Source organism: Citrobacter sp. L55, assembly GCF_002850715.1.
Taxonomy (GTDB): domain Bacteria; phylum Pseudomonadota; class Gammaproteobacteria; order Enterobacterales; family Enterobacteriaceae; genus Citrobacter; species Citrobacter braakii.
On record NZ_KZ559402.1, the window covers coordinates 55,926 to 113,596 of the forward strand.

The 57,671-nt window shown below is 53.4% G+C and carries 51 protein-coding genes and 2 pseudogenes (2 of these 53 cut by a window edge); 34 read left to right on the forward strand and 19 right to left on the reverse strand.

The features are described 5' to 3' along the window. The 4 genes from priB to B9P82_RS10380 all read left to right on the forward strand — a co-directional run. Window positions 1–182: the 3' portion of a primosomal replication protein N gene (gene priB / locus B9P82_RS10365; protein WP_003025674.1), read on the forward strand. The gene continues 133 nt to the left of window position 1, outside the view; only the last 182 of its 315 coding nucleotides appear in the window; its start codon lies off the left edge, out of view; the stop codon is at window positions 180–182. 4 nt (window positions 183–186) lie between these two features. After that, window positions 187–414, forward strand: a complete 228-nt coding sequence (gene rpsR / locus B9P82_RS10370) for a 30S ribosomal protein S18 (RefSeq protein ID WP_000135199.1) — start codon at window positions 187–189, stop codon at window positions 412–414. Between the two features lie 41 nt (window positions 415–455). Further along, window positions 456–905, forward strand: a complete 450-nt coding sequence (rplI, locus tag B9P82_RS10375; RefSeq protein ID WP_003025676.1) for a 50S ribosomal protein L9 — start codon at window positions 456–458, stop codon at window positions 903–905. A gap of 143 nt (window positions 906–1,048) precedes the next feature. Continuing rightward, window positions 1,049–1,972 carry a DMT family transporter gene (locus B9P82_RS10380; RefSeq protein ID WP_016151434.1) on the forward strand — a complete coding sequence of 308 codons (924 nt, stop codon included), beginning with the start codon at window positions 1,049–1,051 and terminating at the stop codon, window positions 1,970–1,972. 54 nt (window positions 1,973–2,026) lie between these two features. Here the strand turns inward: B9P82_RS10380 and B9P82_RS10385 are convergent, their stop codons facing one another. After that, complete coding sequence (locus B9P82_RS10385) at window positions 2,027–2,677, reverse strand: LysM-like peptidoglycan-binding domain-containing protein (RefSeq protein WP_016151435.1); 651 nt, start codon at window positions 2,675–2,677, stop codon at window positions 2,027–2,029. 219 nt (window positions 2,678–2,896) lie between these two features. On the opposite strand from B9P82_RS10385, the gene fklB reads away from it, so the two are divergent. Both fklB and cycA read left to right on the forward strand, forming a co-directional pair. Beyond that, on the forward strand, window positions 2,897–3,517 hold the full coding sequence (fklB, locus tag B9P82_RS10390; protein WP_003025685.1) for an FKBP-type peptidyl-prolyl cis-trans isomerase: 621 nt from the start codon (window positions 2,897–2,899) through the stop codon (window positions 3,515–3,517). A 309-nt stretch (window positions 3,518–3,826) separates the two neighbouring features. After that, entirely contained in the window at window positions 3,827–5,236 is a 1,410-nt protein-coding gene (gene cycA, locus B9P82_RS10395; RefSeq protein ID WP_016151437.1) for a D-serine/D-alanine/glycine transporter, read from the forward strand. An 80-nt stretch (window positions 5,237–5,316) separates the two neighbouring features. Here cycA and ytfE read toward each other — a convergent pair whose 3' ends face one another. Then, entirely contained in the window at window positions 5,317–5,979 is a 663-nt protein-coding gene (ytfE, locus tag B9P82_RS10400) for an iron-sulfur cluster repair protein YtfE (RefSeq protein WP_003025690.1), read from the reverse strand. Between the two features lie 244 nt (window positions 5,980–6,223). On the opposite strand from ytfE, the gene B9P82_RS10405 reads away from it, so the two are divergent. After that, window positions 6,224–7,777 carry a methyl-accepting chemotaxis protein gene (locus B9P82_RS10405; protein WP_046275835.1) on the forward strand — a complete coding sequence of 518 codons (1,554 nt, stop codon included), beginning with the start codon at window positions 6,224–6,226 and terminating at the stop codon, window positions 7,775–7,777. A gap of 63 nt (window positions 7,778–7,840) precedes the next feature. Here B9P82_RS10405 and B9P82_RS10410 read toward each other — a convergent pair whose 3' ends face one another. The 3 genes and pseudogenes from B9P82_RS10410 to B9P82_RS10420 all read right to left on the reverse strand — a co-directional run bounded on the left by B9P82_RS10410 (window position 7,841) and on the right by B9P82_RS10420 (window position 10,636). Further along, complete coding sequence (locus tag B9P82_RS10410) at window positions 7,841–8,806, reverse strand: DMT family transporter (RefSeq protein WP_101700309.1); 966 nt, start codon at window positions 8,804–8,806, stop codon at window positions 7,841–7,843. Window positions 8,807–8,882: 76 nt separating this feature from the next. Further along, a pseudogene (locus B9P82_RS10415) lies at window positions 8,883–9,706 on the reverse strand (AraC family ligand binding domain-containing protein). 81 nt (window positions 9,707–9,787) lie between these two features. Continuing rightward, complete coding sequence (locus B9P82_RS10420) at window positions 9,788–10,636, reverse strand: SDR family oxidoreductase (protein WP_046275833.1); 849 nt, start codon at window positions 10,634–10,636, stop codon at window positions 9,788–9,790. Between the two features lie 85 nt (window positions 10,637–10,721). Between B9P82_RS10420 and B9P82_RS10425 the strand changes: the two genes are divergently transcribed. Then, on the forward strand, window positions 10,722–11,126 hold the full coding sequence (locus B9P82_RS10425) for a winged helix-turn-helix transcriptional regulator (protein ID WP_168188439.1): 405 nt from the start codon (window positions 10,722–10,724) through the stop codon (window positions 11,124–11,126). Between the two features lie 48 nt (window positions 11,127–11,174). Here B9P82_RS10425 and cpdB read toward each other — a convergent pair whose 3' ends face one another. Further along, window positions 11,175–13,118: a 2',3'-cyclic-nucleotide 2'-phosphodiesterase gene (gene cpdB / locus B9P82_RS10430; protein ID WP_016155525.1), complete on the reverse strand. Its 1,944-nt coding sequence runs from the start codon at window positions 13,116–13,118 to the stop codon at window positions 11,175–11,177. 187 nt (window positions 13,119–13,305) lie between these two features. On the opposite strand from cpdB, the gene cysQ reads away from it, so the two are divergent. Then, window positions 13,306–14,046 (forward strand): 3'(2'),5'-bisphosphate nucleotidase CysQ, encoded by a 741-nt coding sequence (cysQ, locus tag B9P82_RS10435; RefSeq protein ID WP_016151445.1) that lies wholly within the window; start codon window positions 13,306–13,308, stop codon window positions 14,044–14,046. Here the strand turns inward: cysQ and B9P82_RS10440 are convergent. After that, window positions 14,036–14,593 carry a YtfJ family protein gene (locus B9P82_RS10440; RefSeq protein WP_047358569.1) on the reverse strand — a complete coding sequence of 186 codons (558 nt, stop codon included), beginning with the start codon at window positions 14,591–14,593 and terminating at the stop codon, window positions 14,036–14,038. The genes cysQ and B9P82_RS10440 overlap by 11 nt on opposite strands. A gap of 327 nt (window positions 14,594–14,920) precedes the next feature. Between B9P82_RS10440 and B9P82_RS10450 the strand changes: the two genes are divergently transcribed. Beyond that, window positions 14,921–15,127 carry a DUF1107 domain-containing protein gene (locus B9P82_RS10450; RefSeq protein WP_003025710.1) on the forward strand — a complete coding sequence of 69 codons (207 nt, stop codon included), beginning with the start codon at window positions 14,921–14,923 and terminating at the stop codon, window positions 15,125–15,127. Between the two features lie 67 nt (window positions 15,128–15,194). Here B9P82_RS10450 and B9P82_RS10455 read toward each other — a convergent pair whose 3' ends face one another. Next, a complete protein-coding gene (locus B9P82_RS10455; protein WP_003830418.1) occupies window positions 15,195–16,535 on the reverse strand; it encodes a polyamine export protein PaeA in 1,341 nt (446 codons plus the stop codon). 152 nt (window positions 16,536–16,687) lie between these two features. Further along, a complete protein-coding gene (msrA, locus tag B9P82_RS10460; protein WP_101700310.1) occupies window positions 16,688–17,326 on the reverse strand; it encodes a peptide-methionine (S)-S-oxide reductase MsrA in 639 nt (212 codons plus the stop codon). Between the two features lie 212 nt (window positions 17,327–17,538). Between msrA and tamA the strand changes: the two genes are divergently transcribed. Genes tamA through B9P82_RS10475 form a run of 3 tightly spaced genes read left to right on the forward strand, consistent with a single transcriptional unit; the run spans window position 17,539 to window position 23,392 of the window. After that, window positions 17,539–19,272, forward strand: a complete 1,734-nt coding sequence (gene tamA / locus B9P82_RS10465; RefSeq protein WP_016155528.1) for an autotransporter assembly complex protein TamA — start codon at window positions 17,539–17,541, stop codon at window positions 19,270–19,272. Further along, entirely contained in the window at window positions 19,269–23,045 is a 3,777-nt protein-coding gene (tamB, locus tag B9P82_RS10470; protein ID WP_094761015.1) for an autotransporter assembly complex protein TamB, read from the forward strand. Before tamA ends, tamB begins: the two co-directional genes overlap by 4 nt. Window positions 23,046–23,047: 2 nt before the next feature. Then, complete coding sequence (locus B9P82_RS10475; protein ID WP_016151451.1) at window positions 23,048–23,392, forward strand: gamma-glutamylcyclotransferase family protein; 345 nt, start codon at window positions 23,048–23,050, stop codon at window positions 23,390–23,392. 42 nt (window positions 23,393–23,434) lie between these two features. Here B9P82_RS10475 and B9P82_RS10480 read toward each other — a convergent pair whose 3' ends face one another. The 3 genes from B9P82_RS10480 to ppa form a co-directional block, all read right to left on the reverse strand. Continuing rightward, on the reverse strand, window positions 23,435–25,444 hold the full coding sequence (locus B9P82_RS10480; RefSeq protein ID WP_101700311.1) for a TonB-dependent receptor domain-containing protein: 2,010 nt from the start codon (window positions 25,442–25,444) through the stop codon (window positions 23,435–23,437). An 83-nt stretch (window positions 25,445–25,527) separates the two neighbouring features. Then, the gene (locus B9P82_RS10485) at window positions 25,528–26,598 is read right to left on the reverse strand and encodes a 7-bladed beta-propeller protein YncE (protein ID WP_016155531.1); all 1,071 of its coding nucleotides are present in this window, start codon (window positions 26,596–26,598) and stop codon (window positions 25,528–25,530) included. A 198-nt stretch (window positions 26,599–26,796) separates the two neighbouring features. After that, window positions 26,797–27,324: an inorganic diphosphatase gene (gene ppa / locus B9P82_RS10490; protein WP_003025726.1), complete on the reverse strand. Its 528-nt coding sequence runs from the start codon at window positions 27,322–27,324 to the stop codon at window positions 26,797–26,799. Between the two features lie 309 nt (window positions 27,325–27,633). On the opposite strand from ppa, the gene ytfQ reads away from it, so the two are divergent. The 5 genes from ytfQ to B9P82_RS10515 all read left to right on the forward strand — a co-directional run bounded on the left by ytfQ (window position 27,634) and on the right by B9P82_RS10515 (window position 33,418). Continuing rightward, a complete protein-coding gene (gene ytfQ / locus B9P82_RS10495; protein ID WP_016151454.1) occupies window positions 27,634–28,590 on the forward strand; it encodes a galactofuranose ABC transporter substrate-binding protein YtfQ in 957 nt (318 codons plus the stop codon). 85 nt (window positions 28,591–28,675) lie between these two features. Next, window positions 28,676–30,178, forward strand: a complete 1,503-nt coding sequence (ytfR, locus tag B9P82_RS10500; protein ID WP_046275826.1) for a galactofuranose ABC transporter, ATP-binding protein YtfR — start codon at window positions 28,676–28,678, stop codon at window positions 30,176–30,178. Window positions 30,179–30,191: 13 nt separating this feature from the next. Beyond that, the gene (gene ytfT / locus B9P82_RS10505) at window positions 30,192–31,214 is read left to right on the forward strand and encodes a galactofuranose ABC transporter, ATP-binding protein YtfT (protein WP_049041877.1); all 1,023 of its coding nucleotides are present in this window, start codon (window positions 30,192–30,194) and stop codon (window positions 31,212–31,214) included. Further along, a complete protein-coding gene (gene yjfF / locus B9P82_RS10510) occupies window positions 31,201–32,202 on the forward strand; it encodes a galactofuranose ABC transporter, permease protein YjfF (protein WP_016151457.1) in 1,002 nt (333 codons plus the stop codon). The genes ytfT and yjfF overlap by 14 nt, the downstream gene beginning before the upstream one ends. Before the next feature lie 103 nt (window positions 32,203–32,305). Next, on the forward strand, window positions 32,306–33,418 hold the full coding sequence (locus B9P82_RS10515) for a methyl-accepting chemotaxis protein (RefSeq protein ID WP_016155535.1): 1,113 nt from the start codon (window positions 32,306–32,308) through the stop codon (window positions 33,416–33,418). Window positions 33,419–33,470: 52 nt separating this feature from the next. Here the strand turns inward: B9P82_RS10515 and fbp are convergent, their stop codons facing one another. After that, complete coding sequence (gene fbp / locus B9P82_RS10520; protein WP_016151459.1) at window positions 33,471–34,469, reverse strand: class 1 fructose-bisphosphatase; 999 nt, start codon at window positions 34,467–34,469, stop codon at window positions 33,471–33,473. A gap of 175 nt (window positions 34,470–34,644) precedes the next feature. On the opposite strand from fbp, the gene mpl reads away from it, so the two are divergent. The 5 genes from mpl to B9P82_RS10545 all read left to right on the forward strand — a co-directional run bounded on the left by mpl (window position 34,645) and on the right by B9P82_RS10545 (window position 40,412). Next, on the forward strand, window positions 34,645–36,021 hold the full coding sequence (gene mpl / locus B9P82_RS10525) for a UDP-N-acetylmuramate:L-alanyl-gamma-D-glutamyl-meso-diaminopimelate ligase (protein WP_016151460.1): 1,377 nt from the start codon (window positions 34,645–34,647) through the stop codon (window positions 36,019–36,021). 287 nt (window positions 36,022–36,308) lie between these two features. Then, window positions 36,309–37,061 (forward strand): MurR/RpiR family transcriptional regulator, encoded by a 753-nt coding sequence (locus B9P82_RS10530; RefSeq protein WP_101700312.1) that lies wholly within the window; start codon window positions 36,309–36,311, stop codon window positions 37,059–37,061. Then, window positions 37,061–38,383, forward strand: coding sequence for a 6-phospho-beta-glucosidase (locus B9P82_RS10535; RefSeq protein ID WP_080859623.1), 1,323 nt, complete (start codon window positions 37,061–37,063; stop codon window positions 38,381–38,383). The genes B9P82_RS10530 and B9P82_RS10535 overlap by 1 nt, the downstream gene beginning before the upstream one ends. A 16-nt stretch (window positions 38,384–38,399) precedes the next feature. Then, a complete protein-coding gene (locus B9P82_RS10540) occupies window positions 38,400–39,089 on the forward strand; it encodes a 6-phosphogluconolactonase (RefSeq protein WP_016151463.1) in 690 nt (229 codons plus the stop codon). 6 nt (window positions 39,090–39,095) lie between these two features. After that, window positions 39,096–40,412, forward strand: coding sequence for a PTS sugar transporter subunit IIC (locus B9P82_RS10545; RefSeq protein ID WP_101700313.1), 1,317 nt, complete (start codon window positions 39,096–39,098; stop codon window positions 40,410–40,412). 63 nt (window positions 40,413–40,475) lie between these two features. Here the strand turns inward: B9P82_RS10545 and yjgA are convergent, their stop codons facing one another. Then, window positions 40,476–41,027 (reverse strand): ribosome biogenesis factor YjgA, encoded by a 552-nt coding sequence (gene yjgA, locus B9P82_RS10550; RefSeq protein WP_016151465.1) that lies wholly within the window; start codon window positions 41,025–41,027, stop codon window positions 40,476–40,478. Between the two features lie 95 nt (window positions 41,028–41,122). Between yjgA and pmbA the strand changes: the two are divergent. From pmbA to B9P82_RS10605, 11 genes and pseudogenes are all read left to right on the forward strand, one after another. Further along, a pseudogene (pmbA, locus tag B9P82_RS10555) lies at window positions 41,123–42,474 on the forward strand (metalloprotease PmbA). Window positions 42,475–42,521: 47 nt separating this feature from the next. Next, window positions 42,522–42,908: a cytochrome b562 gene (gene cybC, locus B9P82_RS10560; protein ID WP_016155540.1), complete on the forward strand. Its 387-nt coding sequence runs from the start codon at window positions 42,522–42,524 to the stop codon at window positions 42,906–42,908. Window positions 42,909–43,238: 330 nt separating this feature from the next. Next, complete coding sequence (locus B9P82_RS10565; RefSeq protein WP_016151467.1) at window positions 43,239–43,547, forward strand: PRD domain-containing protein; 309 nt, start codon at window positions 43,239–43,241, stop codon at window positions 43,545–43,547. A gap of 10 nt (window positions 43,548–43,557) precedes the next feature. Then, window positions 43,558–43,920, forward strand: a complete 363-nt coding sequence (locus tag B9P82_RS10570) for an SFCGS family glycine-rich protein (RefSeq protein ID WP_003830384.1) — start codon at window positions 43,558–43,560, stop codon at window positions 43,918–43,920. A 2-nt stretch (window positions 43,921–43,922) separates the two neighbouring features. Continuing rightward, window positions 43,923–44,222 (forward strand): DUF4312 family protein, encoded by a 300-nt coding sequence (locus tag B9P82_RS10575; RefSeq protein ID WP_016151468.1) that lies wholly within the window; start codon window positions 43,923–43,925, stop codon window positions 44,220–44,222. A 22-nt stretch (window positions 44,223–44,244) separates the two neighbouring features. Continuing rightward, a complete protein-coding gene (locus B9P82_RS10580) occupies window positions 44,245–45,021 on the forward strand; it encodes a DUF4311 domain-containing protein (RefSeq protein ID WP_005134210.1) in 777 nt (258 codons plus the stop codon). Window positions 45,022–45,032: 11 nt separating this feature from the next. Next, window positions 45,033–45,677, forward strand: coding sequence for a DUF4310 family protein (locus B9P82_RS10585; protein WP_003830379.1), 645 nt, complete (start codon window positions 45,033–45,035; stop codon window positions 45,675–45,677). A gap of 58 nt (window positions 45,678–45,735) precedes the next feature. Continuing rightward, a complete protein-coding gene (locus tag B9P82_RS10590; protein WP_047358560.1) occupies window positions 45,736–46,869 on the forward strand; it encodes an amidohydrolase/deacetylase family metallohydrolase in 1,134 nt (377 codons plus the stop codon). Beyond that, on the forward strand, window positions 46,853–47,971 hold the full coding sequence (locus tag B9P82_RS10595; protein ID WP_047358559.1) for a DgaE family pyridoxal phosphate-dependent ammonia lyase: 1,119 nt from the start codon (window positions 46,853–46,855) through the stop codon (window positions 47,969–47,971). The genes B9P82_RS10590 and B9P82_RS10595 overlap by 17 nt, the downstream gene beginning before the upstream one ends. Beyond that, window positions 47,968–48,708, forward strand: a complete 741-nt coding sequence (locus B9P82_RS10600) for a 2-dehydro-3-deoxy-phosphogluconate aldolase (protein ID WP_016151471.1) — start codon at window positions 47,968–47,970, stop codon at window positions 48,706–48,708. The genes B9P82_RS10595 and B9P82_RS10600 overlap by 4 nt, the downstream gene beginning before the upstream one ends. Before the next feature lie 21 nt (window positions 48,709–48,729). Then, window positions 48,730–50,643, forward strand: a complete 1,914-nt coding sequence (locus tag B9P82_RS10605; protein WP_094761005.1) for a BglG family transcription antiterminator — start codon at window positions 48,730–48,732, stop codon at window positions 50,641–50,643. Window positions 50,644–50,675: 32 nt separating this feature from the next. Here the strand turns inward: B9P82_RS10605 and nrdG are convergent, their stop codons facing one another. The 5 genes from nrdG to treR all read right to left on the reverse strand — a co-directional run. Next, window positions 50,676–51,140: an anaerobic ribonucleoside-triphosphate reductase-activating protein gene (gene nrdG / locus B9P82_RS10610; protein ID WP_065554560.1), complete on the reverse strand. Its 465-nt coding sequence runs from the start codon at window positions 51,138–51,140 to the stop codon at window positions 50,676–50,678. 175 nt (window positions 51,141–51,315) lie between these two features. Further along, window positions 51,316–53,454 carry an anaerobic ribonucleoside-triphosphate reductase gene (gene nrdD, locus B9P82_RS10615; RefSeq protein ID WP_016151477.1) on the reverse strand — a complete coding sequence of 713 codons (2,139 nt, stop codon included), beginning with the start codon at window positions 53,452–53,454 and terminating at the stop codon, window positions 51,316–51,318. A 409-nt stretch (window positions 53,455–53,863) separates the two neighbouring features. Beyond that, entirely contained in the window at window positions 53,864–55,516 is a 1,653-nt protein-coding gene (treC, locus tag B9P82_RS10620) for an alpha,alpha-phosphotrehalase (RefSeq protein WP_101700314.1), read from the reverse strand. A gap of 49 nt (window positions 55,517–55,565) precedes the next feature. After that, on the reverse strand, window positions 55,566–56,984 hold the full coding sequence (gene treB, locus B9P82_RS10625) for a PTS trehalose transporter subunit IIBC (RefSeq protein ID WP_101700315.1): 1,419 nt from the start codon (window positions 56,982–56,984) through the stop codon (window positions 55,566–55,568). Between the two features lie 157 nt (window positions 56,985–57,141). After that, window positions 57,142–57,671, reverse strand: partial view of a trehalose operon repressor TreR gene (gene treR, locus B9P82_RS10630; RefSeq protein ID WP_016155565.1) — the 3' portion only. Its footprint extends 418 nt past the window's final position; 530 of the gene's 948 nt are visible here — the last part of the coding sequence; its start codon lies beyond the right edge, outside the window; the stop codon is at window positions 57,142–57,144.

A 57,671-nucleotide genomic window follows, 5' to 3' on the forward strand; every position in this document is an offset into this window, starting at 1 on the left:
AGGCGTGGTGCCAAATGCCCGTTATTATTAGCGGACACGAAAACCAGGCCATTACTCACAGTATAACGGTCGGTAGCGCAGTGACCGTTCAGGGGTTCATCTCTTGCCACAAGGCAAAGAACGGCCTGAGCAAAATGGTTCTGCATGCCGAGCAGATTGAATTGATAGATTCTGGAGACTAGCCATATGGCACGTTATTTCCGTCGTCGCAAGTTCTGCCGTTTCACCGCGGAAGGCGTTCAAGAGATCGACTATAAAGATATCGCTACGCTGAAAAACTACATCACCGAAAGCGGTAAGATTGTCCCAAGCCGTATCACCGGTACCCGTGCAAAATACCAGCGTCAGCTGGCTCGCGCTATCAAACGCGCTCGCTACCTGTCCCTGCTGCCGTACACTGATCGTCATCAGTAATCGGTCACGGTCCATTAATACGACTTTGAGAGGATAAGGTAATGCAAGTTATTCTGCTTGATAAAGTAGCAAACCTGGGTAGCCTGGGTGATCAGGTTAACGTTAAAGCGGGCTATGCTCGTAACTTCCTGGTACCACAGGGTAAAGCTGTTCCTGCTACCAAGAAAAACGTTGAATTTTTCGAAGCGCGTCGCGCTGAGCTGGAAGCTAAACTGGCTGACGTTCTGTCTGCTGCTGAAGCTCGTGCTGAGAAAATCAACGCACTGGAAACCGTAACCATCGCGTCTAAAGCTGGCGACGAAGGTAAACTGTTCGGTTCCATCGGTACTCGCGACATCGCTGACGCTGTAACTGCAGCTGGCGTTGAAGTAGCTAAGAGCGAAGTTCGTCTGCCGAACGGCGTTCTGCGTACCACTGGTGAGCACGAAGTGAGCTTCCAGGTTCACAGCGAAGTGTTTGCTAAGCTGACTGTAAACGTAGTTGCAGAATAAGTTTTTATTCTGATTACCGCGTAAAAGCGCCGGCCTCGTGTCGGCGTTTTGCTTTTCTGTTCCCTCCGCTTTTCGCTCTGGCTATTCTTTATCCTTTTCGGGATAATCATAAAAATAAAACATTATTTCAAAGTGGTGATGGAATGGAACCAACGCACCAACCTCTGTTTGCGCGTAAAAATGTTGTCTACCTGAGCGCAGCGTTCTGCTGTCTGCTGTGGGGGAGCGCCTATCCGGCGATCAAAAGCGGATATGAGATCTTCCAGATTGCCACGGATGACATTCCTTCAAAAATTGTCTTTGCCGGCTATCGCTTCCTGTTTGCTGGATTATTGCTGCTATTGCTGGCGGTGGCGCAGCGTAAACCGATTGGCCGGTTAAGCCCGCGTCAGTACGGTCAGCTCACGCTATTGGGACTGACGCAAACCTCGCTGCAATACATCTTCTTCTATATTGGCCTGGCGTTCACGACGGGGGTCAAAGGGTCGATCATGAACGCGACCGGCACCTTCTTCAGCGTGCTTCTGGCCCATTTTATCTATCAGAACGACAAGCTGAGCTACAACAAAGTGCTGGGCTGTATCCTGGGTTTTACCGGCGTAATGGTGGTGAACTTTAGCAGCGGACTGGATTTTAACTTCAGCCTGTTAGGGGACGGTTCAGTGGTGATGGCGGCCTTTATTCTTTCTGCCGCCACGTTATACGGTAAACGCATTTCTCAGACGGTAGACCCGACGGTAATGACAGGATATCAGTTGGGTGTCGGCGGTCTGGCGCTGGTTATCGGCGGCTACGCTTTTGGTGGCACGCTGACCGTACACGGCGCGTCTTCAGTGGCGATTCTGGGCTACCTGACGTTACTCTCTTCGGTCGCTTTTGCGTTGTGGAGTATTCTGCTCAAGCATAACCGCGTGGGGATGATTGCGCCGTTTAACTTCCTGATCCCGGTTTCGGGGGCGGTACTGTCGGCGATATTCCTCGGCGAAAACATTCTCGAATGGAAATATGCGCTGGCGCTGGTGCTGGTCTGTTCCGGGATCTGGTGGGTGAACAAGGTGAAGCGCTGACGCTTCACCTTGATGTCTGATGCGCTGTGTTTATCAGGTCTACAGGTGTGCCGGTTAACGGGCGCGAATAAAACTGCCGTTAGGTTGTCGAGTAAACAGTACCTGCTGACCATTACCGGTATCAATGGTTAATCCCGTTACCACGCCGTTGGCATTCTGCCTGATTTGTACCATCTGGCCGTCTTTCAGGTTGCTCAGCGGTTTTCCGGCACCTTCAACCTGCGCCATTGCGTATACATCGGTTGGCGGGAGGTTATGGTCACGGAATACCTGCGCCAGCGTTTTGCCCGAGTCTACGCGATAGGAGCGCCACTGCTGCTCAATTCCACTATCCTGTTGGAAAGGTTGCGTCTGCGGCTGAGATTGCTGAGCCTGCGGCTGCGCGTCTGGTTCTCCTTCCTGGATTGGCTCTGGGGCAAGCGGAGCGACCTGGCCCGGATCGTTTTGCGGGGCGACCAACTGTGCCTGCAGTTGAGCTTCGGTCGGTGGCTGCGACTGTGACTGTAAATCCAGCTGGGCAGTACGCGTAACCACAGGGGCATCGCTGGTGTCACTGGAGGGCAGCAGGAAGCCTATCACCAGCACGATAGCAGCAATTATAATGCCGCGTCGGTGCATAGGCGGTAGCGGATCCATAATGCGAAAATTGTCCGGTGCATGCCAGATTTTCGCCAGGGTTGGTTTTAATTCAAAGCGCCCGGGCATGGCTTTCCTCCTGCTCCGCGTCTCGTTCCTCGATCATAGAGTATAGATGGCTAATGCTATGATGTTCGTCATATTACCCGCTTTCGTGACGTCAACGCGGGGTATTCCTATTGTTTATGTTTCCTCGCGATTTGTCATCTGTTCCCGAGACAAAGTTTTACCGGATGCGGCATGGCTGATATGCTGCCCGCTACTTTACATCCGATGAAAGGAAATATGATGGCTAACCCGACTTTTGACACTATCGAAGCGCAAGCAAGCTACGGCATTGGTTTGCAGGTAGGACAACAGCTGAGTGAATCCGGACTGGAAGGACTGTTGCCTGAAGCGCTGGTAGCGGGTATCGCTGACGCGCTGGAAGGTAAGCACCCGGCAGTGCCGGTTGATGTTGTGCATCGCGCACTGCGTGAAATCCACGAACGCGCTGATGCAGTTCGTCGCGAGCGTTTCCAGGCTATGGCGGCTGATGGCGTCAAATATCTGGAAGAAAACCGTGAGAAAGAGGGTGTGAACAGCACTGAATCCGGTTTGCAGTTCCGTGTTCTGACTCAGGGCGAAGGTGCTATTCCAGCGCGTACTGACCGCGTTCGCGTGCACTACACCGGTAAACTGATCGACGGTACCGTGTTTGACAGCTCTGTCGCACGCGGCGAACCGGCTGAATTCCCGGTTAACGGCGTGATCCCTGGCTGGATTGAAGCGCTGACCCTGATGCCGGTAGGTTCCAAATGGGAACTGACTATTCCTCAGGAACTGGCTTACGGCGAGCGTGGCGCTGGCGCGTCCATTCCTCCGTTCAGCACGCTGGTGTTCGACGTTGAGCTGCTTGAGATCCTGTAAGCAGTGACTTCTGTTCCCTCCGAGGCCGGGGGGAACAAAAAAATAGCGTGAAAAGCTATAGTTACGTGGTTGTCGATATTTTATTTTGCAAATGCCTCGTTAGCGTGTATTTTTGTGAGCTGATTCGCGCTATCAGAGTGATATGACACTCACTTTAAACATTAAATTAACATTATATCTAAATCTTAGTATTCATCCCGCCAATTCTTACCTAATATCGATGAGTCCTGATAATCAGGAACGTCGTATCATAGACACACTAAAGGCCGTAGAGCCTGAACAACACAGACAGGTACAGGAAGAAAAAACATGGTAGATCAGGTAAAAGTCGACGCCGCTGAAGAGGCTTCGTCTGAACAGTCGCTACGGCGCAATCTCACAAACCGTCATATTCAACTTATTGCTATTGGTGGTGCTATTGGTACCGGCCTGTTTATGGGCTCTGGTAAAACCATCAGCCTCGCCGGACCGTCGATCATCTTTGTGTATATGATTATCGGTTTTATGCTGTTTTTCGTGATGCGTGCAATGGGTGAATTGCTGCTCTCGAATCTGGAGTACAAATCTTTTAGTGATTTCGCCTCTGACCTGCTCGGGCCATGGGCCGGGTATTTTACCGGCTGGACTTACTGGTTCTGCTGGGTTGTTACCGGGATGGCAGACGTTGTCGCCATTACGGCGTATGCGCAATTCTGGTTCCCCGAACTTTCAGACTGGGTCGCCTCGCTGGCGGTGATCGTGCTGCTGCTGAGCCTCAACCTTGCCACTGTAAAAATGTTCGGTGAGATGGAGTTCTGGTTTGCGATGATCAAAATCGTCGCCATCATCGGCCTGATTGTCGTTGGTCTGGTGATGGTGTTGACGCACTTCCAGTCGCCAACCGGCGTTCAGGCATCGTTCACGCATCTGTGGAATGACGGTGGCTGGTTCCCGAAAGGTCTGAGCGGCTTCTTTGCTGGCTTCCAGATAGCCGTGTTCGCGTTTGTGGGTATTGAGCTGGTGGGAACGACCGCAGCGGAAACCAAGGACCCGGAGAAATCTCTGCCGCGCGCCATTAACTCGATTCCGATCCGTATCATCATGTTCTACGTTTTTGCGCTGATCGTGATTATGTCTGTAACACCGTGGAGCTCGGTAGTGCCAACCAAGAGCCCATTCGTTGAACTGTTTGTGCTGGTCGGGCTGCCTGCCGCGGCGAGCCTGATCAACTTTGTGGTGCTGACTTCAGCTGCCTCTTCCGCAAACAGTGGCGTGTTCTCTACCAGCCGTATGCTGTTCGGCCTGGCACAGGAAGGCGTAGCGCCTAAAGCATTTGCCAAACTGTCTAAACGCGCAGTTCCGGCGAAAGGTTTAACCTTCTCCTGTATCTGTCTGCTGGGCGGCGTGGTGATGCTTTACGTGAACCCGAGCGTGATTGGCGCGTTCACCATGATCACCACCGTGTCGGCGATTCTGTTCATGTTCGTCTGGACCATCATTCTTTGCTCGTACCTGGTGTACCGCAAGCAGCGTCCGCACCTGCATGAAAAATCAATCTACAAGATGCCGCTAGGCAAGCTGATGTGCTGGGTATGTATGGCGTTCTTCGTCTTCGTACTGGTACTGCTGACGCTGGAAGATGATACCCGCCAGGCGCTGATCGTGACGCCGCTGTGGTTCATCGCGCTGGGTCTGGGATGGTTGTTTATCGGTAAGAAACGTATGGCAGGTATGCGTTAATTTTAGTGCCCGGTAGCGCGATGCTTACCGGGCCTGAATTCCGTAGGCCGGATTCGCGTTAGCGCTATCCGGCGATATCTTTACTCCCCGGCGAGAGCTCGCGGGAACAACACATTATTTTCCAGACTGATGTGTTCCATCAAGTCGTCGATCATCTCGTTAATGCCGTTATACATGGCTTTCCAGGTGGTGCAGGCTTCTGGCGGCGGCGTCACGTTATGGGTGATGTGTTTGATCACTTCGACCAGTTCACCGGCATCGTCATGTTCGCTTTCCATCACGCTGATTGGTCCCATCGCCTGGCTACCCATGCCCTGTTTGATCATCGGGAACAGGATCTGCTCTTCTTTCATCATGTGGCTGGACAGCTCTTCATGCAGCATGGTCAGGTTTTTCGCCAGACCGCGTGGTACGTTCGGTTTATCTGCGTGAACGCGTTCAACTTTCGTGGCCTGCAGAATCAGTTCCGGCAGCTGTTCGCGGTGTCTGTCGTGATAACGCACGATGATATGATCGATGATTTCAGCCAGTGCCACGGTACGCCAGTCTTTCTCCAGCGGCTGTTCAGCCAACTGCGCGAGCTGTGCCTCAATAACGTCTAAATCCAGCTCTTTACGCGCAGCAGCGCGTGCCAGCGTTTGCTTACCGCCGCAGCAGTAATCCATATCGTATTTACGAAACAGGGCCGAAGCGCGAGGAATAGAGAGCGCCAGTTCACCTAAAGGTTGATCGCGATAAGACATTGCCGTTACCTCATTCTCAATAATATAAGATGTATATTAAATGCAACTTATAGCGAAGGATATAACCCTTTCGGGGTGGGGTGTTTTGTAAGGAATGTCACGAAAATTTCTTGTTTCGTTAAGGTGCTGAATCTTATTAGAAAGGAGAGGGGCGGCGAAAAAAGCCGCGCGACAGGATTAAATAAGCGCACGCCGCTGCCGATAGTTAGACCTCAGACAATACCTGCATAATAAAAGGCTACAGATGTTTAAACGAATCAAAGTGATAACCTTACTTATCACCGTGTTACTCGCCCTGGGCGCGATGCAGCTCATCTCCGCGGGCGTCTTTATTGGCGCGCTCAATAACGATAAGCAAAACTTTAACGTCTCTCAGCTTTCCAGCCAGAACGTGGCCGAGTTTACCGATGCGTGGATTAGCCTGAACCAGGCTCGCGTCACGCTCAACCGGGGCATGTTGCGTTTACAGGGAACGATGGCTAGCGAGATTAACGGCGGTCAGTTGAAGGAACTGGTGAACACGGCAAATCGCCTGTTGGCCGAATCGAAAGAGCATTACGATAAATACTACGCCCTGCCGGAAACGCCGGGGCTTGATGAACATCTGGCCGATCGACTGGAAGAGCAGTACGGCATCTATTCTGCGACGCTGGCTAAAATGAACGCGCTGCTGGCTGAAGGTAAGCTGGAAGAGATGTTCAAGCAGAATGCCGAGCAAAAGCAAACGGCCATGCAGGAAGTCTATCGGGAATGGCGTAGCGCGCAAACGGCGCTGGCCACTGCCGGAGTGCAGGACAATGAGAGTGATTACCAGAAGATAATCTGGCTGTTATCCGCCGTGATGCTGATTGTCGTCACCGTGATTATCGCCAGCTGGCTGGCAATGCAGCGAGTGCTGCTCAAGCCTCTCCACGAAGTGATGGGGCATATTCGCCACATTGCTGCGGGTGATTTGACGCACAGCATCAACGCCGATGGCAGCAATGAGATGGCGCTGCTGGCAGTCAACGTTCGCGACATGCAGCAGGCGCTGGCGAACACAGTCAGCGTGGTGCGTGACGGGGCTGACACCATCTATACCGGCGCAGGTGAAATTGCCGCCGGCAGTAACGATCTCTCTTCACGTACCGAGCAGCAGGCCGCCTCTCTGGAAGAGACTGCTGCCAGCATGGAACAACTCACCGCTACCGTGAAGCAGAACGCGGATAACGCGCGTCAGGCGACCAGTCTGGCAAAAAATGCCTCACAGACGGCGCAGAAAGGCGGAACCGTGGTTGATGGCGTAGTGCGTACGATGGATGAAATTGCCACCAGTTCCAGCAAAATCGCGCAAATTACCAATGTTATCGACGGCATTGCCTTCCAGACTAATATTCTGGCGCTGAACGCGGCAGTAGAAGCGGCACGTGCGGGCGAGCAGGGGCGTGGGTTTGCCGTGGTCGCTGGCGAGGTCCGTACACTGGCACAGCGTAGCGCTCAGGCGGCGAAAGAGATTAAGGCGCTGATTGATGACTCGGGGAATCGGGTAAATGCCGGTACGGCGCTGGTGCATGAAGCGGGTGAAACGATGGCGGAAATTGTGAGCGCCGTGACCCGTGTGACCGACATCATGGGCGAGATAGCCTCGGCTTCTGATGAACAGAGCCGGGGTATCGATCAGGTAGGTCAGGCGGTTGCCGAGATGGATCGCGTGACGCAGCAAAACGCCTCGCTGGTGGAGGAGTCAGCTTCCGCCGCCGCCGCGCTCGAAGAGCAGGCAGCACGACTGAATCAGACCGTAGCGGTGTTTAAAGTTTAACGTCTACTCCGGCCTACAAAATAATATCTTGTAGGTCGGATTAGCGCAGCGCCGTCCGGGCCATTATGATTGTGGAACCACGACGACGCTTGGTTTCTGTGGTTTGGCTCTGACGGCTATGACCACCCCAACAATCAGCAGCGCAATGCCGCTTACCGTCAGCAGCGGCGGGAATTCCTGGCGCAGGATAAAGGTGTACACCAGGCCAGCCAGCGTTTCGAAGACAATCAGCGGGCCGAGGATCACCGTCGGCAATTTTTGGCTGGCGACGTTCCAGCACAGTGCGCCAACCCACGAACACAATACCGCAATCGCTATCATCAGGCCGATAAACACGCCCGGACGCGGGCCGAAGGGCAGGGCAAAGTCCGGCGTTTGCCCGTTCAGCCACAGGCAGGCTGCAATATAACCGAGCAGAGAAACAGGCAACGTTACCAGTGCCTGGGCCGTCGCCCACATCATCGGGTGCTTATCTGGATTCTCGCGCAGCCAGCGGGCATTACGCAGCGCATACCACGCCCAACACACTACCGAGATCAGCGCCAGCGCGATTCCAGAACCATAACGCCAGCCGCTAAAGTCGGGTAAGCCTTGATTCAGCTCCGAGATATTCACGCACAGCAGACCGATACCAATCAGCACCAGCGCAGGCGACAGACGCCACCATGATAATTTGCCGTCGCGCTGGCTGTAGAGCAGGTTAGCGAAGACCGGGATCACAACCGGCAATGTACCAATAATCATCGTTGAAACCGGCGCGCCAGTGCGCTGGATGGCGCTTGCCAGGCAAACGTAATAAATCAGATTACCCATCATCGTTAGCGCCAGCGCAGTGACCCAGTCTTTACGCGTCAACTGACGCAAGCGCACACGTCCCAGCCAGGCAATCGGCAACGCTATCAGCCCCAGCGCCAGATAGCGCCCCATCGACTGCAATACCGCCGTGTATTCCGGTACGATCAGCGGCCCAACAAAAATTAATCCCCACATCAGCCCAGCCAGCAGGGCATACAACACGCCGCTAATCATTTTTGACATCCACATCGCTTAACAATAAGTCGAGTGTAGGCAGGAAAAATGCAGCCGTATTGTATGAGATTGCTGTTCAACGCCGGACGACTTGTTTCTGATAACGTACCGGCGTAATACCGTAGCGATGGGTAAACGCGCGGGTGAGATGCGACTGGTCGGTGAGGCCGGTTGCGGCAGCGACCTCCGCGGCGGGCATTCCGTGAGTGAGAAAACCTTTGGCTCGCCACAGGCGGATAGCCATCAGCATCTGGTGCGGCGTGACGTGGAAATGAGATTTAAACTGGCGCTGAAAATGCCAGGGACTCAGCGCTGCAACCCGCGCCAGTTCGTCGAGCGTGACCGGGTGCATATAATTATCGTGCAAATACTCACGTACCCGCTCAAAGCGATGCGCTCCCTCCGGTAATACCGGCGCATGGCGGGCCAGCGGCTGGAACGTGTCGATCAGATCGAGTAATAACCCTTTTTGCGCCAGCGGATCCTCAGTGTTCCACAGGCCATGGATCAGCGAGCAGATCTGGCGCGAGCGTAGCGGATCGTGACGCGTTACGTCATGAAACCACCAGTGGCGGATCCCGGTGACTTCTTCCAGAAGCTCGGGCTCAAGATAGATCATCCGATAGCGCCAGCCGTCGGCGGTTTCCGCTTCGCCGGTATGTAGCTCATCGGGATTCATGGTGACGACGGAATGGGCGGGGGCCACGTACTGCGTGCCGCGATAGCGAAAACGTTCGGCTCCGGCTTCTATCGCGCCAATACCAAATGCTTCATGGGTGTGGGGTTCAAGGCGTAACGCGAGATGTGCGCATGATACAGCTCAACGCCCGGCACCTGTGCCAGATGGCGAAAGCGGGCGCTGTCTTTCTCATCAATAAACTGCTCAGGTACACCTTGCACGTATTCTCTCCCCACGCATCATCATGTCATTATCAGAGAGGATGCGCGGGGATGCCACCACAATTAACTAATTTTTAACACTTACACGATGCCTTTGACGCTGTCTGCCAGCGACGTGGTTGGGCGACCAATCAGTTTGCTCAGCGTATGGCTGTCGTCGAAGAGGCCACCTTTAGAGGCACCAACGTCTGAGTCAGCCAGCATGTCCGCCAGTCCGGCAGGCAGACCAACACCTTTCAGCGCGGCGGCAAAATCAGCTTCGCTCAGATTTTGATACACCACTTTTTTACCGCTCTGTTTTGCCAGTTCGGCCGCCAGCTGGCTCAGGGTCCAGCCTGCGTCGCCCGCCAGTTCATAGATTTTACCGGCATGACCGTCTTCACTGATGACGCGCGCGGCGGCAGCGGCATAGTCGGCACGGGTCGCCGAGGCGATTTTGCCTTCTCCCGCCGCCCCAATAAACACGCCGTGTTCCAGCGCGGCTGGTGCGCTGGCGAGATAGTTTTCGGTGTACCAACCGTTACGCAGTAGCGCGTACGCGATACCGGATTCAGCCAGCATCTTCTCGGTTGCGACATGCTCATCAGCCAGCCCCAGCGGGGAGCGATCGGCGTGCAGCAGGCTGGTGTAGGCGATAAATTTCACGTGGGCCGCTTTCGCCGCGTTAATCACGTTGCGATGCTGCGGGGCACGTTGTCCCACTTCGCTGGAGGAGATTAGCAGTAACTTGTCTATCCCCTGTAAGGCCGTGGTAAAGGCAGCTTCATCACTGTAATCCGCCTGCCGAACGGTAATGCCCTGCTGGCTAAGCGCCGTCGCTTTAGCAGGATTACGCACAATAGCCACAATCTGGCTGGCAGGAACGGTTTTCAGTAGCGTTTCAATAACGTGTTGGCCCAGTTGGCCAGTGGCACCAGTAATCGCGATCATAGGATAACTCCTTTGGTATTGGTCTTGTGTTTAATCACATTAACACCTAAACTTACTTTTAGTAAGTACGTACAAAAAGGTTAGTATGAAAATGACAGCTTTGACGCTCTCCCAGCAATTACGTGATGGCAACTTGTTTGCCGAGCAGTGTCCCTCCCGCGAGGTGTTAAAACACGTCACCAGCCGCTGGGGTGTATTGATTCTGGTGGCGCTGCGCGACGGTACGCACCGTTTCAGCGATTTGCGCCGTAAGATGGGCGGCGTCAGTGAAAAAATGCTGGCGCAATCCCTGCAGGCGTTAGAACAGGACGGGTTTATCAATCGGGTGTCATATCCGGTGGTACCGCCGCATGTGGAGTATAGCCTGACACCGTTGGGTGAGCAGGTGAGCGAAAAAGTCGCAGCGCTGGCGGACTGGATAGAGGTGAATTTGCCGCAGGTTTTGGCAAATCATACCGTTAAGAACGAAGACGTCCCGACATCAGCGTAAACGACCCTGTCGGGATTGCCGGATGGCGCAGTGCCACCCGGCGTGGTCTTACTTACTCAAATCCAACTGATAAATGGCGAAGCCGATGTCATCGGTAGCGACTTTCTTCAGTGGATACTGGCCTTTCTCTTTGATAAACGCAGCGGCTTTATCAGACGGTGATGTTTCAAAGCGAATATCCAGTTGTGTCTCGCTGTGAATCGGCGCCAGACGCCAGTTGTTATCTGCCGCCGGATGAATTTCGCCTGCGCTCTTTGTCTGGGAACCTATCCATGCTGCCAGCACCGAGCGGTTTTCATCTGGTGATGCAAACGCGATGTGGCTGTCGCCGGTCCCGGCAAACTTACCGCCGTAGGCGCGGTAGTTGTTGGTCGCGACGAGGAAGGTTGCGTTCGGATCGATCGGTTTGCCGTTAAAGGTCAGATTTTTAATACGCTCCGCTTGCGGGTTAATCGTCTGGCATTCACCGTCATAGCGAGCGGGTTGTGAAACATCAATCTGATAATTCACGCCGTCAATCACGTCGAAGTTATAGGTACGGAAGCCATCCCAGTTAATTAACGACTGTGGTTTGCTGCTGTGGATATCAATCTGATTAAACTGCCCGGCGGAACATTCCAGCCACTCTTTCACCTCTTTACCGCTGGCTTTCACCACGACCAGGGTATTGGGATAGAGATACAAATCAGCGGCGTTACGGAAGGTAAGCTGACCTTTTTCGACTTCGACAAAGCTGGCCGGATCGTTCTTGCGTCCACCGACTTTAAACGGCGCAGCGGCGGAAAGTACCGGTAGTTTTGCCAGGTCCGGATCGCCCTGGATAAAATGTTCCACATAGGCTTTCTGCGCGTTATTCACCACCTGCACGGTCGGGTCGTCCTGAACCAGCGCCAGATAGCTGTACATGTTGTCGGCAGATTTACCGATTGGCTTGCTGACAAATTCACGCGTGGCATCGTGATCGGCTTTTAGGATCTCAACGATTTTTTGGTCTTCGCCAGCCAGTGATTTTTTGGCCGCGGCGTCATAAATCGGGCGCGCCTGCGCTTTCCCCTGCGTAACCTGCCATTTACCGCTATCGTTATTCAGCACTAAATCCACCACGCCCAGGTGATCGCCCCACATGCCCGGCATCACCGCAGGAACGCCATTGAGCGTACCTGTTGTGATATCTGCGCCTTTGATGTTGGCAAAGTCTTTCCCCGGGAAAACGGCGTGAGCGTGGCCAAACATAATGGCATCCACGCCCGGAACTTCACTGAGGTAGTAAACGGAGTTTTCCGCCATCGCCTGGTATGGGTCGGCAGAAAGCCCGGAGTGAGCAACCACCACCACGACATCGGCACCTTTGGCTCGCATTTCCGGCACGTATTTACGTGCGGTTTCCGTAATGTCATTCACCGTCACTTTGCCGCTGAGGTTGGCTTTATCCCAGGTCATGATCTGCGGCGGCACAAAACCGATATAGCCAATTTTCAGCGTCTGCTTGTTTCCTTCCTGATCGACAACCTCAGTCTCTTTGATCAGATAAGGAGTAAACAGCGGCTTTTTGGTCTTAACGTCGATGATATTGGCGTTAACGTATGGGAACTTCGCCCCGGCTAGCGCGTTGTGCAGATACTCAAGACCGTAGTTAAATTCATGGTTGCCAAGGTTACCCACTGCGTAATCCAGCGTATTCAGTGCCTTATATACCGGATGCGTTTCGCCCGCTTTCAGCCCCTTGGCCGCCATATAATCCCCGAGCGGGCTGCCCTGAATCAGATCACCGTTATCAACCAGCACGCTGTTTTTGACTTCACCACGTGCTGCGTTGATCAGGCTTGCCGTACGAACCAGGCCAAATTTTTCAGTCGGCGTATCTTTGTAATAATCGAAATCCATCATATTGCTATGCAAATCAGTGGTTTCCATTATACGCAGATCGACGGTCGCGGCATTGACGCTGGCTGCAATCAGCGTGGCCAGAAACGTTGCACTAAACTTAATCATCAGGGGCATCCTTTTAAGATCTAAGCCACAAAAGAAAATGTATATAAATCTTCTTGCTTACAGAACTGTGAATCATGACATGAATATAGCGTTTAAAACCGCAGACGCTATCACAGTTGGCGGATCCTTTGGCGATCGGGTATAAGTAAAACAACGAGTTAACACCACGACAGAAACGAGGTGGAGAATGTTAGAACATGTATGCCAGCTTGCACGGAATGCGGGCGATGCCATTATGCAGGTCTACGATGGAATCAAACCGATGGAGATTACCAGCAAGCAGGACGATTCTCCGGTCACGGCGGCGGATATCGCCGCGCATACGGTGATCCTCGAAGGATTACTGGCGCTGACGCCGGATATTCCGGTCCTGTCTGAAGAAGCGCCTCCTGGCTGGGATGTTCGCCAGCACTGGCAGCGCTACTGGCTGGTAGACCCGCTGGACGGTACCAAAGAGTTCATTAAGCGTAACGGTGAATTCACCGTCAATATTGCGCTTATCGAGCAAGGAAAGCCGGTACTGGGCGTGGTTTACGCGCCGGTGATGAAAGTGATGTACAGCGCGGCAGAAGGTAAAGCGTGGAAAGAAGAGTGCGGCGTGCGCAAACAAATCCATGTTCGTGACGCGCGTCCGCCGTTGGTGGTGATTAGCCGCTCGCATGCTGACAATGAGTTAAAAGAGTATCTGCAACAGTTGGGTGAGCACCAGACCACGTCGATTGGCTCATCGCTGAAGTTCTGCCTGGTGGCGGAAGGGCAGGCACAGCTGTACCCACGTTTTGGGCCAACTAACGTATGGGACACTGCCGCTGGCCACGCCGTTGCTGCCGCAGCCGGGGCGCACGTTCACGACTGGCAGGGGAAATCTCTGGATTACACCCCACGTGAATCATTCCTCAACCCCGGCTTCCGCGTCGCTATTTACTGAGTAATTTGTGCAGCAGGGCAATAACCTGCTGCACCTCTTCCTGCGTCAACGCACCATCTTTTGCCCACTGAACGCGTCCGTCCTTATCAAGTACGGCGATAGCGGAGCTCTCTTCATCCAGTTGCCAGGCTTTACGCGCAATGCCATTACTGTCGACAATAAATTGTGACCACGGGTAGAGCTTCTTATTGCTCTCCAGACTGCTGCGCACAAACATACCGGAGCCAGGAATAGCGTCATCGGTGTTGACGATCGTGGTGGTCTGGTATTTGTCGTGCGGCAGGTTGGCCGCCTTGATTGCCTCGATCAGCGTAGCATTTTTCTCTTTGGCGGAGGTGCGTCCGGCAATGTGTTGCACAATTCGCACTTTCCCTGGCAACTGCGCGCTATTCCAGCTTTTGTAGCTAAACTTATCGTTATCGAGAATCAGTTCGCCGCGATCGGCGATCCCCACCGGCGGTACGCGCTGGTTAGTCTCAAACGAATGCGCACCGGCAATCATCGGTAGCAGCAGGCACGACAGCGCCAGCAGTTTTTGTAAGGTCATAGGTTTTCCTTCTTTCTTTATTTTGCAGGTGATCCGACCACTTGGGTCTGGAATTTAATCATATGTGCGATTGATGCTTTTTCCCGCAAGCGCGATGCCAGTTTGCGGACGGGCGCACAAATCCTGCGAAAAATGAAGGCTTATACTGAAGACAGCGAAGCGTTGAAAAGATAATTCTGAATATTTGTAACCTGAAGGTAAATAAACTTATACACGCTGGAAACATGAGCGAGATAGTCTATAGTCATAGGGCATTAAAATTTGCGCCTGAGGATTGTCGGACCGATTGTGGTACCGCAAAGGCGTAATGCTCAGCAGGAGACAACAATGAAAATTTTCCAACGATACAACCCGCTGCAGGTGGCGAAGTACGTGAAGATCCTGTTTCGTGGACGGTTATATATCAAGGATGTAGGCGCTTTTGAATTTGATAAGGGTAAGATTCTTATCCCAAAAGTGAAGGACAAACTGCATTTTTCCGTGATGTCCGAAGTTAACCGTCAGGTCTTGCGTCTGCAAACTGAGATGGCTTGATCAAAGTGCTATGCGGTAGTTAAAAAAACGGCTCCTGAATGGGAGCCGTTGATGTTTCTGCAGGACGTTAAGACGCCTTTGCCTCTTCTTTTGCATCTGGCAGTTTCGGTACCAGTACGGTAGGTTTACTGTCCAGACGCGTCACCAGCAGCTGATCGATCTTGTAGTTATCGATATCCACCACTTCAAATTTGTAGCCTGAATACTTCACCGAGTCGGTGCGTTTCGGGATTTTACGCAGCATGAACATCATAAAGCCGCCGATGGTTTCATAGTTGCCGGACTGCGGGAACTCATCGATATCCAGGACGCGCATAACGTCATCAATCGGCGTACCGCCATCGACTAACCATGAGTTTTCATCGCGCGCCACGATCTGCTCTTCCAGACCCTGACCGACTAAATCGCCCATCAGCGTAGTCATAACGTCGTTGAGCGTGATAATCCCCACCACCAGCGCGTACTCGTTCATGATGACGGCAAAGTCTTCGCCTGCGGTTTTGAAGCTTTCCAGCGCTTCAGAGAGCGTCAGCGTATCCGGCACAATCAGCGTATTGCGGATCTGTACGCCACTGTTCAACGCCATGCTTTGGTTCGCCAGTACGCGGTTGAGGAGATCCTTTGAATCGACATAGCCAATGATGTGGTCGATATCTTCGTTACACACCAGAAATTTGGAGTGTGGATGTTCCGCCACCTTGTTCTTCAGGCTTTGCTCATCTTCGTGGAGATCGAACCAGATAATATTCTCGCGCGAGGTCATGGAAGACGGTACGGTACGGGATTCCAGTTCGAACACATTTTCAATCAGCTCATGTTCCTGCTTACGCAGAACCCCCGCCAACGCACCCGCTTCGACCACGGCGTAAATATCGTCCGAGGTGATGTCGTCTTTACGCACCATCGGGATCTTAAACAGACGGAAGATGTTATTTGCCAGACCGTTAAAGAACCACACCAGCGGGCGGAAGACGAGCAGGCAGAAGCGCATCGGGTTGATGATACGCAAAGCCACAGCTTCTGGCGCAATCATACCGATGCGTTTCGGAGTTAAATCCGCGAACAGGATGAACAGGCCAGTAACCAGCGAGAACGACAGAATAAAGCTTAACTGTTCGGACAGCTCTGGAGTGAAGTACTTCGAGAAAAGGCTGTAAAACGCCGGGGAGAATGCCGCATCACCGACAATACCACCGAGAATAGCGACCGCGTTAAGGCCAATTTGCACGACGGTAAAAAACATGCCGGGGTTTTCCTGCATCTTCAAAACACGTTGTGCGTTTACGTTGCCTTCATCGGCAAGCAGTTTAAGTTTTATTTTGCGTGATGCAGCAAGCGAGATCTCGGATATCGAGAAAAACGCACTCACGGCGATCAGGCAGAGAATGACTAAAATACTGTTTAACATATCTTATCCGACCGTTAAGGCCAGATCCTCGGAAGGGATAAATTGATAAATCCGTGTGAAATACACATTGAAAACCGGTCCGAAGGGAGTGGACCGGCAATTTCAGGAGCTAGTATAGCGTAAGGTACTGTAAAGCCGCCAGAGGGTGGCGATTATCCTTCTGGCGGCAGACAAACGCCAATCCCGCCAATGCCACAGTACCCATAAGGATTTTTATGCAGATACTGCTGGTGGTCGTCCTCGGCATAGTAGAACGGGGTTGCGGTAGTGATTTCCGTTGTAATAGTGCGTTCGTCGCCAGCGGCGGTCATTGCTGCCTGAAAACGCTCAAGGCTTGCCTGTGCCGCGACGGTTTGCTCCGGCGTTAACGGGTAAATGGCGGAGCGATACTGCGTCCCCTGGTCGTTCCCCTGACGCATGCCCTGCGCCGGGTCGTGATTTTCCCAGAACACCTGCAGCAGTTGCTCGTAGCTGATAACATGCGGATCATAGACGACGCGTACCGCTTCGGCGTGTCCGGTATCGCCGGAACACACTTCCCGATAGGTTGGGTTAGGGGTGTAGCCGCCGGTATATCCGGCCGCTGTGCTGTATACCCCGGGTAATGACCAGAATAAACGTTCAACGCCCCAGAAACATCCCATGGCGAAAAAGGCTATCTCCATACCGTCGGGCACGTTGGTCATCGAATGTTGGTTAACCGCATGCAGCGTTGCCACTGGCATCGGGGTGTTGCGTCCAGGTAGGGCATCTGCTTGAGTAACAAGATGCTTTCTATCAAATAAACTCATGGCCGTTCTCCCGAAATCAGTCATTTGGGTTAAGGTTGTAACGAGACGCGTCTTTGCCCACAATAAACGGCGTGAATACGTCTAGAGTTAAACATAAGAAATATTTGGGTTGTCGTCTGTTTTTCAACTCTTATTGTTGATTTTTTGTTAAGCCGAGGAACGGCATAGTATTTTTTTCCAGGGGTGGGAAAAAAGGATATTCAGGAGAAAATGTGCCACATATCCGTCAGTTATGTTGGGTGGGATTACTGTGCTTAAGTGGCTCCGCCGCCGCAGCGAATGTTCGCTTACAGGTCGAAGGATTATCAGGACCGCTGGAGAAAAACGTCCGTGCGCAGCTATCCACGATTCAAAGTGATGAAGTCACTCCAGACCGACGCTTTCGTGCGCGCGTTGATGATGCCATCCGCGAAGGGCTAAAAGCGCTGGGCTACTTTGAGCCAACCATTGATTTTGAGCTGCGTCCGCCGCCGGCGAAAGGACGCCAGGTGCTGATTGCCAAAGTGACCCCTGGTGAGCCGGTGCTGATTGGCGGCACCGAAGTGATTCTGCGCGGTGGCGCACGTACGGATAAAGATTACCTGGATCTGCTGAAAACGCGACCGGCAATCGGCACCGTTCTGAATCAGGGGGACTATGATAACTTCAAAAAATCACTCACCAGCGTAGCGCTGCGCAAAGGCTATTTCGACAGTGAATTTAATAAAAGCCAGCTTGGGATAGCGCTCGAACGCCGCCAGGCATTCTGGGATATCGATTACAACAGCGGTGAACGCTATCGCTTTGGCCATGTCACTTTTGAAGGCTCGCAAATTCGCGATGAGTACCTGCAAAATCTGGTGCCCTTTAAAGAGGGTGAAGAGTACGAGTCGAAAGATTTGGGCGAACTGAACCGTCGTCTGTCGGCGACCGGATGGTTTAATTCCGTGGTCGTCGCACCAGAATTTGATAAAGCCCGTGAAACCAAAGTGCTGCCGCTGAAAGGCGTGGTGTCGCCGCGAACTGAAAATACCATCGAAACCGGGGTCGGTTACTCAACTGACGTCGGTCCACGGGTGAAGACCTCGTGGAAAAAGCCGTGGATGAACTCCTATGGCCACAGCCTGACCACCAGCGCCAGCATCTCTGCGCCAGAGCAGGTTCTTGATTTCAGTTATAAAATGCCGCTATTAAAGAACCCGCTGGAGCAGTATTACCTGGTGCAGGGGGGCTTTAAGCGTACCGATTTAAACGATACCGAGCAGGACTCCACTACGCTTGCGGTTTCCCGCTACTGGGATCTCTCCAGCGGCTGGCAGCGCGCGATTAACCTGCGCTGGAGCCTCGACCACTTTACCCAGGGTAACGTCACTAACACCACCATGCTGCTCTATCCGGGCGTGATGATCAGCCGGACGCGCTCGCGCGGCGGTTTGATGCCAGTCTGGGGCGACTCCCAACGTTATTCTATCGATTACTCCAACACGGCCTGGGGTTCAGACGTTGATTTCTCCGTCTTCCAGGCGCAAAACGTCTGGATCCGCACGCTGTACGATCGTCATCGCTTTGTGATGCGCGGCAACCTCGGCTGGATCGAAACCGGGGACTTCGACAAAGTACCGCCGGATCTGCGTTTCTTCGCCGGGGGCGATCGCAGCATTCGCGGCTACAAATACAAATCTATTTCGCCTGAAGGCAGCGACGGCAAGCTGAAAGGGGCCTCGAAGCTGGCGACCGGCTCGTTGGAATATCAGTACAACGTGACCGGAAAATGGTGGGGCGCGATGTTTGTCGATAGCGGCGAAGCGGTCAGCGATATCCGCAGAAGCGATTTCAAAACCGGTGCCGGGGTCGGCGTACGCTGGCAATCGCCAGTGGGACCCATCAAGCTCGACTTTGCTGTCCCTGTGGGCGACAAAGATGAACATGGTTTACAGTTTTACATCGGTCTGGGGCCTGAATTATGAGTTTATGGAAGAAGATAAGCCTCGGCGTGCTGATTTTTATCCTGCTGTTGTTAGGCACGGTGGCGTTCCTCGTCGGCACCACTTCGGGCCTGCATCTGATCTTCAAAGCGGCGAATCGTTGGGTTCCGGGGCTGGAGATTGGTCAGGTCACCGGCGGCTGGCGGGATTTATCGCTCAAAAATATTCGTTATGACCAACCTGGCGTGGCGGTGAATGCTGGCGAAGTGCATCTGGCCGTGGGGCTTAACTGCCTGTGGGACAGCAGCCTGTGCGTCAACGATCTGTCGCTGAAAAATATCAACGTGGCGATCGACAGCAAAAAGATGCCGCCATCAGCGCCGGTTGAAGAGGAAGAGAGCGGTCCGCTTAACCTTTCCACACCTTACCCAATCACGCTTTCGCGCGTGGCGCTGAACAACATCAATATCAAAATCGATGACACCACGGTTTCGGTGCTGGAATTTACCTCCGGCCTGAACTGGCAGGAAAAAACGCTGACCCTGAAGCCAACGTCATTACAGGGGCTGCTGATTGCCCTGCCTAAAGTGGCGGAAGTGGCGCAGGAAGAGGTTGTCGAACCAAAGATTCAAAATCCGCAACCGGATGAAAAACCGCTCGGCGAAACGCTAAAAGATCTGTTCTCAAAGCCGGTGCTGCCGGAAATGACCGATGTCCATCTGCCGCTCAATCTCAACATTGAAGCGTTTCGCGGCGAGCAGCTGCGCGTGACCGGGGATACGGATTTAACGGTACATAACATGCTGCTGAAAGTGAGCAGCATTGACGGCAACATGAAACTCGATGCACTGGATATCGACTCGAATCAGGGGACGGTAAAAGCCAGCGGCACGGCGCAACTGACCGACACGTGGCCGGTCGATATTACGTTAAACAGCACGCTCAACGTGGACCCGTTAAAAGGCGAAAAGGTGAAGCTGAAGGTCGGCGGCGCGCTGCGTGAACAGCTGGAAGTCGGCGTAAATCTGTCTGGTCCGGTGGATATGGATCTGCGGGCGCAGGCGCGTCTGGCGGAAGCCGGATTGCCGCTCAACCTTGAGGTGGTGAGTAAGCAGGTTTACTGGCCGTTTACCGGCGACAAGCAGTTCCAGGCTGATGACATCAAGCTCAAACTGACCGGTAAGATGACCGACTATACGCTGTCGATGCGTACCGCTGTGAAAGGTCAGGATATTCCTCCGGCTACCATCACGCTGGACGCCAAAGGCAACGAACAGCAGATCAATCTCGACAAACTCAGCGTTGCGGCGCTGGAAGGGAAAGCTGAGCTGAAAGCGCTGGTGGACTGGCAGCAGGCGATCAGCTGGCGCGGGGAGCTAACGCTGGATGGCATCAACACGGCGAAAGCGATCCCGGAGTGGCCATCAAAACTGAATGGCCTTGTGAAAACTCGCGGCAGTCTGTACGGCGGAAGCTGGCAGATGGAGGTGCCCGAGCTGAAGCTGACCGGCAACGTGAAGCAGAACAAGGTTAATGTGCACGGTTCGCTGAAGGGTAACAGCTACCTGCAGTGGACGATCCCGGGCCTGCATCTGGAACTGGGACGCAACAGCGCCGATGTGAAAGGGGAACTGGGGGTCAAAGACCTCAATCTCGACGCGACGATTGATGCCCCGAGCCTGGATAACGCGCTGCCTGGACTGGGCGGTACGGCGAAAGGGCTGGTAAAAGTTCGCGGTACGGTTGAAGCGCCACAGCTGCTGGCGGATATCACCGCCCGGGGTCTGCGCTGGCAGGAGCTGTCCGTCGCTCAGGTGCGCGTCGAAGGCGACGTGAAATCGGCAGAGCAAATCGCTGGTAATCTCAACGTTCGCGTAGAGCGGATTGTACAGCCTGACGTGAATATTGGCCTGGTGACGCTCAATGCCAAAGGTAGCGAAAAGCAGCATGAGCTGCAGCTGCGCATTCAGGGGGAACCGGTCTCCGGGCAGCTCTCCCTGGCAGGTAGCTTTGATCGCCAAGAGCAGCGCTGGAAAGGTGCGTTAAGCGATACCCGCTTCCAGACGCCGGTCGGACCGTGGTCCCTTAACCGCCCTGTCGCGCTGGATTATCGCAATCAGGAACAGAAAATCAGCATTGGGCCGCACTGCTGGAACAACCCGAATGCGGAACTGTGCGTACCGCAAACCATTGATGCCGGTGCACAAGGACGCGCGGTGGTGAACCTTAACCGCTTTGACCTGGCGATGCTAAAACCGTTTATGCCGGATACAACCCAGGCCAGCGGAGTTTTCACTGGCAAAGCAGATGTGAGCTGGGACACCACCAAAGAGGGGCTGCCGCAGGGGCAGGTTACACTGAGCGGACGTAATGTGAAGGTCACGCAAAGCGTGAACGATGCGCCGCTCCCTGTGGCGTTTGAAACGCTGAATCTGACCGCCGACCTGCACAATAACCGTGCCGAGCTGGGCTGGCTGATTCGCCTGACCAACAACGGGCAGTTTGACGGCCAGGTGCAGGTGACTGATCCGCAAGGACGCCGCAGTCTCGGCGGCAACGTCAACATCCGCAACTTCAATCTGGCGATGGTGAACCCCATTTTCTCGCGCGGTGAAAAAGCGGCTGGGGTGATCAACGCCAACCTACGTCTGGGCGGTGATGTGCAAAGCCCGCAACTGCTCGGACAACTGCAACTGAGCGGTCTGGATATCGACGGCAACTTTATGCCGTTTGACATGCAGCCAAGCCAGTTAGCCGTTAACTTCACCGGAACACGCTCAACGCTGGCGGGCGTGGTGCGTACGCAGCAGGGCGAAATTAACCTGAGCGGCGATGCCGACTGGAGTCAGATAGACAACTGGCGGGCGCGCGTTGCGGCTAAAGGCAGCAGGGTTCGTATTACCGTGCCGCCGATGGTCCGCCTGGACGTATCGCCGGACGTGGTCTTTGAAGCCACACCGAGCCTGTTTACCCTCGATGGCAACGTGGATGTGCCGTGGGCGCGTATCGTGGTACACGACCTGCCGGAGAGCGCGGTAGGGGTTTCCAGCGATATGGTCATGCTTAACAACAATCTGCAACCGGAGAAACCGCAGACAGCAGGTATTCCGATCAACAGCAACCTGAACATCCACGTCGGTAACAACGTGCGTATTGACGCCTTTGGTCTGAAAGCGCGTCTGACGGGCGATCTGAAAGTGGTGCAGGATAAGCAGGGACTGGGGCTGAACGGACAAATTAATATTCCGAGCGGACGTTTCCATGCCTATGGTCAGGATCTGATTGTGCGTAAGGGCGAGCTGTTGTTCTCCGGTCCGCCGGATCAGCCGTTACTCAACATCGAAGCAATTCGTAACCCGGAAGCCACCGAAGACGACGTGATCGCCGGGGTTCGCGTCACGGGAACCGCTGATGAACCGAAGGCAGAAATCTTCTCCGACCCGGCGATGTCGCAGCAAATGGCACTTTCCTACCTGCTACGCGGACAAGGACTGGATAGCGAACAGAGCGACAGCGCGGCAATGACTTCAATGCTTATTGGTCTGGGGGTTGCACAAAGTGGTCAGGTTGTGGGTAAAATCGGGGAGACATTTGGCGTAAGCAATCTGGCACTGGACACACAAGGGGTGGGTGATTCATCTCAGGTGGTTGTCAGCGGATACGTACTGCCAGGTCTGCAGGTGAAATATGGTGTGGGTATATTTGACTCCTTAGCGACACTCACGCTACGTTATCGTCTGATGCCTAAGCTATATCTGGAAGCAGTGTCTGGCGTAGATCAGGCACTTGATTTGCTCTATCAGTTCGAGTTTTAGCAATGCGAATATTTGTCTACGGCAGTTTACGAACCAAACAAGGCAACAGCCACTGGATGACCAATGCCCTGTTGCTGGGAAATTTCAGTATCGACAACTACCAGTTGTATAGCCTGGGCCACTATCCAGGCGCCGTTCCAGGAGAGGGAACAGTACACGGGGAAGTTTATCGTATTGATAACGCCACGCTGGCAGAGCTTGACGCTCTGCGTACCCGTGGCGGTGAATACGCACGCCAGTTAATTCAAACGCCGTACGGAAGTGCATGGATGTACGTGTACCAACGTCCGGTTGATGGCTTAACGCTGATTGAAAGCGGTAACTGGTTAGACCGAGACCAGTACTGATATGAACACGCCACCCTCGGGTGGCGTTGTTTTATTCTGGATTCAAAACTCCACGCGCGCGCCGAGGTTATAGCGGCGTCCTTCCACCTGTGCGGATTCGTTCCACGCGGTTGTCAGTTTCGGATCCTCATCCAGCACGTTGTAGACCCCAGCCATCAGTTGCGTGTGCTTATTGAGCTGATAACGTACGCCTACGTCCACCATCGTGTAGTCATCGTATTTATAGTTATTGCCGCTGTTGCGGTTACTGCTGCGATAATTCACCGTACTCCATACGTCCAGGCTTTGCGTTGCCGCCCAGTTCAGCGACAGATTCGCCATATGGCGCGGATAATCGTTTAGCGCGTAGCCTTTGTTAACGCCGCTTTTTTGTTCGCTGTGGTTCCAGGTGTAGTTAGCGTTGGCTTTTACATCGGCGGTAATCTGCCAGTCGGCATTCAGTTCTATACCGTATACATCCGCCTCGCTGACGTTGAAGTATTTACTGACGGAATCCGCGTTGTAGCCGTTGACGGAGCACTGGTTCGTCGACGTGGTTTCACAAATAGTTTGTTCAGCAATTTTGTCTTTGAACTGCGTATAGAAGACGGTGCTGTCGACCGATAGCGCATCTCCCGTCCAGTAGAGGCCAAGTTCAGAGTTAACGCTTTGTTCAGGTTTCAGGTCGTCGTTACCAACGGTGAGGAAGGGATAAGGTACGGTTGAGCCGTAAGGGGTTACGAAGTTGCTGGACGTCGCACGCAGCTCCGGTTTTTTATAGCCTGCGGAAACGCCGCCTTTCAGCGCCCAGTCATTGCTAAAGGCCCAGTTACCGTACATTTTCGGCGTAATATGTGTGCCAAAATTGTCATCCTGGTCCATCCTCGCTGACGTGGTCAGGATGAAATCGCCAATGCTCCAGCCGTCTTCAGCAAACAATGCCCAACCGTTACGGCTGATTTTGGTCACCGGGTCAGATCCGGGCAGCGTTTTGTTGGCCACATCAAAGCGGTCATTCAGCTCTTCGCGCGTGAAATTCGCCCCAACGGTCAGTTTATGGGTGTCGAGCGTGAAAGTGGTTTGCGAATTGGCGACGTAGTTCTCCATCTGCACATACTGCGGGGATTGTCCGTCATAAACGTACTTCGAACGGCCTTTTTCATAGTTTATGTAGTTGGTCGTCGCGATGGTGTCGTCTGCATACCAGCCGGTATGCGTCAGGGTGGCGGCGTTACGATCGAACAGCCATGACCACGGCGCACCGCGTTTCTGGGTACGGTTTTTTTCCTGCTCACCGGTGACCACGTTGAGATCGAACAGGTTATTCTCGCTGGCGGCCAGGCCCAATGTCATATCAACGGATTTACGATTGTGTTTGCCAAAATAGTTATTGCGATCGTCATCGCGACGGTCAAGCCAGTCGGCCGCCACGCTAAGGCCGAGAACATCGGGCACAATCGGCCCCATGGTAAACAAATTCATCTGGCTGGTATTACCTAAATACTGGTGTTCCTGCAGCCAGGTATTGGCAGCAATTGCCGTGGTCCACTCTTTTGCGCCGTACGGTTTTTTGGTAATGACGTTAACCACACCGCCGATGGCGTCTGAACCGTACAGCGAGGACATCGGCCCACGGATAACTTCAATACGCTCAATGGCCTCCATTGGCGGTAAGAAGTTGGCTTCAGTACCAATATCATGTCCGTAAGGGCGAGATTCACCGGTATTTTGTTTGACGCTGTTGACCATAAAAGCGGTATAGGACGGGTCCATGCCGCGGATCATAATGCTACCGGCGTTCATGCCACTGCTGTTGGTGACCGAGACGCCGGGAAGGTTTTTAATGGCTTCACCGATGCTACGGTCCGGCTGAATATCCAGCGTGTTACGATCGATAACTGAAATAGTGGCCGGCGCTTCGCGTTTTTGCTGCGAGAATCCGGATGCGGTGATCACCATTTCATCTTCGCTAGTGCGTGAGGTCTCGGTGAGTTCTTCTGCCTGGGTGGGGAAAATAACACCGCCTGAGAATGCAACGATCCCTGTCAGCGTAATAAGTTGACGCGTTTTCATAATATAGACACCTGAAAAGTAAAAAATAAAAACATCACCTTGCAGCTCAAAAAAGCTGCAAGGTGCAGATAGTTTTTTAATTATTAATATTTAGAGAGATCGATTTTCAGCACGTAGTCGGGCTTCACACCTGTCATTTTTTCCGACTGTTTGACGCTGACGTACAGGGTGTTAGCATCTGCCGAGAGCGCCAGACTGTTAGGTAAGGCATTGGTTTCAATGCTTTGTTTTACCTGATAGGTCTTGCTGTTCACAATGCTGATGCGTTTAGCATTACGGTGGGTGATATAAACTTCCTGGCGTTTTTCGTTATATATCACTGCCAGCGAGTTAATAACCTTAATTGGTGCAATAACCTTACCGGTATTAAGATCAACAACCAGTACGTCCGCTAAATCCGGATCGGTCAGGAATGCGCGGTTATTTTTTGCATCCAGGGCAATATTCAGGAAAAAATGTTTTTTATCTGGCTCAATGGTAAAGCGATTAATAATTTGATGGTTGGTGGTATCCAGCGTAATAAGTTCGTTTCGGCCATTCACAACATACAGGCGGTTCTTATTTGCATCCACGGCCATGCCGGTCGGGTACTGGCCCATGTTCTCGAGGGTGGCGATTTTCTCGCGCTTTTGTGTGTCCACCACCCAGACTATGCCCTTTTCAGCCACGCCGGAAACGTACAGACGGTGGTGCTGTTTATCGAGCACCATTTCACGCGTATGAACAATATCTTTCGGGTTTTTGGCTTCGCTCAGTTGCAGTATCGCCAGCTCTTTACCGCTGCGGGTATCGACTAGCGTTACTGAACCTTCCAGCGTGTTGCCGACATACAGCACCTGGTTTTCTTCATCCAGCGCGGTGGCAAAGGCACGACGACTGGTGTCGATGACTTCAGTCGTCGTGAGTTTCTCCAGATCGAGTTTGTAGATAAGCCCGCTGGTTTTATCTTTATCAAACGACGGCGACGAGGCGACAAAAAGCGCATTCTGCTGGCTATCAACCGCCAGCTCATACACGCCGTTACCGACATCGCGAGTCAGAAAATCTTTCTCAGGTAGCGTCTGCGCCACGCTGGACAGGCTGGTAAATAACAGCGCTGTGGCGAGTGCCACGCAGGAATAGCGTTTCAGGGACTTCACATTGTGGAGGTTCATTGACTTTTATTCACATTTATTTACATGCTGAGAATGATAATGAGATCTAATATCATTCGCAATTAAGATAAATGAAATGTGACTACCCATTCTGGTAGGTCAAAAAGAAAACAGCGAAGGGGAGAGGTGGTAGAAGTAGAAATTTAAAAACCCTTACTAACCAGAGACTGGCGTTCAGGGTTTTAAGCTAACGCGAACTTACTTCTTCGCGCGCTCGAAAGAAGCAACGATTTCAGCTTTAGCGGCTTCAGCGTTGTCCCAACCGTCAACTTTCACCCATTTGCCCGCTTCGAGATCTTTGTAGTGTTCGAAGAAGTGGGTGATCTGCGCTTTCAGCAGTTCCGGCAGGTCGGTCACATCTTTGATGTGATCGTATTCTTTGCTCAGCTTAGTGTGCGGAACCGCAACCAGTTTCGCATCTTCACCGGATTCGTCAGTCATTTTCAGTACGCCAACCGGACGGCAGCGGATCACTGAACCTGGCTCCAGCGGGTACGGAGTCGGGACAAGAACGTCTACCGGGTCACCGTCCAGAGACAGGGTGTGGTTGATGTAACCGTAGTTGCACGGATAGAACATCGCGGTGGACATGAAGCGGTCAACGAACAGGGCGCCGCTCTCTTTGTCAACTTCGTATTTGATCGGATCTGCGTTGGCAGGGATCTCGATAACAACGTAGATATCTTCCGGCAGATCTTTACCGGCAGGGACGTTGAGTAAGCTCATGTCTGTTTCCTTTAAATAAGCTATGGCAAACAAGTGGCGGGTATTATAGCCAACTCGCGCTGAATGTCTCCGCTTGTTTTCGCTTTCTCTGCGCTCATTTTCTTCTTTTTACCCCTCTCTCGTGACAGAAAAATCCATATCTTCAGCCGCATTTTTCATAGCGGGATGAAAGCGATTACAAAGTTGTGATTAACGTTTTATTTACTTTTTTGAAGTGTGATGTAACGCAATTCGTTACATGCTCAATTGTCTATAGTTTTTTCGCGACGGTTTATTAACCAACAATAATCACCCTACGAGGACGCACTTATGTGGAAGCGCTTACTTTTAGTCACAGCAGTTTCGGCAGCCATGTCGTCTATGGCAATGGCAGCCCCTTTAACCGTAGGATTTTCGCAAGTTGGCTCTGAATCCGGCTGGCGCGCCGCAGAAACCAACGTTGCGAAAAGCGAGGCTGAAAAGCGTGGTATTACGCTGAAAATCGCTGACGGCCAGCAAAAGCAGGAAAACCAGATTAAAGCAGTTCGCTCATTTGTTGCGCAGGGCGTTGACGCCATCTTTATTGCGCCGGTCGTGGCAACGGGTTGGGAACCGGTTTTAAAAGAAGCTAAAGATGCCGACATTCCGGTCTTTTTGCTCGATCGTTCCATCGATGTAAAAGACAAATCTCTCTATATGACCACAGTCACCGCCGACAACGTGCTGGAAGGTAAATTGATCGGCGACTGGTTGATTAAACAGGTGAACGGCAAGCCGTGTAACGTCGTTGAGCTGCAAGGGACCGTCGGGGCCAGCGTGGCCATCGATCGTAAAAAAGGGTTTGCTGAAGCCATCGCCAACGCGCCAAACATTAAGATTATCCGCTCACAGTCCGGCGACTTCACCCGCAGTAAAGGGAAAGAAGTGATGGAGAGCTTTATCAAAGCGGAAAACAATGGCAAGAACATCTGCATGGTTTACGCCCACAACGATGACATGGTGATCGGGGCAATCCAGGCGATTAAAGAAGCAGGCCTGAAACCCGGCAAAGATATTCTGACCGGTTCCATCGACGGCGTACCGGATATCTACAAAGCAATGATTGACGGTGAAGCCAACGCCAGCGTCGAGCTGACGCCGAATATGGCAGGCCCGGCATTCGACGCGCTAGAGAAATTCAAAAAAGACGGCACGATGCCTGAGAAGCTGACCATTACCAAGTCGATCCTCTATCTGCCGGATACGGCGAAAGAAGAGTTAGAGAAGAAGAAAAACATGGGCTACTAGTTTTGCTGCCGGTCTTCCGTAGGCCTGATGGCGTTGCGCTTATCAGGCCTACGAAAAGGCCGTGATTTCGTACCGGAGGAATGCCATGACCACCGACCCCCATCAGGAAATCCTCCGCACCGAAGGATTAAGCAAATTCTTTCCCGGCGTCAAAGCGCTGGATAACGTGGATTTCAGCTTGCGTCGCGGTGAGATTATGGCGCTGCTGGGAGAAAACGGAGCCGGTAAATCGACGCTAATCAAAGCCCTGACCGGCGTTTACCATGCCGATCGCGGCACGATCTGGCTCGAAGGCCAGCCTATCTCCCCCAAAAATACCGCCCATGCCCAGCAGTTGGGGATCGGTACCGTGTATCAGGAAGTGAATCTGCTGCCCAATATGTCGGTAGCGGATAACTTGTTTATTGGCCGTGAACCGCGGCGTTTTGGCCTGCTGCTGCGCAAGCAGATGGAAAAACGCGCGACGGAGTTAATGGCGTCATACGGTTTTTCACTCGACGTGCGCGAGCCGCTGAACCGCTTTTCCGTGGCGATGCAGCAGATCGTCGCCATCTGTCGGGCGATCGATCTCTCCGCGAAAGTGCTGATCCTCGATGAGCCCACCGCCAGTCTTGATACCCAGGAGGTAGAAATGCTGTTCGGCCTGATGCGGCATCTGCGCGATCGGGGCGTCAGTCTGATCTTCGTTACCCATTTCCTCGATCAGGTCTATCAGGTCAGCGATCGCATTACCGTTCTGCGTAACGGCGGCTTCGTTGGCTGCCGTGAAACCCGCGAACTGCCACAGATCGAACTGGTCAAAATGATGCTGGGTCGCGAACTGGATACCCATGCGCTACAGCGTGCGGGCCGTACGTTGCTGAGTGATAAACCAGTGGCGGCCTTTAGCGACTTTGGCAAGAAAGGCACCATCGCGCCGTTTGATCTACAGGTGCGTCCTGGTGAGATCGTCGGTCTCGCTGGACTGCTGGGATCCGGGCGAACGGAAACGGCGGAGGTGATCTTCGGTATTAAACCCGCCGACAGCGGCAGTGCGCTGATCAAAGGCAAAGCGCAGACCTTGCGATCGCCGCATCAGGCTTCGTGTCTGGGGATCGGCTTCTGTCCGGAGGATCGCAAAACGGATGGTATTATCGCCGCCGCTTCGGTGCGGGAAAACATCATTCTGGCATTACAGGCGCAGCGTGGCTGGCTGCGGCCTATTCCGCGGAAAGAACAAAATGAGATTGCCGAGCGTTTTATCCGCCAGCTCGGAATTCGCACCCCCAACGCTGAACAGCCGATCGAATTCCTCTCCGGCGGCAATCAGCAAAAAGTATTGCTCTCGCGCTGGTTACTGACCAAACCGCAGTTCCTGATCCTCGATGAACCTACGCGTGGGATCGACGTCGGCGCGCATGCCGAGATCATCCGCCTGATCGAAACGCTGTGCGCGGATGGTCTGGCGCTGCTGGTGATTTCATCCGAACTGGAAGAGTTAGTGGGCTATGCCGATCGGGTCATTATTATGCGCGATCGCAAACAGGTGGCCGAGATCCCGCTGGCTGAATTGTCCGTACCGGCGATCATGAACGCCATTGCGGCCTAAGGAGACTATGGTGATGCCTCAATCTCTCCCTCAATCCACTCCGCCGCAACGGCGATTCCGCTGGCCAAAGGGCATGCCACAACTGGTGGCGCTACTGCTGGTGCTGCTGGTGGATAGCCTGGTCGCGCCGCACTTTTATCAGGTGATTTTGCAAGATGGTCGGCTGTTCGGTAGCCCGATTGATATTCTCAACCGTGCCGCCCCCGTGGCGCTGTTAGCGATTGGCATGACGCTGGTGATTGCCACCGGCGGCATCGACCTTTCCGTGGGCGCCGTCATGGCCATTGCCGGTGCCACCACCGCGGCGATGACGGTGGCCGGGCACAGTTTGCCGGTGGTGCTGCTTGCCGCCTTAGGCTCCGGCATTCTGGCAGGGTTATGGAACGGGATTCTGGTGGCAATCCTCAAGATCCAACCGTTCGTTGCCACGCTAATCCTGATGGTGGCCGGGCGCGGAGTGGCGCAGCTTATCACCTCCGGGCAGATCGTCACCTTCAATTCGCCCGAACTGTCGTGGTTTGGCAGCGGCTCGCTCTTACTGTTCCCCACGCCAGTGATCATTGCCCTGCTAACGCTGGTGGTGTTCTGGTTACTGACGCGTAAAACGGCGCTGGGGATGTTTATTGAAGCGGTAGGCATCAACATTCGTGCGGCAAAAAACGCCGGGGTGAACACGCGCATTATCGTGATGCTCACCTATGTGCTGAGCGGTCTGTGTGCGGCTATCGCCGGCATTATCGTCACGGCGGATATCCGCGGGGCAGATGCCAATAACGCCGGATTGTGGCTGGAACTGGATGCCATCCTGGCGGTAGTCATCGGCGGCGGCTCGCTGATGGGCGGGCGCTTTAATCTGCTGCTGTCGGTGATCGGGGCATTGATTATTCAGGGCATGAACACCGGGATTTTACTGTCGGGCTTCCAGCCAGAATTAAATCAGGTGGTCAAAGCCGTGGTGGTGTTGTGTGTGCTGGTCGTGCAATCACAACGCTTTATCAGCCTGATAAAAGGAGTGCGTGGTCATGATAAAACGTAATTTACCGCTGATGATCACCCTCGGCGTATTTGTACTGGGTTACCTTTACTGCCTGACACAGTTTCCGGCTTTTGCTTCAACCAGAGTTATCTGCAATATCCTGACCGATAACGCTTTTCTGGGCATCATCGCCGTGGGCATGACCTTCGTGATTCTCTCTGGCGGGATCGACCTGTCCGTTGGCTCGGTGATCGCGTTTACCGGCGTATTTCTGGCGAAGGCCATTGGCTACTGGGGTATATCTCCGCTGTTGGCGTTTCCCCTGATTCTGCTGATGGGCTGCGCGTTTGGCGCGTTTATGGGGTTACTGATTGATGCACTGAAGATCCCGGCATTCATTATTACCCTGGCGGGAATGTTCTTCCTGCGCGGCGTCAGCTATCTGGTGTCTGAAGAGTCGATCCCAATTAACCATCCGGTTTATGACATGCTCTCAAGCCTGGCATGGAAAATTCCCGGCGGCGGTCGCCTGAGTGCAATGGGATTGCTGATGCTGGCGGTAGTCGTCATTGGCATATTCCTGGCGCACCGTACGCGCTTTGGTAATCAGGTTTACGCGATTGGCGGCAACGCCACCTCTGCCAACCTGATGGGGATCTCAACCCGCAGCACGACGATCCGTATCTATATGCTGTCGACCGGGCTTGCGACGCTTGCCGGCATTGTCTTTTCAATTTACACCCAGGCAGGTTATGCGCTGGCGGGCGTCGGCGTTGAGCTGGATGCGATTGCCTCAGTCGTGATTGGCGGAACGCTGTTGAGCGGCGGGGTCGGTACGGTGTTAGGAACGTTGTTTGGTGTCGCCATTCAGGGGTTGATCCAGACCTACATTAATTTTGATGGCACATTAAGTTCCTGGTGGACGAAGATCGCGATTGGCATTTTATTGTTTATTTTTATTGCCTTACAGCGCGGCCTGACGGTACTTTGGGAAAATCGTCAAAGCTCGCCAGTAACTAGAGTGGGGACGGCGGCAACACCAAAGTAACATCCTGATTTTTCAATAAACATTTAAATACCTAAACTTTTTCCGGTTGTAGTCGATAGGTTCTGTACAGGTCTGTTTTAACCCTACAACCGGAAATATAACGATGCCAAAATCCCTTTCAATTCGATCAAGTTTGTTGGTGTTATTGTCTCTGCTGACGTTCCTTCTGTTGCTGACCGGCGGTATGGGGCTGTATGCCTCTACCCGTATCATTACTTCGTTGATTTACCACGGTATTATGAGTGCCTCGATGTTGGCTGCCCTCGCATTGCTGGCGGTGATTTGGTTCATGCTGCGAAATAAGTTTCTCAAGCCGCTGGATAATATGGTTGAGCAACTGGAACGCCTGGCGACGGGGGATTTGTCGCCGGTTACCGCGCTGTCGGCCAGCGCCGAATTCAACCGTCTGAACGCGGCAATGGATGAAATGCGCCATGCGCTGGGCGACTCGGTACAGCGTGTCCGCGATGCCAGTTTACAAATTGATATTGGTAGCCGTGAGCTGACGGCCGGGAACCAGCATCTGGCACAACGTACTGAATCGACAGCCACTTCGCTGGAGCAGACCGCCGCCAGTATGGAAGAACTCACGGCGACCGTGAAACAGAATGCGCAGAACGCGGAACAGGCACACCAGTTGGCAAAATCGGTGTCGGATACCGCCGATCGCGGCAGTGAGATGGTGTGCTATGTGATTGAGAAAATGCGCGATATTTCCGGCAGTTCCAGCCGAATCGCCGACATCCTCAGCGTAATCGACGGTATTGCTTTCCAGACCAATATCCTGGCGCTCAATGCTTCTGTTGAAGCGGCGCGTGCCGGTGAGCAAGGGCGGGGCTTTGCGGTCGTTGCGGGTGAAGTGCGTAATCTGGCCAGCCGCAGCGCCGAGGCGGCAAAAGAGATCCGCACGTTAATCAGCGATTCACACACCCACGTGGGAGAAGGCAGCGAGCTGGCGCAGCAGGCGGGCGAAACCATGGATGAGATTGCCAATGAAGTGATGCGCATGACCAAACTGATGCGTGAAATTGCCAGCGCGTCGCAGGAACAGAGTCGCGGCATTGAGCAGGTGAATATCGCGGTGATTCAGATGGATGAAACGGCGCAGCAAAATGCGGCGCTGGTACAGCAATCTTCAGCGGCTACCCGCTCGCTGGAAGAGCAGTCACATGCGCTGCTCGAAGCAATGGCGGCGTTTAAAGTACAAACGGCGTAAGGGATAAATTTGCCGGATGATGGCGTTAACACGTCTCATCCGGCAAAGCGTATTACGCGTCCGGGAATTCGCGGATAAAGCGTTCTACATCTTCAACCATATGGTCGTTACCTACGAAGAAGGAGCGACGCTGGTGCAGGCTTTCCGGGGTGATATCCAGAATGCGATCCTTACCATCGCTCGCTTTGCCGCCCGCCTGCTCGGCCAGGAAGGCCATCGGATTGCATTCGTACAGCAGACGCAGCTTCCCTTGCGGGTGGCTGGCTGTGCTTGGGTACAGGTAGATCCCGCCTTTGAGCAGATTACGATGGAAATCCGCAACCAGAGAGCCAATGTAGCGCGAGGTGTACGGGCGCTGAGTTGACTTATCTTCTTCCTGGCAGAATTTAATGTACTTCTTCACGCCGTTCGGGAATTTAATGTAGTTGCCTTCGTTAATGGAGTACGTGCTGCCTTTCGCTGGGAAGCGCATACGTTCCTGGCTGAGGCAGAATACGCCCAGAGAAGGATCGTAGGTGAAGGCGTGTACGCCACAGCCGGTGGTATACACCAGCATGGTGGAAGAACCATAAACAACGTAGCCCGCAGCAACCTGCTTGTTGCCTGGTTGCAGGAAATCCTCTTCCGTGACCGGCGTGCCGACTGGGGTTACGCGGCGATAAATAGAGAAAATCGTACCGACAGAGACGTTAACATCGATGTTGGATGAGCCATCCAGAGGATCCATCAGCACAACATATTTTGCGTGTTCACAGCCTTCAAAGACGACGATTTCATCTTCTTCTTCCGAGGCAATGCCCGCCACAATGTCGCGCGCCTTCAGTGCAGCTTTCAGTTTTTCGTTCGCGAACAGATCGAGTTTTTGCTGAACCTCTCCCTGCACGTTCTCAGCACCGCTGGCACCCAGGATATCGACCAGACCGGCCTTGTTGATATCGCGGTGGATGATCTTGGCGCCCAGCTTTATTGCCGACAACAAAGCAGTGAGTTCACCGGTAGCATGAGAAAACTCGTGCTGCTTTTCGACAATAAATTCACCTAACGTTTTCATAACACTTTCCCTGCAATTTATGTGGAGTAAAGCGACCGCAACAATATTAACAAATATTTCCATTGTCGCGCTTAGGTGAATCGCGCCAGCAAACTACGGAATATCCTGAAATGCGTTTCTCACTTGCCGGACATGTGCGTAAAATGGCCCCCAGATTAAAAAAGGATAGTGACGTATGCGCATTCATATTTTGGGAATTTGTGGCACTTTCATGGGCGGTCTGGCGATGCTGGCGCGCTCACTCGGTCATGAAGTAACCGGTTCGGACGCCAATGTGTATCCGCCGATGAGTACCTTACTTGAGAAGCAAGGCATTGATCTGATTCAGGGTTACGATGCCAGCCAGCTCGATCCGCAGCCGGACCTGGTGATCATCGGCAATGCCATGACCCGGGGTAATCCATGTGTGGAAGCGGTGCTGGAAAAGAACATTCCGTACATGTCCGGCCCGCAGTGGCTGCATGACTTTGTACTGCGCGATCGTTGGGTACTGGCGGTTGCGGGGACGCACGGCAAAACCACCACCGCCGGAATGGCGACCTGGATCCTCGAAGCCTGCGGCTATAAGCCTGGCTTTGTGATCGGCGGCGTACCGGGTAACTTTGAGGTTTCCGCGCGTCTGGGTGAGAGCGACTTCTTCGTGATTGAAGCGGATGAGTACGATTGCGCCTTCTTCGATAAGCGTTCTAAATTCGTACATTACTGCCCGCGTACGCTGATCCTCAACAACCTTGAGTTCGATCACGCGGATATCTTTGACGATCTGAAAGCGATCCAGAAACAGTTCCACCACCTGGTGCGTATCGTGCCGGGCCAGGGACGCATTATCTACCCGGAAAACGACATCAATCTGAAACAGACGATGGCGATGGGCTGCTGGAGCGAACAAGAGCTGGTTGGTGAACAAGGTCACTGGCAGGCGAAAAAGCTGACCACTGATGCATCCGAATGGGAAGTGTGGCTGGACGGTGAAAATGTTGGCGTGGTGAAGTGGGGCCTGGTAGGTGAGCACAACATGCACAACGGTCTGATGGCGATTGCTGCCGCGCGCCATGTTGGCGTCGTGCCTGCAGATGCAGCTAATGCGCTGGGCTCGTTCATCAATGCCCGTCGTCGTCTTGAGCTGCGCGGCGAAGCCAATGGCGTGACGGTGTATGACGATTTCGCCCATCACCCAACGGCCATTCTGGCAACGCTTGCGGCGCTGCGTGGTAAAGTAGGTGGCACGGCGCGCATCATCGCGGTGCTGGAACCACGCTCGAACACCATGAAAATGGGCCTGTGCAAAGATGACCTGGCGCCGTCGTTAGGGCGTGCGGACGAAGTGTTCCTGCTGCAACCCCCGCATATTCCGTGGCAGGTAGCAGAAGTCGCTGAAGCCTGCGTTCAGCCTGCGCACTGGAGCGGCGATGTGGATGCGCTGGCAGATATGGTGGTGAAAACTGCACAGCCTGGCGATCACATCCTGGTGATGAGTAACGGCGGGTTTGGTGGCATCCATCAAAAACTGCTGGATGGCCTGGCGAAGAAAGCCCAGGCAGAAGAAGAGTAAAAAAATGCCCGGTGGCGCTACGCTTACCGGGCTTACGATCCGTTGTGGGCCGGATAAGGTGTTTACACCGTTATCCGGCACTTTCTCAGGAGCACGATCTCCGTTGCCATCCGGCCTTCTGGTTACGCCATACTTCTCAACGGAATGGGAAGCCTCTATATGGAAATTTATAACTCAGATCGCAGAAATTAATTTCTAAATCATAAAATCTATTTCCGCTTTTCCCTTGCTAATATCCCCTCGAGAGCCAATGTGGCGTAAGTGCCACATAATAAAAGGTGCGCTCCATGCGAAAAAATTTAACCAATAATGAACTGCGAGTTTATAAATTCTGTCAGGAGAACCCTGCTGATGTTTATAAAATGAAAATTCATGAACTGGCAGATCGCGTTTATACTACCGCGCCATCTATTTCTAAGTTGGTAAAGAAATTAGGCTTTAATAATTTCCAGGAGTTTAAGGTCAACATTCGGGACGTATTCTCCAGATCGCAAAACTCGCAGCACCATAACGCGTTTGTTAGCGAATATATACAAGAAATGCAGGATGCTTTAACCAGAGTGTCTGAGAATAAAGTCAAAGTCTTTTGTGATTTTTTGTCCGACTGCAATACGATTATCACCTGGGGATACGGTACATCAGATAGCGTGGCGAACTATGTTAGCTATAATCTGATGGTGCTGGGCTTTAATATCCTCAATGAAACAGACTACACCAACTGTAATGTCCGCAGCCGCTTTCTGACCGCTAACGATTGTATGCTGATTGTTTCCAACTGCGGTGAGTCAGAAATGCTGGAAGAGATAATTTTTAATGCCAGAAAAAACGGCATCAAGGTGGCCGCGATTACCAGCCGGGAAAACTCTACGCTGGCGCTTAAGGCCGATGCGGTCTTGATCTACAAAAATGCCATTATTAAAGATACTGCTTTCGAAAATATAAGCTATCCGATCCAGATAGCCATCGTAGATATTATGCTTTTCCATTTATCCAATGTCAGAAAAGTGTCGTTGAAATTTAATTCAAAAGTAGAAGACTAATGAAAAAACTAAAACTCGTGGTGATTGGCGCGGGTAGTAGCTATACGCCAGAACTGATTGAAGGGGTAATTAAAAACTACCATCAACTTCCCATCTCTCACATCGCTTTTGTCGACGTTGAAATGGGTAAAGAGAAAATGAACATCATTTTCGATCTCACCAAAAGAATGCTTGCCAAAGCAAATTTACCAATTGATGTCATCCAAACTTTTGACCGCAAAACAGCGCTGCTGGGTGCCGACTTCGTGGTGACTCAACTGCGCGTCGGTGGTATCGATGCCCGAATCGTTGATGAAAAACTGCCGAAGTCATACGGTTTTATTGGCCAGGAAACCAATGGCGCGGGCGGGATGTTCAAAGCTCTGCGCACCATTCCGGTCATCATTGAAATAGCGAATGAAATGAAGGCGATTTGTCCAAACGCCTGGCTGATTAACTTCACCAATCCAGCTTCCATGGTGACAGAAGCGGTACTCAAATACAGCCACAACAATCGGGTCATCGGCCTGTGCAATGGTCCTGTCAATATGACCCATCAGGTGGCCGGGCTGCTGAATGCCAACGTAGAGGATTTATACGTCGAGTTCAAAGGCTCCAACCATATGAACTTTATTACCAAAATTTTGCATAACGGCGTCGACCGTACCCGCGAAACCATCGAGATAATCAACGCCGCTGACGTCGATGCACTGAGCTTTAAAAACATCAGCAATGAGCAGTTTAATAAAGAGCTGCTGGCCGCCACCAATCTGATCCCCTCTTCCTATTTAAAATACTACCTCAAGACGACTGAAATGCTGGCCGAGCAGGAAGCAGCCGAGCAATCACGGGGTGAGATCGTCAAAAATATCGAAGCCGAACTGTTTAAAAAATACAGCGACGTTACGCTTCAGGATAAGCCTAAAGAGCTGGAAGCCCGCGGCGGTGCGCTTTATTCCACCGCCGCGCTGAACGTTATTCGCGCTATTTACCTCGACGATAAGAGCATTCAAACCGTCAACGTTCGTAACGGCGGTGCTATCACTAATTTACCGGAAGAGGCGGTAGTTGAAGTGAACTGTGTGCTTACCCGTAATGGTCCGATTCCAATTTGTACTGGCGAGATCCCATCTCCTGCGAAAGGGATTGTTTCCATGATGAAAGACTATGAAGCGCAGATCGTCAAAGCCGCCGCCACCGGCGATTATCAAGCGCTTATTTCAGGCTTTATTTTCAACCCATTATGCTCAAGCGATACTTCGGGTGTGGCGTTAGTCAAAGAGATGCTGCTGGCCAATAAAAAGTATCTTCCTTTATTCGCCAAAAAGATTGAATCACTTTAATAGCGAGAAGAAACGGATGAAATGTACAACGTTTGATACCAATGCCGCGCTGGCTGAACAGGTCGTTAGTGAGCTATCCGCGCTCAAACCACATTCTCGCGTGCTGATCCCCTCCGGTAGCACGCCTCACTGGATTTACGAAGCACTGGCAGCGACACCGTTTGCCGAACGCCTTACCTTCTTTGCGCTGGATGAGTGGGTCAACGTGCCCAGCGAATCAGATGGCAGCTGCCTGAACATGATTAATCAGGACTTTGTGCACAAATGTGCCTATCCGGTGCGGTTAGTCCATTTCAATCCGTTTGCCTCTACGGCACAAAATATTGCCCATTACCAAACCGCGCTCAACGGTGAAGAGTTTGACTATGTAATTCTGGGCGTGGGAATGAACGGGCATATCGGCTTAAACGAGCCGGGCGTGCCGTTTGATGAGGATTATCTACAAACTGAACTAGATGACGTAACAATTAACGTCGCCAGCCATAAATACTTCTCCGGAGATGTCACCCTCACCGAGGGTATTACCGTTGGGCTGAATAAAATCATCAAGGCTGGAAAAGTGATTGTCATCATCAACCACGATACGAAAAAAGATATTTATCAGGAGATTGTTAACGGCGATGCGCACCACACTCAGGTTCCTGCCATCTATATCAAGCAGTTCCCGCAGGTTAATTATTACGTGACAAAAAACCTTATAGGGTAAGCGGGCATGAGCATAACCTCTCTACTCGAACAAAAGATGTTGCCACTGGCCGAGAAAATCTCGTCAAACATCTACCTGACCGCACTAAAAAATGCGTTTATTGCCCTGATTCCCTTTTTGATTGTCGGTTCATTTTTCGTATTGTTAACCAACTTTCCTGTTAACGGCTATCACGAGTTTATGAGTTCGCTGTTAGGGGAAGGCGTGCTGGATAAGCTCAATTACGGGATTAACGCCAGCTACGGATTAATGACGCTGCTGGTGATTATCACCTTCTCAAAGGAGTTAGTTGAAAAGCTTAATCTCAGCCAAAGTTCCGCTATTTTACCGGTGGCGATCTTCTTCTTAATGTCGCCTGGTCATATTACGACAGGATCGGGAGAAATCGTCGCCGATGCTTACGCGCTGATCGACTTTAGCTCTGAATCGATGTTCTTAGGGATTATCGTCACTGTGGTCACCATCAAGGTGGTTCAGTTTCTGGAAAACAGGGCTTTCACCATCAAGATGCCTGCGAGTGTCCCGCCAGAGATTGCCAGGTCGTTTAAATCGCTGGTACCTATCTTCTTAGTGCTACTGTTCTGGATTATCGTCAAGGTGCTGTTTGAGAACACGCCTTTTGGTACGCCGGGGAAATTTATCAGCGTCATGTTGCAACAGCCGTTGCTGTATCTGGGGAATTCCCTCTTATCGCAACTGATTGCTGAGATGATGATCAGTTTCTTCTGGTTCTTTGGGATCCATGGCGACTCTATCATGACATCCGTAATGGGGCCTATCTGGCAAACGCTCAGTGCGCAGAACCTGGCGCAAACTCAGGCCGGGCTGGTAGCGACCAACATCATTACTCAGCAGTTCAGGGATGTCTATTTGATTGCCGGCGGTACGGGCTTTACCGGAGCGCTGTTGATTAGCATCTTTATGGTTGCCAAAAGTACGCGATTAAAGCAGCTCTCACGGCTGGCGGCACCGGCGGCAATTTTTAACATTAATGAGCCGGTTATTTTTGGTTTGCCAATCGTGCTTAATCCGCTGATGCTTATCCCGTTTATCATTACCCCAATGGTGCTGTGTACGGTTACTTATGTGGTTATCGCATTCGGCTGGGTCCCCCCCACCTCTGGTATCTCCATTCCCTGGACAACGCCGATCTTTATTTCTGGTTTCCTCACCACCGGGATTTCAGGCATTGTTTTACAGGCCGTGAATCTGGTTATCGCCACCGCGATTTATACACCGTTCGTGAAGATTTTAGATAAGCAGTATCTGCATGAAGAGAGCCAGTCAGAGAACGCTATGGGCGAAATGCAGCCCCAGCAGTAAGGGCACAGAATCCAGGCCGGATGAAGTATTTACATCATCCGGCACTTTCTGCAGACGAAGAGATTAGATTTCGTTTTCCGCCAGTTCACGCAGATACTGGAAAATCTGACGTGCTGATTTCGGCGGCTTGTTGCCTTCTTGCTCTTTCTTCGCATTGCGAACCAGAGAACGAAGCTGCTGGCGATCGGCGTTTGGCCACAGGTTCAGCACTTCCGCTACCGCATCATCACCTTCGGCGATCAGGCGATCGCGCAGTTGCTCAAGCTTGTGAAACAGTACAACCTGTTGGTTGTGACGGTTTTTCAGCTTGTCCAGTGCCTGACGGATAGGATCAACATCGCGCTGGCGCAACATTTTGCCAATCAGCTGCAGCTGGCGGCGGCGACCTTCCATCTTAATACGCTGGGCCAACTCAATCGCGGCACGTAAATCCGCGTCGAGCGGGATTTTATCCAGCGCGTTTTTCCCCAGTTTTACCAGTTCCACACCCAGGTGTTTTAACTCCTCGGCGTCACGTTTTATTTCACTTTTACTGACCCAGATAATTTCATCGTCTTCGTCTTCGATGTCATCACCGGGAACGTCGTCGAGCCAGTCTTCGGGCTGCTTAGTCATGTCAGGCTCCTTAAAAAAAGAGGCTAATGTTACCAGTTAAGATGCGCACTGAAAAACGGTTCTCTGTTAGACTTCAGAGAAACTCTCTCTACATTATGGCATTTGCGATGAAAGTAATCTCACAAGTTGAAGCGCAGCGTAAGATTCTGGAAGAAGCGGTCTCGACGGCACTGGAATTAGCGTCAGGTAAGTCGGATGGCGCGGAAGTCGCTGTGAGCAAGACCACGGGTATTAGCGTCAGCACCCGTTATGGTGAAGTGGAGAACGTAGAATTCAATAGCGATGGCGCGCTGGGGATTACGGTTTATCACCAAAACCGTAAGGGCAGCGCATCGTCCACCGATTTAAGCCCGCAGGCGATTGCACGTACCGTGCAGGCCGCGCTGGATATTGCACGTTACACCTCACCGGACCCGTGCGCCGGCGTGGCAGATAAAGAACTGCTGGCCTTTGATGCGCCCGATTTGGATCTGTTCCACCCGGCGGAAGTGTCCCCTGACGAAGCTATCGAACTGGCAGCCCGCGCTGAACAGGCGGCGCTGCAGGCCGATAAGCGTATCACCAATACCGAAGGCGGCAGTTTTAACAGCCACTACGGCATCAAAGTGTTTGGTAACAGTCACGGGATGCTGCAGGGCTACTGCTCCACGCGTCATTCTCTTTCCAGCTGCGTCATCGCGGAAGAAAATGGCGATATGGAGCGTGATTACGCCTACACCATTGGCCGGGCGATGGGCGATCTGCAAACGCCGGAATGGGTGGGGGCAGACTGTGCTCGCCGCACCTTATCTCGCCTCTCTCCGCGTAAACTTTCCACCATGAAAGCGCCGGTGATTTTTGCCAACGAAGTGGCGACTGGGCTGTTCGGACATCTGGTCGGCGCGATTGCCGGTGGTTCGGTGTACCGTAAATCCACCTTCCTGCTCGACTCGCTGGGCAAACAAATTCTGCCGGAATGGCTGACTATTGAAGAACATCCGCACCTGCTGAAAGGGCTGGCGTCGTCGCCGTTCGACAGCGAAGGCGTACGGACCGAACGCCGTGACATTATTAAAGACGGTGTGCTGACCCAATGGCTGCTTACCAACTATTCCGCACGTAAGCTGGGACTGAAGAGCACCGGTCATGCGGGCGGGATCCACAACTGGCGAATTCCAGGACAGGGTCTAAGCTTCGAGCAGTTGCTCAAAGAGATGGGCACAGGTCTTGTGGTTACCGAGCTGATGGGGCAGGGCGTTAGCGGCATTACCGGCGATTACTCTCGCGGCGCGGCGGGTTTTTGGGTCGAAAACGGCGAAATTCAGTATCCGGTGAGTGAAATTACCTCGCCGGTAACTTAAAAGAGATGTGGCGCAATATTGTGACCGTAGGCAACGATATTGAAACACGCAGTAATATACAGTGTGGTTCGGTATTGTTACCGGAGATGAAAATCGCCGGGCAATGATACTCGTTAAGGCGTTAATTTTTTAATAATAAAAAAGGAAGTGAGCAATGCGTAAACACCTGTTAGCGATCGTCGCGGCTTCAACGCTGGTTCTTGGTTCTTCTGCGTTTGCAGCCGATCTCGAAGATGACATGGGGATCCTCAACGACAACCTGAAGATCGTCGAAAAAACGGACAATGCGACTGAACTGAAAGACGCGTTGACCAAAATGCGTGCAGCCGCGCTGGATGCTCAAAAGGGAACGCCACCGAAGCTGGAGAGCAAATCCCCGGACAGTGCGGAGATGAAAGATTTCCGCCACGGCTTTGACACGCTGATCGGTCAGATTGACGGCGCGCTTAAACTGGCGAACGAAGGTAAAGTCAAAGAGGCGAAAGCCGTTGCGGAAGACCTGAAAAAAACGCGCAACGAAAACCACAAGAAGTTCCGCTAATCTACTCTTTCCGGCCTGCATAACCGTAGGCCGGATAAGACGCTGCGCCCCTGCATCCCATAAGTAAACGCTATCCCCATCACATTTTTTCATTTTTATCGTCCATTCATTGTTCGCATTTCCTTCCATTTTGCTGCTCACTCTTGCGATCTCAATCACATTCTTCCAGTGATTAATCGTGGTCCCGGCCCTTTTTGCGGCACAGATCACTATCGCTGCGCCCCTTTCCACTTCGAAGTGGAAAACAACTCGCTACAAACTTTTAACCCCCACCGCTAAGTTACCCTCAGAGCCACTAGTGGGGTAAGACGAGTGAATAACGGAGCTGTAATGAATGACATGGGGGAATCGGTGGAACTGGCCGACCGCATGCTGGCGCAGGTGTATGCCTTGCTGCGTGAACGCCACATTATTCCCAACGCTGTACAGGAACAGATGCTGACGTCGCATGTTCGCGCCATGGCGCACCGCTCGGTAACGGGTGAACCCTTACCAGAAGTCGATGCCAGCTTGTTTGATGAAATTTCTGCCGAATCAATGGCGCTTGCCCGTGACGTGGTCGCTGAGTTTGGCAATCTTCCTGAGGAAGAGGCCTGGCTGCTGTCGGTGCACTTCGAAGTCGCGAAAGACAACCTTTAAGGAGCAAAAGATGGAACAGATTACCGTAGTGATTGGCGATCGTCTGGGTAAAGGCCAGAAAGTGGCGGCAGGCGTTGAGAAAGCGGGCGGCCGTGCGGTTGTGGTGCCGGGCGTTGCGGCTGATATGAAGCTGGGTGACGTGATGAAAGCGGAAAACGCCACCTTTGGCATCTCGTTTTGCGGCAGTGGCGGCGCGGGTGCGATTACCGCGCAGACCAAATACGGCTACAAGGCGAAATACGGCATGCGCTCGGTTGATGAAGGGGTCACTGCCATCAACGAAGGTTGCAACGTGCTGGGGTTCGGTTTTATGGACAAAGAAGAACTCGGTGAGCGCCTGGTACAGGCGTGGCAAAAGAAACACGGCGCTTAAGCATGAAAGAACAATTCACCACCACGGTGAGAGTCACTGGCAAGGGCGAGGCCAAAGCGCGCGCCTTTGCCGATGCCCTGAACCACGTTCAGGCTGCGGTGATGAAAGCGTCGCCGCATATCTTACTGCGTATTGAGCCACAGGATGTGCAGGTTGTTCAAGCGCGTGAATCGGTGCGCAAAGAGGCATTTTTATTCCTCTTTTTGCGCCGGGAAAGACGCACCTTCAGCGTGGAGCTGGACGTGACCGTCAACGTAACTGCCATCAATCTCGACAAGGTGGATTTCGTTACGCAACGCTGATTCTTTATTAAAAGGCATAATTATGTTCCTGATAATATTAATAAAATCGCTCATCATCGGCGGCCTGGTTGGCGTCGGTGTCGGCGCTGGGGCTGCACGCATGTTTCATGCGCCTACCACTCAAGGGATGGGCGCGTTTCGTACTCTGGGAGAACTGAATTCCTGCGAAGGGGATCCGGCTTCTCACTTCTCGTTCGGCCTGGGCTTCTTCTTTAACGCCTGGGCTTCCTCCGTTGCGGCGGGGGCGTTCACTCAGGACGTCGACCATCGCATCATCCCCAACTGGGGCGCTGCTGCGCTGATGGTTAAAAACCGCAACGTCGGTGAAACGCTGCACGATCCCAAGCGCATGGCGATTGCCTGCGGCGTTATCGGGATGATCGTCGTGACCTTCCTGAACCTTACGGCGTCATCCGTACCGGAAGCGTTGCAGGTGACTGCCGTCAAGGTGCTGGTGCCTGCGGCTAACCTGCTGGTCAACACCGTGATGCCGGTGATCTTCTGGCTGGCGGCGATCGATGCCGGTAAAAAATCAGGCTTCTGGGCCACCGTCTTTGGCGGCGCGGCGCAGCTGATTATGGGCAACGCCGTTCCGGGTCTGGTCCTTGGCATTCTGATCGGTAAAGGCGTGGAAGAGAGCGGCTGGAACCACGTCACTAAAGTGATGATGGTGGCTATCGTCGCGCTGTTTGTCCTGAGCGGCTTCTTCCGCGGCTTCGACATGAAGATGATCGAATCCTTCCATCTGACCGTGCCTAACTGGCTCGAACTGATCCACAACTCGCTCAGCGGCAAATAACGGAGGCCATCATGGAACAGAATAAAGGTTTTTGGTTCGCTGACTGGTCGTTCCCGATCTTCGTTGGCCTGCTCTCCTCTGGCGTATTTGCCGGAACGCACATGTACTACCTGTACGGTATTGGCGCATTTAACGAAGTCGCTTTTGTGGCGATGCTGAAGGCGGGAATGGACACCGGCTCCTACGGGGCGGTGGCGGCGTTTGGTGCAAGCTTCCTGTTTGCCCGCATCATTGAAGGTTCGCTGGTGGGGATTCTGGATATTGGCGGGGCGATTCAGACCGGGGTCGGGTTAGGTGTTCCGGCGCTGCTGTTGGGCGCAGGTATTATCTTCCCGGTTGCCAACTTCGCAGCGTCGCTGGTCACCGGTCTGGTGATTGGTCTGGCGATTGGCTACATCATTATTCTGGCGCGTAAGTTCACCATCAATCAGAGCGACTCGACCTACGGTGCGGATGTCATGATGGGGGCCGGTAACGCCTCCGGCCGCTTCCTCGGGCCATTGATTATCCTCAGCGCGATGACGGCGTCTATCCCTATCGGCATCGGTTCACTGGCGGGCGCGCTGCTGTTTTACCTGTGGCAGAAACCGATCACCGGCGGGGCGATCCTTGGGGCGATGATCCTCGGGTCCATCTTCCCGATTGCCATTAGCTAACTGTTGATTTGTAGGCCGGATGAGGCGGTTGCGCCGCCATCCGGCAAAGGAGAGAGCGATGTTTGATTTACTCCTGCGCCGTGCGCGCCTCGTTGACGATACGGTGAGCGATATTGCGCTCAAAGACGGCAAAATTGCGGCGTTGGGCGACGTAGATGGCCCGGCGCTGAAAACCATCGAACTTGGCGGCGAGTACTACGTCAGCGCAGGTTGGATTGATTCCCATGTTCACTGCTACCCGAAATCCCCGATTTATCACGACCAGCCGGACAGCGTCGGTATAGCTACCGGCGTTACCACGGTGGTGGATGCGGGTAGTACCGGGGCGGATGATATCGATGATTTTTATACCCTGACCCGGGAAGCGACCACCGAAGTGTATGCGCTGCTGAATATTTCCCGCGTTGGGCTTATCGCCCAGAACGAGCTGGCTAATATGGCCAACATTGACGCCGATGCGGTGCGACAGGCGGTGAAGCGCCATCCTGATTTTATCGTCGGCCTGAAGGCGCGCATGAGCAGCAGCGTGGTCGGTGAAAACGGCATTACGCCGCTGGAGCGCGCCAAAGCGATGCAAGCGCAGAACGGTGACCTGCCGCTGATGGTGCACATCGGCAACAATCCGCCGGATCTGGATGAGATCGCCGAACGCCTGACCGCGGGCGACATCATTACCCACTGCTACAACGGTAAGCCGAATCGTATTCTGACGCCGCAAGGCGAGCTGCGAGCGTCAGTGACGCGGGCGATTTCACGCGGTGTGCGTCTGGACGTTGGGCATGGCACCGCCAGCCTGAGCTTTGCGGTGGCAAAACGCGCTATCGGTCTGGGCATTTTGCCGCACACCATCAGCTCCGATATTTATTGTCGCAACCGTATCAGCGGCCCGGTGTATTCCCTGGCGAATGTGATGTCGAAATTTCTCGCCATTGGGATGTCGCTACCGCAGGTCATTGAGTGCGTTACTGCCAATGCCGCCGATGGTCTGCGCCTGAAACAGAAAGGGCGACTGCAGGTTGGTCTGGATGCCGATTTAACCCTCTTTACGCTTAAGCGCCAGCCAACCGTGCTGGTAGATGCAGAAAACGACAGCCTGCAGGCTGAACAACTGCTGGTGCCGCTTGCCGCAATACGTGCGGGCAAGGGCTATATGACCGAACAAGGGAGCGCGGAACATGCCTTCGATTTTTGAGAAATACAATTTAAAACAGGTGATTAACACCTCAGGCCGCATGACGGCGCTCGGCGTTTCTACGCCACGACCAGAAGTGGTTGAGGCCGCAATGGCGGGGATGAATCAATATTTTGAGATGAAAGACCTGGTCAATAAGACCGGTGACTACATTGCGAAATTGCTGGAGGTGGAAGGGGCAACCGTCGTCTCCTGCGCTTCGGCCGGAATCGCCCTGTCAGTGGCTGGAGTGTTGGTTAAGGACAGCGACTGGCTGCTGGAGAACCTGCACGTCGCGCCGATCGAGAACAACGAAATCGTGCTGCCCAGAGGCCACAACGTCAACTTTGGCGCTCCGGTTGGCACCATGGTGGCGCTCGGCGGCGGCAAGCTCGTGGAAGCGGGTTATGCCAACGAATGTTCCGCCACTCAGCTGGCGGCGGCCATTACGCCACGCACGGCGGCCATTCTGTATATCAAATCCCACCACTGCGTCCAGAAAAGTATGCTCAGCGTGGAACAGGCTGCGGTGGTGGCGCGTACGCATAATCTGCCGCTAATCGTGGATGCGGCGGCGGAAGAGGATTTGCAGTGCTACTACCGGGTTGGTGCGGATCTGGTGATTTATAGCGGTGCGAAGGCGATTGAAGGGCCAACCAGCGGCCTGGTGATTGGCAAAACCCAATACGTTGAGTGGGTGAAGCGCCAGACCGCGGGGATTGGTCGGGCGATGAAGGTGGGCAAAGAGGGGATTCTTGGCCTGACCTGCGCCATCGAACTGTATCTGAACGCGCAGAAAGAGAGCGGCGCGGAGATGGTCGAGAAAATGACGCCGTTCATTAATGCGTTAAACCAGCTTCACGGCGTAAGTGCCCGCGTGGTGTGGGACAGCGCAGGGCGCGACATCGCGCGCACCGAAATTAAGTTTGACGAAGCGGTAACCGGCATCGCCACAGGTGAACTGGTCGACGCGCTCAAGCAGGGAGAGTACGCGATTTACTTCCGTGGTTACAAAGCTAACGAAGGCATTATCGAAGCCGATGTGCGCAGCGTGGATCGCGCGCAACTGGAGATTGTGGCCCGTCGAATTGGTGAAGTGATTTCGCAGGAGAAAAAAGCATGAAACTGACCCCTAACTTTTATCGCGACCGCGTCTGCCTGAACGTGCTGGCGGGCTCCAAAGAAAATGCCCGGGATATTTACGCGGCGGCGGAAGGACACGTGCTGGTCGGTGTGTTGTCAAAAAATTACCCGGATGTCGCAAGCGCGGTTGCGGATATGCGTGAATACGCAGCGCTTATCGACAATGCCCTCTCCGTGGGGCTGGGGGCGGGCGATCCAAACCAGTCGGCGATGGTCAGTGAAATTTCCCGTCAGGTGCAGCCACAGCATGTTAATCAGGTCTTTACCGGCGTGGCGACCAGCCGCGCGCTGCTGGGTCAGCAGGAGACGGTGGTCAACGGTCTGGTCTCGCCAACTGGCACACCGGGCAGGGTGAAAATCTCCACCGGTCCGCTGAGCAGCCAGACGCCGGACGGCATTGTGCCGGTAGAAACCGCGATTGCGTTGCTCAAAGACATGGGGGGGAGCTCGATTAAATACTTCCCAATGGGTGGCCTGAAGTGCCGTGAGGAATACATTGCAGTTGCCCAGGCCTGCGCCCGCCATGACTTCTGGCTGGAGCCAACTGGCGGTATCGATCTGGATAATTTCACTGAAATTTTGCAGATCGCCCTGGATGCCGGAGTGAGCAAAATCATTCCTCACATCTATAGTTCGATTATTGATAAGGTGAGTGGTAACACCCGACCGGACGACGTGCGCCAACTGATGGCGATGACCCGGGCCTGCGTAGGCTAACTGACTGATGAGGAAACTGACGTGCGATTCCCCAACCAACGTTTAGCGCAGCTGTTTGGCATGCTGCAAAACGAAGCGCTTCCACAGGACGAGCTGGCGCAGCGGTTGTCGGTTTCCACACGCACCGTACGGGCGGATATCACTGCGCTAAACGCGCTGCTCACCCAGTACGGCGCGCAGTTTGTCCTCAGCCGGGGTAACGGTTATCAACTCAAAATTGACGACCCGGCACGTTATCATGCCCTGCAAACGCAGCGACCAGACGCGTTGCTGCGCATCCCTCGCACCAGCCAGGAGCGGGTGCACTGGCTGGTGGTTCGTTTTCTGACGTCGGCCTTTTCGCTGAAGCTGGAGGATTTGGCTGATGAATGGTTTATCAGCCGCGCGACGCTGCAAAACGATATGGCTGAGGTGCGCGAGCATCTGCAACGTTATCATCTGACGCTGGAAACGCGCCCCCGTCACGGTATGAAGCTGTTTGGCAGCGAGATGGCGATCCGCGCCTGTTTGACCGATCTGCTATGGACGCTGGCGCAGCAGGATCCACAGCACCCGCTAGTGACGCAAGAGGCACTAAATGCCGGGATCCCTGAACAGCTACAACCTGTTTTGCAGGATATTTTTGCCCGTTTTCACATTCGCCTGACCGATGAGGGTGAGCTGTTTTTGCGGTTGTACTGCGCGGTGGCGGTACGGCGGATTAGCGAAGGGTATCCCCTCCCGGAATTTGCCGCAGAAGAAGCCGAGCAATCAGTGTGCCTGGCCACGCGGGAAATCGCAGCGGTATTGCACCGACTGGCGGATAAACCGCTTACCGTTTCCGAAGAGAACTGGCTGCAGGTGCATATCGCCGCCCGCCAGGTACAAGAGATCGCCCCCAGCGCCATCAATGCGGATGATGACGAAGCGCTGGTCAATTACATCCTGCGTTTTATCAACAGCCAGTACAACTACAACCTGTTGAATGACAAACAGTTACATGCTGATCTGCTGACGCATATTAAGACGATGATCACCCGGGTGCGTTACCAGATAATGATCCCCAATCCGCTACTGGAAAATATTAAACAGCACTACCCGATGGCCTGGGACATGACGCTGGCCGCCGTCTCGGGATGGGGAAAATATACGCCGTACACCATCAGTGAAAATGAGATTGGCTTCCTTGTGCTGCATATTGGCGTCGGGCTGGAGCGTAGTTACAACATCGGTTATCAGAGGCAGCCGAAAGTTCTGCTGGTATGCGATGCTGGAAATGCGATGGTGCGGATGATTGAGGCGGTGCTGGCGCGTAAGTATCCGCAGATAGAAATCGTCGATACTGTGACGCTACGCGACTACGAACAGCGGGAAAGTATCAGCGAAGATTTCGTCATCTCTACCGCGCGGGTTGGTGAAAAAGATAAGCCTGTGGTGATGATTGCACCGTTCCCTACCGATTATCAACTGGAGCAAATTGGCAAACTGGTGCTGGTCGACAGAACCCGTCCGTGGATGTTGAACAAATTCTTCGATGCCGCCCATTTTCGTGTGATCGACGAGCCAATGGATCAACAAACGTTGTTCAACGTTTTATGTCGCCAGTTGCAGGATGAAGGCTTTGTCGATGCGGAGTTTCTTGATTCGGTGGTTGAACGTGAGGCCATCGTCAGCACCATGCTGGGTGACAGCATTGCCTTGCCGCACGCCCTCGGTCTGCTGGCAAAGAAAACGGTGGTCTACACCATCCTCGCCCCGCAGGGTATCGCCTGGGGGGATGAAACGGCGCATGTGATCTTCCTGCTCGCCATCAGCAAAAGCGAATACGAAGAAGCGATGGCGATCTACGATATTTTCGTCACCTTCCTGCGCGAGCGCGCGATGACGCGACTCTGCGCATGCCGGAATTTCAGCGAGTTCAAAACGGTTGCAATGGAGTGTGTGAGCCGTTTTTGAGGGGCGGAAAACAGAACCTCTACTGCTGGAAATTAACGCAAGTGATGCACAACCTGATTACTGCTGCCGCGCCAGATTAGCGCCGGGTCTTTGAGATCCTGCACGTATTTGCCATCGACCAGCACGTTGATGAGATCGACAACCTGCATTTGCGCGGCATCGAGTTCATCGAGCTTGTAGCCGGTCCACACCCAGATGTCTTTTCCCGGACACTCAGCGCGAATGCGCTGCACCAGTTGCAGAATATCCGGCACGTTTTGTGGATGCAGCGGATCGCCGCCGGAGAGCGAGATCCCCTGACGGTGAATACGCGAGTCGTTCAGATCGGCAATGATCTTGTCTTCCATCTCTTTGCTAAACGGCTGGCCGGAATTGAGCCGCCAGGTGCTTTTGTTATAGCAACCGGGGCATTCATGCACGCATCCTGAAACAAACAGGGTACAGCGAGTGCCGGGACCGTTAACGATGTCGACAGGGTAATACTGATGGTAATTCATTTTCGCTTCTCATCCGTTTATCAATTCGCGCCATAGCTGCGTTCGTGCGCCCGAGTCACTTACTTATGTAAGCTCCCCGGGACTTACTCATTTGCTGCCTTGCTATGACGTGAATTGCGTTGCGGAAATAATGGCCCGAAAAGCGTCGCATCGCCGGGCAATAAAATCGTCTAAATTAACCGATCTGCCCGTTCCCTAAATGCTTAACGCGGCGCTTCACTTCTTCCTGCTTACCGGCGTTAAACGGACGTGCGTCCGGGCTGCCTAAATAACCGCAGACGCGGCGGGTGACCGATACGCGGGCGGCGTCGTGGTTACCACATTTCGGGCAGGTAAAACCTTTGCTGGTGCACTCAAATTCACCGGTAAAGCCGCACTCGTAGCATTCATCGATTGGCGTGTTGGTCCCGTAATAGGGCACGTGCTGATAGCTGTAATCCCAGACGTCTTCCAGCGCTTTCAGGTTGTGCTGAATATTCGGGTATTCGCCGTAGCAAATGAAGCCCCCGCTTGCCAGCGGCGGGTACGGCGCTTCGAAATCGATCTTGTCGTACGGGTTAACCTTCTTCTCCACGTCGAGGTGGAAGCTGTTGGTGTAGTAGCCTTTGTCGGTCACGCCCGGGACCACGCCAAATTCGGCGGTATCCAGACGGCAGAAACGGTCGCACAGGTTTTCACTTGGCGTGCTGTACAGGCTAAAGCCGTAGCCAGTTTCGTCTTTCCACTGATCGACCGCTTGGCGCAGGCGTTCCACAATGGCGATACCTTTGGCGCGCAGCTGCTCGCTGTCATACACATGCTTGTCGCCAAACAGCGCATTGATGGTTTCGTGAATACCGATGTAGCCCAGAGAGATGGATGCGCGACCATTTTTAAAGATTTCTGACACGTCATCGTCCGCTTTCAGACGCACGCCGCAGGCCCCTTCCATATACAGAATTGGCGCCACGCGGGCCTTCACGCCTTCCAGGCGCGCAATGCGGGTCATCAGCGCTTTACGCGCCAGCACCAGACGATCGTCAAGCAGTTTCCAGAAGGTGGCTTCATCGCCATGCGCTTCCAGCGCGATACGCGGCAGGTTGAGGCTGATAACGCCGAGGTTGTTACGTCCGTCGTGAATCTGCTCGCCGTTCTCGTTTTCCCACACGCCGAGGAAGCTGCGACAGCCCATTGGCGTTTTGAACGAGCCGGTCACTTTGACCACCTGATCGTAGTTCAGGATGTCCGGATACATACGCTTGCTCGCGCACTCCAGTGCCAGCTGCTTGATGTCGTAGTTCGGATCGCCAAACTTGTGGTTCAGACCGTCACGAATCGCGAACACCAGTTTCGGGAACACTGCGGTTTTACGATTTTTACCCAAGCCGGCAATACGGTTACGCAGAATGGACTGCTGGATCAAACGCGATTCCCAGCTGGTTCCCAGGCCAAAACCAAAGGTCACGAACGGCGTCTGACCGTTGGCGGTATGCAGGGTGTTCACTTCATACTCGAGAGACTGGAATGCGTCGTAGCACTCTTTCTCGGTACGGGAATGGGCATAACCGTCGGCGTCCGGGATCTGCCACTCTTCAGCGGTTTTACGATGTTTATTAAAGCTCTCGGTAACGAACGGCGCGAGAACTTCATCAATACGGTTAATGGTGGTGCCGCCATAAATATGGCTGGCGACCTGCGCGATAATTTGCGCGGTGACGGCGGTCGCGGTAGAGATGGATTTTGGCGGTTCAATCTCCGCGTTACCCATCTTAAAGCCCTGCGTCAGCATGCCTTTCAGGTCGATCAGCATGCAGTTAAACATTGGGAAGAACGGAGAGTAGTCGAGATCGTGATAGTGAATATCACCACGCTCGTGCGCCTGGACGACATCACGCGGCAGCAGGTGCTGACGCGCATAGTGTTTGGCAACGATACCGGCCAGCAGGTCGCGCTGGGTCGGGATCACTTTGCTGTCTTTGTTGGCATTTTCATTCAGCAGAGCAGAGTTGGTTTGCTCAACCAGACCACGAATTTCCTGGTTCAGACGGCCACGTTTTTCACGCTGGATATCACGGTCGTGGCGATATTCGATGTACGCACGGGCGAGTTGTTTGTACGGGCCAGACATTAGCTGGTTTTCTACCGCTGTCTGGATCTCGTTGATATCGACCTTGCTGCGCTCATTCATCTGGCTACTAACGACTTCTGCGACGGTGGCACAGTAATCTGCGTCATCGACTCCCGCTGCTTTAGCTGCACGCAGAATGGCTTCTTTGATGCGCTCTGATTTAAACGGCACTTTACAGCCATCTCGTTTCATCACATGCGGTGTCATGATCACTCCATATTTATAAGAACAGGTTATCCACAGAGGTTGGGGAGGCCATCAGGGCTTTATTCATCTCTATTGCCAATGACTTCCCGCAATCCTGACCCACTTTATCCACAATTCCACCGTGAAGCGGTGCACTGTAGTTGTAGCAATTGTAGTCGATTAATACAACATATTGGGTCGGCGTGCATTTTAAGTTCTATATGTAGTGATTTGCATCAAGGATGTTTACGATTTATTTGATGTAGCGCAAAGTAAAAATCGGAGCGTACAGATGACGGGCACTACAGCCGATTGTAAATTGTGGGCAGAAAATTCTGATTAATTATTCAACAAAAACAGAAAGGTAAGCTGAGCGTAGGCATCAAAGCCCGGCAGCGTTATGCGTACCGGGCCTGAACATAATTGCAAGCTATTTTTGCAACCACCAGACGGCTTCAAAAGGACGCAGCGTCATGTCTGCGGGTTGGCTGGCGACCTCGGCATAGTTGTGCATCAGCACCTGCCAGTTGCCGTCGGTCTGGGTCGGCTGCCAGCTCTGGAAGGTATCGCTCAGATTAGCAATGACCAGCAGCCGCTGTCCTTGCCATTCACGTTGATAGCACCACAGATGCGGGCTGTCCGGTAGCAGATCCTGATAGTCGCCCCAGGTGATAACCGGCTCTGCTTTACGCAATGCGATCAGCTTCTGATAGGTATAGAACACCGAGTCGGTATCGCGCAGCGCTGCCGCCACGTTGATATCCGCTGCGTTGTCGCACAGATTGATCCACGGCTCACCCTGGGTGAAGCCCGCGTGTTTGCTGGCATCCCACTGCATCGGCGTGCGGCTGTTATCGCGCGATTTACTGGCGAGGATCGCCAGCAGCTCTTGCGCATCGCGCCCCTGGCCGTTCAGGTTGGCAAACATGTTATGGCTTTCCACATCGCGGTAATCGGTAATCTGGCGGAAGTGCGGATTGGTCATGCCGATCTCTTCACCCTGGTAGATGTAGGGCGTGCCCTGCATACCGTGCAGCACCATCGCCAGCATTTTTGCGGCCGGAACGCGGTATTTACCTTCATCGCCAAAACGCGACACGATGCGTGGCTGGTCGTGGTTACACCAGAACAGCGCGTTCCAGGCCTGATTGTGCATGCCTTGCTGCCAGTGGCGGAATAGGGTTTTGAGCGCCACATAGTCGGGTTTGGCTAACGTCCACTTCTCACCGTTGGGGTAATCCACTTTCAGGTGGTGGAAGTTGAAGGTCATCGACAGTTCGCTGCCATCGAGTGCGGCGTACTGCTGGCAGTTTTCCAGCGTGGTGGAAGACATTTCGCCGACCGTCATCAGGCCGCGGGGCGTGAAGACGTCGCGATTCATTTCACGTAAAAACGCATGCGCACGCGGGCCGTCGGTATAAAAACGCCGCCCATCGCCGTCGGGATCGCTCGGGAAGTCCTGATCTTTAGAGATAAGATTCACCACGTCGAGACGCAGCCCGTCCACGCCGCGATCGGCCCAGAACTCGCACACTTTTTTTAGCTCGGCGCGGACCGCCGGATTCTCCCAGTTCAGGTCTGCCTGCTCCGGAGCAAAGAGGTGCAGATAGTACTGCTCGCTTTCGGCGTGCCAGCCCCAGGCGCTGCCGCCAAATTTGGAGCGCCAGTTATTCGGGAGACTGTCTGGCGTACCGTCGCGCCAGAGGTAAAACTGACGATACGGGCTGTCTTTATCCAGCGCCTCACGAAACCAGGGGTGCTGGGTTGAAGTGTGGTTAAACACCATATCGAGAATAATACGGATGCCGCGCGCTTTCGCCTGCGCCACCAGTTCGTCAAAGTCTGCAAGCGTTCCGTAGGCCGGATCGACAGACATGTAATCCGCGACGTCGTAGCCGTTATCAACCTGCGGCGAAATATAGAACGGCGTCAGCCAGATGGCATCAACCCCCAGCGTTTGCAGATAGCCGAGGCGCTGCGTCACGCCGCGTAAATCGCCGGTGCCGCTGCCGGTGGTGTCCTGAAAACTCTTGGGGTAAACCTGATAGATGACGCCGTTTTGCCACCAGTGGGGAATATTCATGGTTGTTTCCTGGAAATACGATGGGGCGCAACTGCGCCCCGAAGAAAAGTTAGACAATTTGTAGTGTGCCCATACGGTGTTTACGCTGATAAACGAATGAGGTCAGTACCATGGGGATAACAATCGCAATGACCATTGCCAAGCCAAATACCTGCCAGTAAGTCGGCTGGATGGAGAGGATGCCTGGCAAACCGCCGACGCCAATTCCGTTCGCCAGCACGCCGTTCAGGCCGCACAGCAGTCCGGCGAGACCGGAACCGATCATCGCGCACAGCATCGGGAAGCGGTATTTCAGGTTGATCCCGTACATGGCCGGTTCAGTGACCCCGAGATAGGCGGAGATCGCGGCAGGAACGGAGATTTCACGTTCATTGTGTTTGCGACTGGAGATGATGATCCCGACTACCGCTGAGGCCTGAGCGATATTCGACAGTGCGATCAGCGGCCATACCGGCGTACCGCCCATGCTCTGAATCATCTGCATGTCGATAGCCAGCGTGGTCTGATGCACGCCGGTTATCACCAGCGGGGCATACAGGAAGCCGAACAGCGCCGCGCCAATCGGGGCAAAGCTGCCGGTCAGCAGGTGACGGACCGCAAACGCGACACCGTCGCCGATCATGCGGCCAAACGGACCAATAAAGGCGTGCGCGAGGAATACCGCGAGGATCAACGAGCACACCGGGACGATCACCAGATACAGATAATCCGGGACGATGCGTTTCATGCGTGTTTCAATAAACCCGAGCGCCAGACCGGCCAGCAGTGCCGGAATAACCTGCGCCTGATAGCCCACTTTCTCAATGCTGAACAGGCCGAAGTTCCACACTTCCGGTACCTGTTGACCGAGTAGATAGGCGTTCATTAGCTGCGGTGAAACCAGGGTCACACCCAGCACAATACCGAGGATCGGCGTACCGCCCATTTTCTTCACTGCTGACCAGCAGATCCCGACCGGCAGATAGAAGAAGATCGCTTCGCCAATTAGCCACAGGAAGTCGTAAAGGGTTTTCAGCGAAGGATGCATCTGCGCCAGCGTCTGCCCGTTGCTCATGGGCAGATCGCCAATCACATTACGGAACCCCAAGATCAAGCCGCCGCTAATCAGCGCTGGCAGCAGCGGGAAGAAGATCTCCGCAAAATGAGAAATCAGCTGTTCGTGCCATTTCATATTCTGCCGCGCGGCTTTTTTCGCCTGCTCTTTGTCGGCGCTGGCCTGACCGGTTGTCGCCAGCAGCGCTTTGTAGTAATCGCCCACTTCGGTGCCAATCACCACCTGAAACTGCCCGGCGTTGGTGAAGCAGCCTTTGACCATAGGCAACTGTTCGATCTCTTTTGGCCTGGCATTCGCAGGCTGATTCAGCACAAAACGCAGGCGAGTAATGCAGTGACTTACCGTGGCGATATTGTCGCGCCCGCCTACCAGCTCAATCAGCCGGTCGATGTCTGCTTGTTTTATTTTGCTCATGATGATGTGTGTTCCCCGTAGGCCGGATAAGACGTTTTAGCATCGCCATCTGGCAACTCTCTCGTTGCTGTGGCCAGAGTATATCGTCGATGATTTTTTAAAAATGGGAACGTTCCCGAAACGCAGCGAAGATCACAAATTAACGCTCAGAAAGCGATCAGGAGAGGGTGGAAGGAATAACGATTTGTCGTAGTTCGCTACGGCCATTGATCTGCTCGATCAGCTGCGAGGCCGCTTGTCGTCCGGCTTCGGCATATCCTGGATCGACGGTGATAATTTCCGGATGGAGGAATTTCATCAGCGGCGTACTGCCCACGCTCGCCAGCTGTAGATTCTCAATTCGCTGCTCTTGCAGATATTTGCTGACACCAAGGGCGAGGGTGTCCGTCGCGCAGACTAAGGCAGTGGTTTCCGGGGTGATGACGTTGGCGGCCTGCTCATAACCCTGCTTCATGGCAAGACCCGGTAGCGCGGCTACAGGATGCAGTTTGTGTTTCTTACAGAACGCCAGGTAGGCTTCATGGCGGCGCTTACCGGTGGTCACGTCGCTATGGGGAACGCCAAGAAAGCTGATATGGCGATGCTCGCGATCGTATAAACGCTGCATCAGGGTGCGAATGGCGCCTTCATCGTCATAGCAGACGGAGGCAAAGCCTTTGGCATCTCTTGCCAGCAGCACCAGCGAAT

Bases quoted from the DNA above. Each gene is read 5' to 3' on its own strand.
- rpsR (WP_000135199.1), top strand. From the start codon at position 187: ATGGCACGTTATTTCCGTCGTCGCAAGTTCTGCCGTTTCACCGCGGAA.
- B9P82_RS10515 (WP_016155535.1), top strand. From the start codon at position 32,306: ATGCCAAAATCCCTTTCAATTCGATCAAGTTTGTTGGTGTTATTGTCT.
- B9P82_RS10535 (WP_080859623.1), top strand. From the start codon at position 37,061: ATGAAAAAACTAAAACTCGTGGTGATTGGCGCGGGTAGTAGCTATACG.
- fklB (WP_003025685.1), top strand. From the start codon at position 2,897: ATGGCTAACCCGACTTTTGACACTATCGAAGCGCAAGCAAGCTACGGC.
- B9P82_RS10455 (WP_003830418.1), bottom strand. From the start codon at position 16,535: ATGTTAAACAGTATTTTAGTCATTCTCTGCCTGATCGCCGTGAGTGCG.
- yjgA (WP_016151465.1), bottom strand. From the start codon at position 41,027: ATGACTAAGCAGCCCGAAGACTGGCTCGACGACGTTCCCGGTGATGAC.
- B9P82_RS10575 (WP_016151468.1), top strand. From the start codon at position 43,923: ATGAAAGAACAATTCACCACCACGGTGAGAGTCACTGGCAAGGGCGAG.
- B9P82_RS10565 (WP_016151467.1), top strand. From the start codon at position 43,239: ATGAATGACATGGGGGAATCGGTGGAACTGGCCGACCGCATGCTGGCG.
- cysQ (WP_016151445.1), top strand. From the start codon at position 13,306: ATGTTAGAACATGTATGCCAGCTTGCACGGAATGCGGGCGATGCCATT.
- B9P82_RS10480 (WP_101700311.1), bottom strand. From the start codon at position 25,444: ATGAAAACGCGTCAACTTATTACGCTGACAGGGATCGTTGCATTCTCA.
- B9P82_RS10530 (WP_101700312.1), top strand. From the start codon at position 36,309: ATGCGAAAAAATTTAACCAATAATGAACTGCGAGTTTATAAATTCTGT.
- treB (WP_101700315.1), bottom strand. From the start codon at position 56,984: ATGAGCAAAATAAAACAAGCAGACATCGACCGGCTGATTGAGCTGGTA.
- B9P82_RS10485 (WP_016155531.1), bottom strand. From the start codon at position 26,598: ATGAACCTCCACAATGTGAAGTCCCTGAAACGCTATTCCTGCGTGGCA.
- mpl (WP_016151460.1), top strand. From the start codon at position 34,645: ATGCGCATTCATATTTTGGGAATTTGTGGCACTTTCATGGGCGGTCTG.
- B9P82_RS10600 (WP_016151471.1), top strand. From the start codon at position 47,968: ATGAAACTGACCCCTAACTTTTATCGCGACCGCGTCTGCCTGAACGTG.
- B9P82_RS10580 (WP_005134210.1), top strand. From the start codon at position 44,245: ATGTTCCTGATAATATTAATAAAATCGCTCATCATCGGCGGCCTGGTT.
- B9P82_RS10405 (WP_046275835.1), top strand. From the start codon at position 6,224: ATGTTTAAACGAATCAAAGTGATAACCTTACTTATCACCGTGTTACTC.
- cpdB (WP_016155525.1), bottom strand. From the start codon at position 13,118: ATGATTAAGTTTAGTGCAACGTTTCTGGCCACGCTGATTGCAGCCAGC.
- ytfR (WP_046275826.1), top strand. From the start codon at position 28,676: ATGACCACCGACCCCCATCAGGAAATCCTCCGCACCGAAGGATTAAGC.
- B9P82_RS10570 (WP_003830384.1), top strand. From the start codon at position 43,558: ATGGAACAGATTACCGTAGTGATTGGCGATCGTCTGGGTAAAGGCCAG.
- B9P82_RS10410 (WP_101700309.1), bottom strand. From the start codon at position 8,806: ATGATTAGCGGCGTGTTGTATGCCCTGCTGGCTGGGCTGATGTGGGGA.
- yjfF (WP_016151457.1), top strand. From the start codon at position 31,201: ATGATAAAACGTAATTTACCGCTGATGATCACCCTCGGCGTATTTGTA.
- B9P82_RS10450 (WP_003025710.1), top strand. From the start codon at position 14,921: ATGAAAATTTTCCAACGATACAACCCGCTGCAGGTGGCGAAGTACGTG.
- tamB (WP_094761015.1), top strand. From the start codon at position 19,269: ATGAGTTTATGGAAGAAGATAAGCCTCGGCGTGCTGATTTTTATCCTG.
- ytfT (WP_049041877.1), top strand. From the start codon at position 30,192: ATGCCTCAATCTCTCCCTCAATCCACTCCGCCGCAACGGCGATTCCGC.
- msrA (WP_101700310.1), bottom strand. From the start codon at position 17,326: ATGAGTTTATTTGATAGAAAGCATCTTGTTACTCAAGCAGATGCCCTA.
- rplI (WP_003025676.1), top strand. From the start codon at position 456: ATGCAAGTTATTCTGCTTGATAAAGTAGCAAACCTGGGTAGCCTGGGT.
- B9P82_RS10385 (WP_016151435.1), bottom strand. From the start codon at position 2,677: ATGCCCGGGCGCTTTGAATTAAAACCAACCCTGGCGAAAATCTGGCAT.
- B9P82_RS10585 (WP_003830379.1), top strand. From the start codon at position 45,033: ATGGAACAGAATAAAGGTTTTTGGTTCGCTGACTGGTCGTTCCCGATC.
- treC (WP_101700314.1), bottom strand. From the start codon at position 55,516: ATGAATATTCCCCACTGGTGGCAAAACGGCGTCATCTATCAGGTTTAC.
- B9P82_RS10475 (WP_016151451.1), top strand. From the start codon at position 23,048: ATGCGAATATTTGTCTACGGCAGTTTACGAACCAAACAAGGCAACAGC.
- ytfE (WP_003025690.1), bottom strand. From the start codon at position 5,979: ATGTCTTATCGCGATCAACCTTTAGGTGAACTGGCGCTCTCTATTCCT.
- cycA (WP_016151437.1), top strand. From the start codon at position 3,827: ATGGTAGATCAGGTAAAAGTCGACGCCGCTGAAGAGGCTTCGTCTGAA.
- B9P82_RS10590 (WP_047358560.1), top strand. From the start codon at position 45,736: ATGTTTGATTTACTCCTGCGCCGTGCGCGCCTCGTTGACGATACGGTG.
- nrdD (WP_016151477.1), bottom strand. From the start codon at position 53,454: ATGACACCGCATGTGATGAAACGAGATGGCTGTAAAGTGCCGTTTAAA.
- B9P82_RS10545 (WP_101700313.1), top strand. From the start codon at position 39,096: ATGAGCATAACCTCTCTACTCGAACAAAAGATGTTGCCACTGGCCGAG.
- B9P82_RS10540 (WP_016151463.1), top strand. From the start codon at position 38,400: ATGAAATGTACAACGTTTGATACCAATGCCGCGCTGGCTGAACAGGTC.
- nrdG (WP_065554560.1), bottom strand. From the start codon at position 51,140: ATGAATTACCATCAGTATTACCCTGTCGACATCGTTAACGGTCCCGGC.
- fbp (WP_016151459.1), bottom strand. From the start codon at position 34,469: ATGAAAACGTTAGGTGAATTTATTGTCGAAAAGCAGCACGAGTTTTCT.
- ppa (WP_003025726.1), bottom strand. From the start codon at position 27,324: ATGAGCTTACTCAACGTCCCTGCCGGTAAAGATCTGCCGGAAGATATC.
- cybC (WP_016155540.1), top strand. From the start codon at position 42,522: ATGCGTAAACACCTGTTAGCGATCGTCGCGGCTTCAACGCTGGTTCTT.
- B9P82_RS10595 (WP_047358559.1), top strand. From the start codon at position 46,853: ATGCCTTCGATTTTTGAGAAATACAATTTAAAACAGGTGATTAACACC.
- B9P82_RS10420 (WP_046275833.1), bottom strand. From the start codon at position 10,636: ATGATCGCGATTACTGGTGCCACTGGCCAACTGGGCCAACACGTTATT.
- B9P82_RS10440 (WP_047358569.1), bottom strand. From the start codon at position 14,593: ATGACCTTACAAAAACTGCTGGCGCTGTCGTGCCTGCTGCTACCGATG.
- B9P82_RS10425 (WP_168188439.1), top strand. From the start codon at position 10,722: ATGAAAATGACAGCTTTGACGCTCTCCCAGCAATTACGTGATGGCAAC.
- ytfQ (WP_016151454.1), top strand. From the start codon at position 27,634: ATGTGGAAGCGCTTACTTTTAGTCACAGCAGTTTCGGCAGCCATGTCG.
- B9P82_RS10380 (WP_016151434.1), top strand. From the start codon at position 1,049: ATGGAACCAACGCACCAACCTCTGTTTGCGCGTAAAAATGTTGTCTAC.